Genomic DNA, 55,468 nt, shown 5'->3' on the forward strand with positions numbered 1-55,468 from the left:
ATATAGGCCTGCGTTGTATCGGACAGCTTGATGGTGAAGCGGCCATACAACCCGCCGCGCTCGGTCGTGGGCTGGATCGCGGTGTACAGGGCGCGATTCTGCGCGCAGTAGCTGCCCGGATTGGCCGGATCGTCGGTAACCAGGGTGCCGAGCGAACCGCACGATTGCAGCGGTTGTGCGAGGCCACCCGGATCGGCCACGCCTGAGGTGACGTCCCCCGGACGTGACAGGGTGCCCGGCGTCACCGTGCCGTAGATCGAGCCGGAATTCTGCGAGGGCTGCCCGCCGATGAGGTTGTTGCCGCCGCTGCGCCGCAGGTCGGCCGTGTTGTACGGGTAGCCCCGATCGCGGGTCATGATGCTGTTGTCTTTCTGGTACTCGGCACTGAAGTAGGCATTCCAGCCGTCCTTCCTCAGGTCGCCGCCGCCGAACAACACCGTCCCACGTTTCGTCGTCCCTCCGCCATGCTCCGAGGTACCGACATCGGCGGTGAACTCCGCCCCTTTGAAGCTGGGCTTGAGAATGATGTTGACCACACCGGCGATGGCATCGGCGCCGTACAGCGACGACGCACCATCCTTGAGTACTTCGATGCGGTCGATCGCATTCGAGGGAATGGTGTTGAGATCGACGAAGGAACGCTGCCCGTCATCGGTCACCGGGTAGTTCGCCGCACGCCGACCGTCGATGAGAACAAGCGTCGAATTCACGGTCAGGCCACGCAGTGCCACGCCCGTCGAACCCACCGCGAAGCCGGCGGTGAACGACGCCGGGATGGAACCGCTGTTGTCGGCCGAAATAGACCGTACGACGTCGGAAACCGTGGTCAGGCCGCTTTTCTGAATCTGCTCGGCCGTGATCGTGGTCACCGGCGACGGCGTTTCTACATCGATGCGAGGCAGGGCCGAACCGGTGACCGTGATGGCGGTCAACTCGGTGGTCTTCTTCGCCTGATCGTCGGGTGGCGGCGTTTGCGCGGGGGCTGCCGCCGGCACGGGGGGCGCGGCGGGCGCCGGCGGTGTCTGGCCTGACGCCTGGGCACACGCACAAGCGAGAGCGGTGGCGATGGCCAAAGCGAGGCCGTGGCGCCGAGGCGCCATGCTTTTTGTCGTTTTCATTGTGAGTCTCCGGGCCTTAGGGGAGTTTGGCTGGGACTTGGCGACCCGACGAATGAGAACGCAACGAGACATTCACAGGGACGCAAGGAAAACTTACGCCGTGTAAACGGCGTGCACCATCGGCCATTCGGAATAACTTGCAGGCCCTGAAAAAGGCATGTTCTGGCACGCGCTATGCACGTGCCATGCGAACGATCAAAGGGGTGTCTAGGGCTTGCGGAGCGGGTCCAGCAAGCGGCGCAGGCCGTTGTGATCCAGCTCGAGCATGATCGCAAGGAGGCGACCGAGCTCTCCCGGCGGGAAACCCTCCCGTGCAAACCACGCAAGGTAGTTTCCCGGAAGGTCGGCTATGGCCCTGCCCTTGAACTTGCCGAAGGGCATGATCGCCGTGGCGAGTTTCGCGAGGTCAGCGCGGAAGGCGTCGTTGGGATCGGTCATCCCGGCATTCTAACCGCCTACTCGTCGCCCGGATCGAAGCCCTCGCGATCCTTCATCAGCTTGCGCGCCGCCGCGATGCCAAGGGTCAGGCCTTCGGCACAGGCATCCTCTTCATTCTCGTGCAAGGTGGTGCACAGCTTCTCGGCGACCTCGTCGCCATCCTCGCTGATGACGTATTTGCCGCGCCAGCGCCCGGGCTTGGCGACGTAGCACGAACCTTCCACGTCGAAGAAACCGATTTTTCGATGGGTCATGAGTGGGGTGTTCCTCCTATCCTGCCCCCATCCTATGCATCGCGCATCAAGGTGACGTGCAGCGCTATTGCAGGCCGCTTACCGGACGCTTGGCGTTGGACTCGAATTCACGCCAGATACCGTCCGCGCCTTCGACCGAGACCAGCACTTGCAGGCCGCTGTGGACGCCCAGCAACTTGGACTGCTGCACGGCGTACGCGATAGCGCCCACGCGCGTCTCGAAATTTTCCATGGGCACGCCATTCATCTGCACGTGCCATAGCCCTGCCAAGTCGGGGCTGAACGGAATGTCGTAGATCACCAGTGCCATGAATCGGTGGGTAACCCTGTTTGTTACAGCGGACGCGGCGGATGGCAAAGATTATCCGTTCGCGAATGCACCCACAATGGAAGGATGACGCACTATTTCCTTCACGCCGGGCTCACCCCGAAAGGCGCTGCGCACGTGAACGCGAGGCCAGCGGGCATAACCGATGGCAGGCGATCGGTGGGCGCGTTCGTCTAGACTTCGCCGATGACGACGCCCCGCTTCCTCCTTGCCCTGCCCCTTTTCGTCGGTCTGGCCAGCACGGCCGGCGCGCAGACCCGGACGACTCCCCCGCCTGCGGCTGTTCCGGCCCCTGCGAGCAGCGTTCCGACGCTCGAAGCCGTGACGGTCAGCGGCGTGCAGCCCGGACCGGGCTTGTGGAAGGTCACCAAGGGTGAGCACACCTTGCTGATCCTCGGCAGCCTGGCGCCCATTCCGCAGAACATGACCTGGAAGGCGGACGAGGTCGACGATGCCCTCGCCCATGCCAGCGAGCTTATCCTTCCGCCGAAGGTGGACATCAAACCCAACGTCGGTTTCTTCGGCAAGCTCGCCCTGCTGCCGACGCTTATTGGCGTCCGTAATGCACCCGACGGGGCGACCCTCAAGGACACCCTGCCTGCGGACGTCTATGCGCGCTGGCTGACCGTGAAGGCCCGTTACATCGGTGACGACCGTTCCGTGGAGCGCTATCGCCCCATCTTCGCCGTCGTGGAGCTGTACAAGAACGCCGTCAAGAAGAGTGGCCTCGGCAAGGCCGGGGTGATCACCCGCACCGTGGTCGCCATCGCCACGAAGTACAACGTCAAGCAGACACCGGTGCAGTACACCCTGCTGGTCGACGATCCGCGCAAGGCGGTCAAGGAGTTCAAGCGTTCGACGCTGGACGATCTTTCGTGCTTCACCCTGAGCGTCGAGAACATCGATGCGCAACTGGCCGACATGACCCGTCGCGGCAATGCCTGGGCCACCGGCGATATCGGCGCCCTTCGCGACGACCGCACGGCCAAACAGCGCGCAGCCTGCCTCGATGCCGTTACCGACGGCGGCGTGGCACAGCGCATCGGCCTGACCGACATACCGAAGGCCGTCCGTGACACCTGGCTCGGTGTGGTCGACAACGCCATGGCCCACGATACGCAAGCCGTCGCCATCGTGCCGATCGAAGACCTGCTCGGCGACGACGGCTACCTGACCGCGCTCAAGGCCCGGGGCTACAAGGTCGAAGCGCCCGATGATGGCGACTGAGCCGGCGGCACGCCGTCGCGGATGATCGCCGAGAAGTCGTCGCCCGGCTTCGTCGCCCTCGCCCGCTCGGTGATTCGTCCGAGCCGGCGCCATTCGTCCACCGAAAACCGTCGATCCAGCGCGCCGTTATCCCTGAGATACCCCGGCAGGTAGCCAGTCAGAAGCAAGCGGATATCGAACGGAAGACCGTCGTCGATACGTCGCGCCATGCGGTAGACGATCGTCGTGCAGTTCGAGGTCACCGTGTTGTAGAAACGCGGCCGCTCGACCAGTTCGTTGGCCGCCTTGACGTAGGACAGGAAAAGCGAGCGCATCGCTTCTTTCGGCATGCGTAACGGAAAAATGTAGTCGTCCTCGCCACGCACATTGGTCCGCACGCGGACGATGTCATGCTCGTCGGCCGCGATGAGTACCAGTTCGAACTGCTTGAAGAACCCGCCGATTTCCGAGAAGGCTTCACCCTTTTCGCGACGGATCTCGATCGAGAAAACGACGTGGCGGCCGTCGTCGAAGCCGAACGACAGCATGGCGTGCGCGATGGCCTCGCTCGACCAGTAGGAGAGAATCGCGTCGGCCGAAACAAGGTGATCGAGGTCGTAGTCGCGGGTCTCCCAGCGCGCGTCGTAGTCATCGTCGCTACGCCAGTCGAAGTCGCGTACGTTGCGCAGGGTGACATGCGATCCGTGGACCTCGCCCGATAGCAGCTGAGCCACGTCGTCCGACCAGAGCCGGTCGTTACGTGGCCGGATGGTGGTCCACCAACCGATCAGCAGGGCCAGGGCGACGGCCAGGGCGATCGGGGCCCACCACGCGCGCCAACCGAACGAGGCGATCGCCAGACCCAGGTAGACGACGCTCCAGAGAACGGCACCGCCGGCGCGTAACGGAGTGGCACCGGGAAGCTGGTAGAACAGGGCGATCGCTCCCCAGGCACCGGAAAAAAACAGCAGGACCCCGGCGACGGCTCCGGCGACGGTGCGGGCGAGCATCCTGCGTTTTCTCATGGGTGAAGGGCTTCCGATGGGCTCATCGGACAAGCGTCGCCGCTGCGCTCAGCGAACGCAAACGGTTCCGCTGCCGAAACGACCTATTCGGACTATGGCGCACTGCCACAAAGCGCGTTATTTTCGGCATGACGCCGGGCATACGACCACGGCAACGCCGCTTTCGAGGGGGGCTCGCATGGTCCGTTTTCCGGCGATACCGCAGGCGATCGTCTTCGACCTCGATGGCGTGCTCTTCGACACCGAAGCGCTGTACCGCGATGCCCTGCTCGCCGCGGCCTCGGACCTCGGCATCCACATTCCCCTGTCGCTATGCCAGCGCATGGTCGGGCTGCATGGGCACGCGGCCCGCATGCTGCTTCGGGAACACGTCGGTGACGAGATCGATCTGGACGCCGTGTGGACCGGCGCTTCGGAGCGTTACCACGCCATGTTCGACACCGACCTCCGGCTCAAACCCGGGGTGACCGCCCTGCTCGACACCCTCGATGAATTCGGCCTGCCCCGTGCCATCGCTACCTCGTCGCCCCACGGCACGGCCATCCACCACCTCGAGGCATTCGGCCTGCGCGACCGCTTCGACGCCCTCGTGGCAGCGGGCGACTGCGAACGGTGCAAGCCCTACCCCGATCCTTACCTGCGCGCGGCGCGCATCCTCAACAAGCCGGCCAACTGCTGTCTCGCGCTGGAGGACTCCCAGGCGGGGGTCCGTTCGGCCGTGGCCGCCGGCCTGCCTACCATCATGGTGCCCGACCTGCAGCAACCCTCGGCCGAACTGCGCCGCCTGTGCGCCGGCATTGCGACGGACCTGGTCGTGGTCAACGAGTGGCTGCGCCAGGCCTGCGGCGCCGCCAGCCGCAACGAACCCGCTCACTGATCAACCCGGCGTGAGGCCGCTGATGGCGTCGTGGACCAGGACGGAAGCGACCTGGTCGCCTTCCGCGTCGACCACGGGATAGGCGGAACCCTGCATCGTCTGCCGGGAGCCGTCGGGACGTCGAATCACCCAACGCGCGTGTTTGCTGGTCTCCCCGTTACGGACGGCACGGGAAAGCGGCAGGTCCTCGGACGGGTACGGGCGCCCCTCTTCGGTGAAGATGCTGTACATCCGGCTGTAGTCCTCCGGCCCCACGGCCAGCCGGACCCAGCCATGCAGTTCCGCGGCACGCTCGTTGAGGTGGACGATGTCGCCCTTGGCGTCGGCAACGATCACGCCAAACGACGTGTCCTTGAGACTGCGCCATGGATGGCCGCCAAAGGTCCACGGCTCATCGAAACTGATACGCGACATCTCACCCCCGTTGCGATGTCTGGCGGATCGCCGCTCTCCGACGATGTGTGGGCCATAGTGGCCAAAAGCGCCGACTGCCACAAGGGAACCACGTCGCGTCCACGGGCCGTGCATGGGAAAAAGCGAAGACTGAGCGCTCTTACCGCGCGGGAGCCTCACCATGGGCCGTTTTGACGAACGCAATGTGCCGGGCGATGAGTTCGGCAGCATGTATGCCAACCGGGGACGCTTCCCCGACCAGCGAGACTTCGGGGCCAGTCCGTATGAAGCGGGCCACGAGGCCGAGGCCCGGCAACCGCACCCCGGTCACCGCGACTTCGGCGGCCACCACGCCTACGAGGGTCGCCATCCGGGCCACCGTCATTTCGGCCGCGATGAGGGCACTTCCTCGCAGGCAGGCGACGGTCGCCGCTGGACGCCCTCGGGCTATCCCGGTGGCCACCGCGGGACGGGGCCCCAGGGCTATGTCCGCTCCGATGAGCGCATCCGCGAGGACGTTTGCGACCGGCTCACCCTACACGACGCGATCGATGCCTCCCATATAGAGGTCGAGGTATCCGGGGGGGTGGTCACACTCGGCGGCGACGTGCCCGAGCGCTACATGAAACACTTGGCCGAAGACGCCGTGGCGGAAACCATCGGCGTGAAGGATGTGGCCAATACCCTGCGCGTGCGGGCGGGTGGCCTCGCGGAGACCTGAGTCAGGCCCGGCCAGCCACCGATACGGTGATGCTTGCCGGCGCTGTCGCATGCACGGACGCGCGGCCACATGCCTCGCGGATGGCATGCTCCAGCTGTTGTGCACTGTAGGGCTTGCATACCAGGGGTGCGAGGTAGCGGACGGGAATATCCAGCGGCATGGCCCCCGTGGCGAGGACGTAGGGCACGCCACGGCGGATCAGTTCATCCAATGCGGGATACGCCATGACACCCTGCAGGTCCAGGTCGACGACGGCGACATCGCAGCGCTCCACATGCGCGACGCGGATGGCTTCCTCGATACACCCTGCGCACGCCACCACGTCATAGCCCAGCCGCCCGACGAGCAGGTCTGTCAGCGCCGCAGCAAGGCCGGAATGGTCTTCAAAGATGATCGCGCGTGGCGCGGACCGCTCAGTACTCATGAAAGCCTCGATATCGGCTTTGGGGAACCTGTGAGCCAAACTACTACCGAATTTGCACGTTGAACATAGACCACTAGATAGATTTTTCCGCGCGATTCCTTGTCTCGATTGAATCGCCAATCCGTCATATCCCGCTACCGTTCGTCGGTGGGTTCCACGATAAATGGCGGTGCACCCCCGTTGCCTTTATTTCTTGCTCCGACGTCGTCACCCACCCTGGCAAGACGTTGCACGATCCGGCTGCTGTCTCCGCGCAGGCCATCACCGGGCTCGCTCGCGCGGGCGCTGGCGACCAGGGCAGCCTGCGCCTGCTTCAGCCGTACGACGCCCAGGTTGTAGAGAGCCTGCGCGTAGTCGGGCCTGAGCGTGATCGCACGTTCGTAGGCCTGCCCCGCCTCGTCGAGTTTCTGCAGGCGGAAGCGGGCATTGCCCAGGCGGAACCACGCGTCCGGGTCGTCGGGCGTGGCCGCGACCACGGATTCGTAAAGATCCGACGCATGGGGAATATTCCCGCTCGTATAGGCCTGGTTGGCGGCCTGCTCGTCGCGTGCGGCGTCAGCCCCACGGTCGGCCGCGGGCAGCGTGCGATGTCCCGCGCATCCGGCGAAGACGGCCATCGTGGCGATCAGGGGCAGTCGGGAGAATCCACGTAGGGTCACGTTTGCAGCTCCTCAGGGAAGGCGACAGCCACCTTGCCCCTCGAATGCGCAATCCGTCAAATACGCCTCACGCGGTATATCAGCGTGCGAGCCATTGTGCCGCGAGCGCCAGCGCGGCCGGCAACGCCTGCACATACAGGATGCGCCGGCTCGCCGTCAGCGCGCCCCAGAGACCGGCGACCACGACACAACCCAGTCCGTAGAACACGAACGCTGTGGCGAAGGGCTCGCGCAGGACCAGCCCGAGAACCAGCGCGACCACGAGAAAAGCGTTATAAAGCCCTTGGTTGGACGCCAGTGCCGCGCTATCTTGCGCGAATTCGGGCGTAATGCCGAAGACCCTGGGGCCACGGGTACGCCAGAGGACCATCTCGAGCAGCACGATGTACACGTGGATCAGAATCACCAGGGCGGTGAGTACGGTAGCGGCGGCGGCCATGGCGATCCTTCCTCGGGAGTGACCGCGATTCTACTTAGGCCGGATGGCGGATTGCAGGGCCCCTAGTCGGACGCTTTCATTACAAGATGCGTAACCTGATGGCAGCACAGGAGATCTCGCTGGAGGCCCTCGGGCTGCTCCAGGCCTTGCTGCATCACGACTACAGCGAAGCGCAGTTCCGGGCGAACCACGTCGCACGACACGCCCTCGAGCACGAGCATCTGCCTGTGGCCGACGCGGCCGAACGGATCGAAGGTCTGCTCGAGCAAGGCTGCCCGAACAGCATGGAGTTGCGTATCGCCCTGCGCTTCCTCGCCGCCTCGGTGGACAGCATGCAGCTGGTCGCCCTCCATCGTGCCGGTCGCATTCTGTGAGCGGCGTCGAGAGGGTGTACGGAAGCTCTAGACAGGCCGCCGCCGCTGTCGGTTAGGATCGGGCATCCCCTCCGGAGTTGCCCATGAACAAGCAAGACGACGGTATCAACCTGGACGCCGAGCCCAGCGGCGACGGCTGCGTCGAGTGTCTCGCGGCCGGCACCTGGTGGTTTCACCTTCGCCGATGCGCCGAATGCGGTCACATCGGCTGCTGCGACGATTCCTTGCACAAACACGCCAGCAAGCATGCGCATGCCACGGGTCACCCCGTGATCCAGAGTTTCGAGCCCGGCGAAGACTGGTTCTATGACTACCGCACCGATGACATGCTCGACGGTCCGACGTTGAAGCCGCCGCACAGCCATCCCCACGATCAACCGACACCGGGCCCGGAAGGCCTCGTGCCGCGCCATTGGCAGGCGGTACTCGCCCGAGGCGAGGAAAACCCGTGAAGGCCATTATCTTCGACGATTTCGGCGCTGCCGATGTGTTGCGACTCGATGACGTCGCCGAGCCCGAACTCCGGGATAGCGACCTGCTTGTCCGTAATCATGCCGCCGGCGTGAATCGCGCGGACATCATCCAGCGCACGGGTGGCTATGGCAGGGATAGCTTCGGCGACTCCGCCATCATGGGCCTGGAGATCGCCGGCGAGGTGATCGCCGTAGGCAAGGACGTACAAGGTTTTGCCGCGGGCGACCGCGTGATGGGCATCGTCGGCGGCGGTGGCTATGCCGAACAGGCCCGCATCGACTACCGCATGGCGATGCCGATCCCGCAGGGCATGGACTACGTGCGCGCGGCCGGCATTCCGGAAGTCTTCGTCACCGCCCACGAAGCCGCCCTCCACCTCGGCCGTCTGGACGCGGGCGAGAGCATCCTCATACATGCCGCTGCGGGCGGCGTAGGATCCGCCGCCGTGCAACTCGCCCATGCAGCGGGCGCGCAGGTTTTCGCTACCGCGGGTGCCGCAAAGCTCGATCGTCTTCGCGAGTTCGGCGCGGATGTCGCTATCGATTACAAAGCCGATGATTTCGCCAAGGTGATCGAGCGCGAGACTGGCGGCAAGGGAGTCGACGTCATCGTGGATTTCATCGGCGCACCCTACTTCGAGCGCAACCTCGCATCACTCGGCTATGGGGGGCGTCTCATCGAGGTCGGCCTTCTCGGTGGCGCTAAAGGTGCGACGCTGCCGCTGGATCGACTGCTCTATCGCCATCTGCAGATCATCGGCACGGTGATGAAGTCGCGTCCGCAGAGTGTCAAGCAGGCCATGACGCGACGCTTCCGCGACCGTTGGCTGCACGCCTTCGACGATGGCACGCTCGTGCCGGTGATCGACAGTCAGTTCGTCCTCGGCGATGCCGTGGAGGCACACCGACGCATGGAGTCTTCGTCCAGTGTCGGTAAGATCATCCTCACCATGTAACCGTAAGGACGAGCCTGACAATGAGTGAACCGATCACCTGGGCCGATTTCGAGAAAGTGATGCTGGTGGCGGGTACGGTCACGCGCGCCGAAGTGTTTCCCGAAGCGAAACGCCCCGCCTACCTGATCTGGGTGGACTTCGGCCCACATGGGGAGCGCAAGACCAGTGCGCAGGTCACCGGCGTCTATCAGCCCGGAGACCTCGTCGGCCGGCAGATCGTCGGCGTGATCAATTTTCCGGAGAAACAGATCGGCCCCGTTCGCTCGCAGTTTTTGCTAACCGGCTTCCACACCGACGAGGGCGTGGTGATCACGACCGTGGAGCGACCCGTGCCCAATGGGACTCGGATGGCCTGATCGAACCGACGTGCCGGCGCATCACTTCGCCGGCGTGTCGAACACCGGATCCTTGAGGCCGGCGATGGTATGCGATCCGCCCGCCTGCATCTCGAGCACGACGATATCGTTGCGCCCCTTCTTCAGCCACGAGGCCGGCACGTAGAGGCTCTGCTGCGGCCCGATGTGCCAGAAACGCCCCAGGTGATGGCCGTTGACCCAGACGTTGCCCTTGTTCCAGCCGCGCATGTCGAGGAAGGTACCGTCCGGCCTGGCCAGGGTGAAGCTGCCGTGCCAGAACGCCGGACCCTGGCCCGTGCTTGTGCCGGGGGCGAAGTGCAGGCTCGACAGGTCGTCCAGCGGCAAGGGGTAGACCGACCAGTTGAGCAGGTCCTCGCCGGCCACCTGCACCGAATAGGTGATGCCTTTGTAGTCGTCTTCCATGCCGGGGCCGATATTGATCCGGCCCATGTTCTCGACGACGAGGTCGAGGGTGCTGCCGGCCTTCAGGTCCACCGGCATGGCGTGCTGGTCCTGGCGACGATCCAGCGTACCCAGCGGCTTGCCGTCGGCGAGCACGGTGGCGTAGTCACGTACGTCGCTCACATCGAGGGAGCCCTTGGCATCGGCATCCAGTGACTTGCGATAGAGGATCAGCCCGTAGTTCTGGCCGAAGGTCTCCATGCCGTGCGGCGTGACGGACGTCTGCGGCTTCGACAGCCCTGGCAACGCGTCGAGCAGGCTCACCGACGTGTCCAGCGTGAAACGTGGGATCGCCACCGTCGGCGACGAGGCGGGGACCTTCGGCAGGGTCTCGCCCTTTGGTAAATGCGCAGCGATCACCTTGCGCAATGCCTCGAATTTCGGCGTCAGGCGGCCGGCCTCGTCGATCGGCGAGTCGTAGTCGTAGCTGGTCGTGACCGGGAGGTAATGCGCGTCGTCGTTATTCGCGCCGTTCATCCAGCCGAAGTTCGTCCCGCCATCGACCATGTACAGGTTGAACGAGATGTCGTGATCCATCATCCACGACACTGCACTGCTCACGTCGCCGACATCGCGCGTCTTGTGTGTCAGGCCCCAGCGGTCGTACCAGCCCGTCCAGTACTCGCCGGCCATGCGCGGCATGCCTTCCATCAGCGGCGCCGAGCGTCGAAACGCACGCTCGGTCTGCTTGCCATCGCCGGTGAAGTTGATCACCGACACCATGCCCGGCAACGAGCCGCGCGGCATCCACGTCGGGCCAGGGCCATTGGAGGTGAACATCGGGACGTCGAAGCCGGCGTCGACCATCTGCTGGTGGATCGCTTCCAGGTAATCCCGGTCGTTGCCGACGTAACCGTATTCGTTCTCGACCTGCACCATGAGAATGGGACCACCGCGACTGCTAAGCAGAGGCGCAAGTTCCTGGTTCAACCGCTTGAACCATGCCGCGCTGGCTTTCAGGAAGCGCGGGTCGAACGAGCGGATACGCAGGCCGGGCGTACGCAGCAGCCACGCTGGAATACCCCCGAACTCCCACTCGGCGCAGACGAAGGGACCGGGGCGCACGATGACGTTGAGGCCTTCTTCCTGCGCGGTGCGCACGAAGGCGGCGATGTCTCGGTCGCCGCTGAAATCGAACTTGCCCGGCTCCGGCTCGCTCTCGTTCCAGAACGCGTACGTGGTGATGGTATTGAGGCCCATCGCGCGTGCCTTGCGCAGGCGATCGCGCCAGTCCGCGCGGGGAATACGCGGATAGTGCATTTCACCCGAGCGGATCACATAAGGCTTGCCGTCGAGCAGGAACTGCCCCTGCCCCACCGCGAAGTGCGGCGTATCCACCGCGAAGGAAGGATAGGCGACGCCCGCCAGCAGGCAGGTCGACAAGAGCAGACTCAGACGCTTCATCGTGTCTTCCGCAGAGTTTAAGCGTCTGAACTTACCGATGCGCCCCGCGGAGAGCAAGGGCGTCCGTCACACGAAATTGGAAAACTCATACAATATCGAAGGGCTCGGTCGGCGCGCCCCTGATCTTACGCGGTGAAGAAGCTCGGCGAGATCTCCACGGCGAACGGATCGTGCAGCCGCACTTCGCGCGCATCTTCCGAGATGATTTCGTAAGGCACATAAATGAAGCGCGCGTAGCCCTTCGACTCGATATGCACGCGGACGCCATCCTTCGATGGTGCGTCGAATTCGTCGGGAATGGTCACGTTGGCGACCAGCGCCGCCGCCAGTGCTTCGGAGGGGCGTCCCGTCGCGAACCGGTCGAAGATCACGCGATAGACATCGTGGGCTTCCGGCTCATCGCCGCCGTCGTGCCCCGGATCGGCCGCCAGCCTGCCCTCTTCGGACACGGTCGCGCCGAACGGGTAGAAGTCGCCGTTCTCCTCCAGCATCTCCTTCGCAAAATCCATCGAAAAGGTGAAAAGCTGGTTGAGCCGCGTCTGCGTGACATCCATACGAAATCCTCGAACACGCCGATCGGCGATGGTGGAGGCATCGTAAGACAGCGCGGCCGCGGACGCTACGCCGCTGTCGGCAGGCTCTGGGCCAGCTGGTCGCCGGGCACGGGACTGCCCAGCAGGAAGCCCTGGAGCACGTCGCAGCCCAGTCGCGTCAACAATTCCTGCTGCTCGCTGGTCTCGACGCCTTCGGCGACGATGTTCAGGCCCAGCGTCTTGCCCAGCGCGATGATGGCCGAGACGATGGCTTCATCGTCGTTGCCGCGGGTCAGTTCGGTGACGAAACCACGGTCGATCTTCAGTTCATCGGCGGGGAGCTGCTTGAGGTAGAGCAGACTGGAATAACCCGTGCCGAAGTCGTCGATGGAAATACCCACGCCGAGGGCCGCCACCTCGTTGAGAATGGCCAGGCTGGCCTCCGCATCGCGCATCGCCGTGGACTCGGTGATCTCCAGGACCAGGCAGGCCGGGTCGAGTGAGTGACGTGCGAGTGTCGAGCGGAGCACATCGACCAGGCCGGTGTGCGTGAGCTGCACCGTCGACAGGTTCACCGCGACGGTCCAGGCCGCATGCCCTTCGTCCTGCCATACGCGCATCTGCCGGCACGCCTCGTCGATCACCCAGTTACCGATGGGAATGATCAGGCCCGTACGCTCGGCGACACCGAGGAACTCGTCCGGAGGCACCAGACCCACCCCGGGCTTCTGCCAGCGAAGCAGGGCCTCGACGCCCGTGACCGGGCCGTCCGGCGAAACGAGCTTCGGCTGGTAATAAAGCAGGAACTCGCCCTGATCGAGCGCCCGGCGCAAGTCGTGCTGCAACTGCAGCTGCTGGTGCACGTTGGCGTTCATCGCGCTCTCGAAGAAGCAATAGCCGTTGCGCCCCTGCTCTTTCGCGTGATACATCGCGGCATCCGCATTGATCATCAGGTCGTGCGTGGTCCGGCCGTTCTCCGGAAACACTGCGATGCCAATGCTTGCCGATACATGCACACTGTGCTCGTCGATCAGGTAAGCGGCACCAAGAACGTCGACCAGTCGCTGCGCCAGCAAGGCCGCATCCTCCGGTCGCGAAACGTCCACCGCCATGACGAATTCATCGCCGCCCAGGCGGGCCACCGTATCCTCGCCACGCTTGGTGGTCAGGACCCGACGGGAAACCTCCTTCAGCAGTAGATCGCCGACATGGTGGCCGTAGACATCGTTCACCGCCTTGAATCCGTCCAGGTCCATGAAGAGCACGGCAAACTGACGCCCTTCCCGCGTCGCCTTGTGGATCGCCTGGTCCAGACGATCGCCGAGAAGCACCCGGTTCGGCAGACGCGTGAGGTTGTCATGCAGGGCGAGCTGGACCAACTCGCTGTTGGCCCGATCCAGCGACGTGGTCAGCAGATTGGCGCGCACGTCGAGCATCGACACGATCAATGCGATCGCGAACACCGCAAGGCTGACGACGATCACGACGAGGGCCAGCCACTTGGCATCGATGCCGGTGTTGGCGGCACCGCAATAACTGCCGGCCGGAAAATCCGCCGCGGCCATGCCGGTGTAGTGCATGCCGACGATCGCGCAACCCATCACCAGCGACGCGCCCAGGCGGGCGAGCACGACGTGCTCGGCATCCTTGCGCAGGCGGAAGGAAATCCACAAGGCGGCGCCCGAGGCCAGCACGGCCACGACCACCGACAAGGCAAAGAGCAGCGGCTCGTAGACCACCCCAGGCATCATCCGCATCGCCGCCATGCCGGTGTAATGCATCGCGGCAATGCCGGCGCCCATGATCAGGGCACCCACGACGAGCCTTCGCCTCGGCAGCTGTTCGTGGCACACCACCCAAAGGGCGAAGGCCGAAGAGCCGATCGCAAAAACCAACGAAAGCAGGGTCAGGTCGAGGTCGTAGCCGATCGCAATGGGCAGGCTGAAAGCCAGCATCCCGATGAAATGCATCGACCAGATGCCGATACCCATGGCGAAGGATCCGCCCGCAAGCCAGAGCGCCGAGGCCGTGCCGCGGGTGCCCGACACCCGGCCAGCCATGTTCAGCGCCGTATAGGAGGCGAGGATGGCCACCACGAGGGAGAAGGCGACGAGGACGCCGCTGTAACTGCTGACGAGCATGGGATTACCTGAGGGGCCTGCGGTGCTGCCACGCATCGGGGCGATGGATGGCCTCGTACAGGATATCGGCAAAGGGGGGGTGACCTTGAGGGAAAACGATCAATTCCGTCAGATTGGGAGCAGCCCTACCCTAAGTAATTCAACGGTTCCGGGATATCACCCACCGGTACAAACTCGCTCACACCGTTCCAATCCGGCGACCGCAGGTGGGACCTAACGTCTGCTCGGGAGAGGGTGTCTGTCAGCAGGGGCTTTGAACCGATGAATCTCGATGGTCGCAGGATCGACTTGCGTAGAACCGGCCGTCGCATCGCCGGCGCCGTCGTTTGCCTGGGATTTTTCCTGCTTGCCGCTAGCCTGCACGCACAAACGCGTAGCAGCGTGACGGCGCCCGATTCGATCGCGACCCGGGTCATGGCCTGTACCACCTGTCACGGCGAGCGGGGGCAAGGCAGCGGCGACGACTACTATCCGAGGCTCGCTGGCAAGCCGGCTCGCTATCTCTACAATCAGCTGCTGGCGTTTCGGGACGGGCAGCGCAAGTACGCGCCGATGACCTATCTGCTCGAGTACCTGCCGGACGCCTATCTGCAGGAGATGGCGCAGTATTTTGCCGCGCAACAGACGCCCTTCCCTGTATTGCCCCGGCCCGATGTCGGACCCGATGTCATGGCGCTGGGCAAGAAGTTGACTCTCGAAGGCGATCCCGCCCGGCACATTCCCTCCTGCGTGGCCTGCCACGGCGCATCGCTCACCGGGGTTTCGCCCGAGATTCCGGGGCTCCTCGGCTTGCACGCCAAGTACATCAGCGCCCAGCTCGGCGCGTCGCGCTATGGCGCGCGCGTCACCGCGAAACCCAACTGCATGCAGAAGATCACCGTCCTGCTCAACGATGCGGACATCGCCGCCACGGCCGCCTACCTCTCGTCGCTGCCTTCGCCGCTCAATCCCGCGCCGGCTACCGAAGGATCGCTACCACTGGCACTCACCTGCCAAAGTAGTGACGCCCGATGAGAACGCATCGCTGGATCGCCGTCGGTCTTCTCTTCCAGGCGCATGCCGCGTCCGGCCAGGATGCCTCGGTCGTCGCACGCGGCGAATACCTCGCCCGCGCTTCCGACTGCATCGCTTGCCACAGCAATCCGGGAGACAAACCCTTCGGCGGTGGGCGCCCGATGGTCACGCCGTTCGGAACGCTGTATTCGCCGAACATTTCGCCCGATCGCGCCACTGGCATCGGCGCGTGGACGGCGGACGAGTTCTACACAATGATGCATACCGGTCGTGGACGATCGGGTGCGCTGCTTTACCCGGCCATGCCATTTGCCGCGTACACGAAGATGACGCGGGCGGATGTCGATGCCATCTTCGCGTACCTGAAGACCGTGCCGCCGGTGCACCGGCCGAACAACGCCCAGGACCTCCGCTTCCCGTACAACAACCGCAACCTGTTGCTCGGTTGGCGCACGCTCTACTTCAAGGAGGGCGAATACAAGCCCAATCCAACGAAATCCAGCGAGTGGAATCGCGGCGGCTACTTGGTGGAAGGCCCTGGCCATTGCTCGATGTGCCATACCGCCATCAATGCCCTGGGCGGCAGTTCCGCCTCGGCCGCCTACCAGGGCGGCCTCATTCCTATGCAGGACTGGTACGCGCCCTCACTCACCTCGAACAAGGAAGCGGGGCTCGGCGAATGGAGTATCGGCGATATTTCCGACCTTCTGCAGGCGGGCGTGTCCACCCGCGGCGCGGTCTATGGACCAATGGCCGAGGTCGTGCACAACAGCCTTCAGTACCTTTCCGATGCGGACATCCGCGCGATGTCGGTCTACCTCAAGGCCTTGCCTTCCACCGGCCAAACGGCCGAACCGACGAAGGCCCAGGTGCAGAACAAGCTCCGCCTGTTTCCGCTGGGCAAGAAGATCTACACGGCGCAGTGCGCTGTCTGTCATGGATCACAGGGCGAAGGCCGGGGTGTCGACTTCCCCCCGCTGGCAGGCAACCAGTCGATCCAGATGACGTCCTCGGTCAATCCGATCCGCATGGTGCTCAACGGCGGCTATCCACCCGGCACGATACGCAACCCGCGGCCCTACGGCATGCCGCCGTTCGCGCAAGGCCTGTCGGATGAAGAAGTCGCCGCCGTCGTGACGTATATCCGCACCGCCTGGAACAACCGCGGCACGGCGGTGACGGACGCCGACGTCAACGCGCTTCGATCCGCGCCGCTGGATTAACGAGGACATCGCTTTCATGACCGACATCGACCATGACCATCCCAGCGAAGAGGACAAGCGCGTCGACGAGATCGTGCGCTCCGGTCCGCGTGGCGCCCTGATGGTCGCCGGCATCGCCGTCGCCCTCGTCTTCCTGATGTGGTTCCTCTTTTACTTCTTCGCTTTCCTTCCACGCGGCAACATTAACTAGAGGCGTCATCATGGTTGCATCGGTTCCCGCAGACCCGCCCGGTGGCGAAGATGTCGCCAGGCGCGTCGAAACGCGCTGGGCCATCGTCATGGTCGGCATCGTCGCGTTGCTGGTGGCGATGGTCATCTTCACCGGCCTGCACTGGGCGACAATGCCGCCATCGCGCGTGGAAACCATCGATCCGACGACCCTGCATGTCGCGGGCGAATTCGTCGAGAGCAACCTGGGTAGCGCGGCCGAAGCCGATGGCTCGGTCACCGTGCGGATCGTCGGCCAGCAGTATTCGTTCACGCCGCAATGCATCGTCGTTCCGGCGAAAACACCCGTCACTTTCCGGGTCACGAGCGCCGATGTGATCCACGGCATGATCATCACCGGCACCAATATCAACTCGATGGTTTCGCCGGGTTTCATCTCAACGTTCAAAACGACCTTCGACAAGCCGGGCGATCACCTGATGCCCTGCCACGAGTTCTGCGGCACCGGGCACGAAGGCATGTGGGCCAACGTCAAGGTCGTCGAGCCGGACGCCTTCGCCAAACTGGTCGGCCCCGCAAGGAGAGCCAGCTGTGATCTCTAACAAGCGCCTCGTGCTTGCACACTTCTGGCTGGCGTTTGCGCTTTTCGGCGTCGCCGTACTGCTGGGCGAATGGCAGATGTTCATCCGTAGTCCGCTCAGCGGCTGGCTGCGCAACGCGGATATGTATTACCGCTCGGTCACGGCGCATGGCACGGTCATGGGCTATGTGTTTCCCACGCTGGTCGCCATGGGTTTCGGCTACTTCATTTCCGAAGCATCCCTCGGCCAGCCGCTGGTCGGCCGGCGCTGGGCCTGGGCCGGCTATTTCATGATCATCGCGGGCTCGATCGCCGCCGTCGTGCCCGTGGCGCTCGGGCTGGACTCGGTGCTGTACACGTTCTATCCGCCGATGATCGGCAACGTGTTTTATTACCTTGGCGTCGTGCTGGTGGTGGTCGGCTCCTGGGTGTGGGTCGCCCTCATGGGCGTGAACCTGTACGTGTGGAAGCGCGCCCATCCGGGCGCACCGGTTCCCCTGGCTATGTTCGCCAACGTGGCGGGCGCTTATCTCTGGGCGTGGACCGCGGTCGGCGCCGCGCTGGAACTGCTCTTCCAGATCATTCCCGTGGCGCTCGGTTACGCCACCACCATCAACGCCGGCCTGTCGCGCGTCCTGTTTTCATGGACCCTCCATGCCATCGTCTACTTCTGGCTGATGCCGGCGTACATCGCCTTCTACACCATCGTGCCGCGCGCGATCGGCGGTCGGCTTTACAGCGACTCGATGGCGCRCATCTCGTTCGCGCTGTTCCTGGTCTTCGCGATGCCGATCGGCATCCATCACCTGTTTGCGGATCCGGAAGTCGGCTCGGGCTTCAAAGTCGTCCATTCCATCTTCACCGCCATGGTGGCGGTGCCGACCCTGCTGACGGTGTTCACCATCTGTGCTTCGGTCGAGATCGCGGCCCGGTTGCGTGGCGGCACCGGACCCTTCGGCTGGGTCAAGGCCTTGCCGTGGAAGAATCCGCAGATGCTGGCGTTGGCACTGTCCTTTGTCATGCTCGGTTTCGGCGGTGCCGGTGGCCTGATCAACATGAGCTATCAGCTGGACTCGACCATCCACAATACGCAGTGGGTGACCGGGCATTTCCACCTGATCTTCGGTGGCGCGATCGTCATCATGTATTTCGCGATCGCCTACGACCTATGGCCGCACCTCACGGGACGCGTGATCCACGACGCCCGCCTCGTCCGCATGCAGCTGTGGCTGTGGTTCATCGGCATGATCGTGCTGACCTTCCCCTGGCATTACGCGGGCCTTCTCGGCATGCCCCGACGCATGGCGTTTTACGACTACACCGCTCCTGGCATGTTCGCCGAGGGCGTCTCCGTCGTCATGTCCGTCATCGGCGGTGCGCTGTTGGTCGTGTCGGCACTGATCTTCATCGCGGTGCTGGTGCGCAATCACTGGGCCACCCGCGTCGAACCGGAAACCTTCACCTTCAGCCGGGCCGTGCATGAGCCGGTCACGCTGCCGTGGGCCCTGAACGGTCTGGGGTTCTGGGTCGCGCTGATGATCGCCCTGACGATCACCAACTACGGCTACCCCATCGTCCAGCTCATGCGGATGCCTGAGGCGAATGTTCCGCCGGTCTTCGTGGGAGGCAAGCCATGAGTGGCCCCCTGTTACGCAACCGGTGGTTCGTCGGCAGTGTCGGCGGCACCTTCCTGCTCCTGGTGTTTTCGCTGTTCGTCGGCTTCGTCTGGCTGCCCTCGGCGCAGGAGGATGCCTTGTTCAAAGGGCTGTGGAACTCGATCTGCAGTGCCGCCGGCGCACCGAGGTCTTGGTTGAGCCCGACCAGTGCGCCTGTCACGTCCCCGACCAAGGTCTCCKAGGTCGTCCTCACACCCACCACGCTCGACGAACCCGCGTCAGGCGGCGGCGTCGGTCGGGGCGGCACGCTCGCACTACGCTGCACCATGTGCCACGGCTTGCGTGGCGTGAGCTCGTCGCAGACGCCGAACCTCGCCGGCCAGTACGCATCGTCGATCTACAAGGAACTGCGCGATTTCCAGAGCGGCGCCAGGCCGAGCGCCGTGATGACACCGCTCGTCATCCAGCTCAGCGACCAGGACCTGCGTGACCTCTCCGCGTATTACGCCTCCCTGCCCCGCCGGCAGACACCCGGTGCCCAGGACCTGCAAGCCGCGCCAGACATCGTCGCGACCGGTGCACCCATGCGCAACATCCCACCCTGTGGCTCCTGCCACGGCCGGCTCGACAGCAAGCTGGGCGTGCCATGGCTGGATCCCCAGCCGCGCGACTACCTGAAGACGCAGCTGGAAGCGTTTGCCCACGGCACGCGGCGCAATGACACCAGTGCCCAGATGCGCAATATCGCGCGCAACATGACGCCGCAAGAAATCGATGCGTCGGTGGACTATTACTCCGGCACGCGGTGATCGCATAATCAGCGAGCCGAATGCTGCGGCGGTGTCCCGGAGTTTCCATGGAGAAGGTTACTGGCGTCGCGCTCGGCTTGAGGCTGGCTGCGGCTTTTATGGTTGCCGCGACGTTTTCGACGCACAGCGAGGCAACGGAGCCTGCCGTGACGCGCATCGTCATCGACGATGACTGGGGTGGCCTCAATCCGACCTCGCCTCACCGTTCTCACTGGGTGATCGAGCCGCATGGTTCCGGCTACGTCATCTACGGAACGAAGAGTCAACGGCGGATGGCGACACAAGCGAATGGTTCCTGGACCGAGGAGCCCGACGTCACGAACATCGCGGCACAGCCTGTGGCCGGCGCCGCCGTCGACGCGCTGGTGCGGGCCTTGCGGGCGCCACCCCAAGATACGATCGACCCCGTCGTGTTCGGCACGGACATCGACCATGCCGGTAAAACGATCGACGAGATGGTCAAGAAGCTGACCGCTTTGAATCCACCGCCGGCCTTGCGACAGCGCATCCTCGCCTGGGGAAATAGTCTGCGGCAGGGGCACCCATTGGCCGAGGCGATCACCGTCGGCGTAACCACGAGCTTTCACACCGACGATAGCCCGCGCACTCGCGTCGAGACAGACTTCGCCGACGGATCGACCCTGGTCTTCTCTTCCGGCTCGCAGAATCTGCTCCTGCTTCCCTGGAGCGACGCTTTCGGCCACAAGTCGTATTCGGCAGCCATACCCAAAGCGCTGGCGGAGGTGCTTCCACCGACATCGACCAATCGAAAACGACTCGCCGCAGAGCCGTCCGAGGACGAACTCGACGATTACCTTGAGAAGGGAATGGGCAATGACTACGCCCGGTTCCAGGTGCAGATTGTGGCGCCAAAGGCCTACGCCGCGCTGGCATCTCGTTTCACCATCGTCGAGATCAATCCGGTGGACACGCCCTCAGACCCGTTGTTTGTCAACGTAAGTCTTCCCGGCGGGCCGTCGAACCTCATTCTCGGCACGCAGCTGGCCATCGAAGGCCAGGCCCTGGCGAAACCCTCAGACCTGGACGGGATGATGACTGCGTTGAATACGGCCGCCACGGCAACGGGTTTACACCAAGCCATGCTGGCATCTCCCAAGGATGACTTTCGCATCGAGCACGGCGTCGACATGCCGTCGTTTCAAGCAGGGACAAAGAAACAGTTCATCGAGCAAATGGCCGAAGCGCACAAGCTGCCGGAGCTTGCCAAGCATCCACAGTTGCTCGACGGCGCCGTCTTGGTGACGCAGGGTGATGACCCGACGTATTGGGTGGCCTTGCATGATCGCCGCGCGGTCGTGTGGAAGCGTTACGTCGGAAGCACTCCGTCTCCCGGGCGTCCGCTCTGCGCCAACGTGCCTGCTTCCGAAGAGTCTTTCGGCAGCCTGGGCAATTCCGACGAGTGCATCGGTAAGGTCTATGACGCTGCCGGTAAGGCTCTTTAAACTCATCAAGTCTTCGCACAAACATTCACGAAACAACGCCACGCAAGCGCAGCCCTTTCTCGGAAAGGAGCCCGTGCTGCCGTACGCTCGCCGGCCTCGTCGCCAAGACGGTATCGCGGCAAATGATTGGTTTAATTTGTAGACCACGCCCACAAAAAAACCCGCTTTCGCGGGTTTCTCTGCGAGCCGGTGAGGTCTCCGGATCTTTGTTGGTGCCCAAGGGGGGACTCGAACCCCCACAGCCTAAACCGCTACCACCTCAAGGTAGTGCGTCTACCAATTCCGCCACCTGGGCATAACTTTTACAGCGTGTTGCCGTGTCGCTGATTACTTCTTGGCCGGTTCCGCGGGAGCCTGGGTGGCCTCCTGCTTTGCAGCCGGTACATCGGTGTTCGCTGCCGGGGCGGTAACGGCGGGTGCCTGCGGCACATCCGACGCGACCGGCTTCACCGGAGCGTTGTTGGCGGGAGCGGCCGGCACGGTAGCACCGGACATCACGCCAAGATCCGCGGCCGGCTGGGGCGTGCCCGAGCGACCGAGGTAGATACCCATGCCCAGGCTAAGCACGAAGAACAGTGCTGCCAGGACTGCCGTGGCGCGCGTCATGAAGCTCGACGAACCACGTGCACCAAACACGGTAGCGGACGCGCCGCCACCGAAACCCGAACCTGCATCCGCACCGGCGCCGCGCTGCATGAGAATCAGCACGATCATCGCTGCCGCGACCAGGATGTAAAGAACGCTGAAGAGGATGAACATATCTTCTGTTTGCCGTGTCGCGTTATCGACGCGCCGCGGCGCAAATTTCCAGGAAGTCGGAGGCTACGAGAGCGGCTCCGCCGATCAATCCCCCGTCTACATCAGGCTGGGCGAAAAGGTCGGCCGCATTGGCCGGCTTGACGCTGCCACCGTAAAGCACCCGGGTCAGGAGCGAGATATTAACATCCTTTTTTGCCACTTGGCTACGGATGAACGCATGAATTTTTTGGACCTTGTCCGGGGTGGCCGTGAGGCCCGTCCCAATGGCCCAAACCGGCTCATAGGCGATCACGCCGGTACGGAATGCCTCTACGCCATAGACATCGATCACGGCGCCCAGCTGACGGCCGATGACCTCTTCGGCCTTGCCCGCCTCGTGCTCTTCCTGCGTCTCGCCCACACAATAGATAGGTGTCAGGCCGGCATCGCACGCCGTCCGGAACTTCTTCGATAGCAGCGCATCGGTCTCGTGGTAGTACTGGCGCCGTTCGGAGTGGCCCACCAGGGTCCACTTTGCGCCCACATCGCGGACCATCGAACCGGAGATCTCACCGGTGAAGGCGCCCTGCTCCGGGTGCTCGGAAATCGTCTGGGCACCGAAGCCGAGGCCACGGTCGCCGTATTTGTGGACGAGATCGGCCAGGTAGACCATCGGTGGAATGACCAGGACGTCGACGCCGTCTTCGAGGCCCTCGACGATCTCGCGGACCAGGCCATCGGCCATCTTGCGCGATCCGTGCATCTTCCAGTTACCGGCGACGAGCTTCTTGCGCATGGTTTGCTTCCGGGCAGGGCCAAGGGGCGGCAGGATAGCGGCGGCTCCCCCGGCGGCAAAAGCTGCAACGCCGCATAAAGCCACCGGAACACCACGTTCACCGAGGGTATCGCATAACCCTCGGAATTGACCTGCCCCGTCCTGCCTTCGATGATCCCTGCATGCGAACCCTGAGAATATTCTTTACCGCCCTCCTCTTGACCGTCTCGGTCGCCGCCTTCGCGCAAGCGCAGGACGACGACCCGGGCAAGCAGATCGGCGATCTCCGCTCCCAGCTCGACCAGATCGAAAAAGGGATGAAGGACGACAACATCACCGACAAGGTGATCGACGACCTGCGTGGCCAGGCCGGTGACGTCGTCGGCAAGTCCCAGAAAGTCTCCAGCGCGCTGTCGCCCAATCGTGACGCGGCCAAGGCCCGGCTGGACCAGCTCGGCCCCGCGCCGGCCACCGGCACCAAGGAAGCGCCGGAACTCGCGGCCACGCGCAAGGATGCCCAGAAGGCCTTCGACGCCGTCGACGCACAGATCAAACAAGCGGACGGCATCGCGCTCGAAGCGCAGCAGACCACCAGCCAACTTGCCGATCTGCGCCGCATCCGCTTTCAGCAATTCCTCTCCCGGCGCACGGCGTCACCGTTTTCGCGCCCGTTCTGGTCGGAACCGGCCAAGGCGTTCCCGCGTGATTCGGCTAACCTGAGCGACTTCACGACCGGCGTGAAGACCGACCTGGCCAGAAGCTGGACCGACGGCAACCGTATCGCCCTGATCGTCTGCGTCCTGTTCGGCGTGCTGCTCATGACGGGCGTGCGCTTCTATCTCGAGCAACGCGCACGTCATCTCACGGCGAACCGCATGCCGCCGGGTCGGCTGCGTCGCTCGGCGCTGATCCTCGGCATCACCCTGACCTCGGCGCTGACCACCGGCCTCGGCACCCAGTTGCTCTATCTGGGTTTGAACTGGAACGAGACCTTCAGCGACGACACGGACGCGATGGCCAAGGCCCTCGTCCGCATCATTTTCTTCGGCGCGTTCATCGCCGGTCTCGGCCGCGCCCTGATCTCGGCAAAGCGACCGTCGTGGCGACTGCCCGCCATCTCGGACGAGACGGCGCTCAGCCTGCGTCGGTTCCCGATGCTGTTCTCGCTGGCCGTGGTGCTGTTCTACTTCCTCAAGGAACTCAACCGCACGATCGGCACTAGCCTCGCCGCCACGGTGATGACCAGCAGCCTGCAGGCGCTGGTGCTCACCACGCTCACCGCGATCGGACTGGTACGCCTGAGCCGTTCGCACCATGTCGTCGACGAAGACGGTGACCCGCCGGCGCCCCGCCCGATCTGGGCCAGCCTGTTCATCGCGGCCGCGTGGATCGCCATCGTCGCCTCGTGGATCGGCCTGCTCACGGGCTTCGTGGCGTTCGCCTCCTTCATGGCCGGCCAGGTGGTGTGGACCGTCATCGTGCTCTCGGCCACCTACCTCGCGATGCGCCTGGTCGACGACTTGTTCGAGACGCTGCTCTCTGAAAAGGGGCCGATGAGTGCACGTGCGCAGGCCATCTTCGGCACGCACCCGCGACTGCTCGACCAGGCAGGCGTGCTGCTGTCGGGCATCGTGCGACTGGCACTCTTCATGTTCGGCCTGGTGGCGGTGATCTCCGGGTTCGGCGCCGGCGCGTCGGACATCCTGACGCTGGGCACGAAGCTGCAGACGCTGAAGATCTACAACTTCGAATTCAAGCCGGACCAGATCCTCACGGCGATCGGCTTGTTCTTCCTCGGCCTGCTCGCCGTGCGCGTCATCAAGAACTGGCTGTCCGAGCAGTATCTGCCGCGGACCAACCTCGACCCGGGCATGCGAAGCTCGCTGACGACCTTGCTGGGCTATGTCGGCGTGGTGATCGTCGTCGCGATCGCCTTGCTGGCGATGGGCCTCTCGGTACAGAACGTCGCCTGGGTCGCCTCGGCTCTCTCGGTCGGTATCGGTTTCGGTCTGCAGGCGATCGTGTCGAACTTCATCTCCGGCCTGATCCTGCTGGCGGAGCGTCCGGTAAAGGTGGGCGACTGGGTGGTGCTCGACGATGCCGAGGGCGATATCCGCCGGATCAACGTGCGTGCCACGGAGATTCAGGTGTCCGACCGCTCGACCATCATCGTGCCGAACTCGTCGTTCATCACCAAGCCGGTGCGCAACATGACGATGGCGAATCCGCAGGGTCGCGTCTTGATCAAGTTGCCGATGCCACTGGATACCGATCCGATGGAAGCGCGTGAGCACATGCTCGAGGCGATGCATGCGCATAAGCAGGTGCTGGAGACGCCGGCACCGTCGGTGACGCTGGACAACATCGACCGTGCGGCGATGACATTCGCCGTGACCTGCTACGTGGGTGGACCGCGCGACGTGGGTAACGTGAAGAGCGATCTGCTGTTCGACATCATTGCGCGGCTGCGCAAGTCGGACATTCCGTTGCTGCGGCCGCAGGACCTGGTGTTGCGTGGCGGCGGGAGCATGTCGGATGTGGTCGGACCGACGGCGGATGCGGCGCCGAAGGCGTCTACGGATGATCCGTCGAGCTGACGGGTGGCTGCGTAGCTGACGCCGCGGCTAGCACCCGTTCGCCGATGAATCGGCTCCTACCGAGCTGGCGCAACCTGCTTGGTAGGAGCCGATTCATCGGCGATGCTTTTCGTCCAGACGAGCGATGCCTTACTTGCCAGCCTCAACCGGCGCCAACCTCAAATCCTGAAAATCGAAGCTGAAGTCCGTCAGCGGCGACACCGGCTCCATGCGCACTTCGCGCACCTTGCCATCCGGATCGAGATCGAAGTTCACGAAGGCGTCGCCGTTGAGCGAGCGATCGGTCCAGTGGGCGATGAAGGTGTCGTGCTGCCAGGGATCGAGGGTGCCGGTGAGCTGGGCCGTTTTGGTGAAGCTCATCACCAGCTTGCCACCCTGCTTGCTTACCTTGACGTCGCCGTACCAGGGGTCGCGATACGTGCCCACGTAGCCATCCAGCGGCAGTGACGGCTTTGAACCCTTCGCGCGGGCAGCTTCGTGCTTCTTCATGCTGTCGTCGGCATTGCCTTCGGACTTGCGCACACCGGCAGCGTAAGCCGCGATCCAGTCCGTCTTTGGCGCATCCGTGTACGCATCGAGGGCGCGCATCGTCACGGCCTGGAAGGCGGCACCGGACTCCTGGTTGGTCAGCACCACGATGCCGAGTTTCAGGTCGGGCACGAGGGTCACGCGCGAGACCATGCCCGGCCAGCCGCCGGTATGCCAGACCAGCTTGTGACCGCGATAGTCGGAGACGAACCAACCTTCGCCGTAGCCGGAGAAATTCGGCTTGGCCGCCTTGAGCTCGGGCACGCTGGGATCGGCGATGCGGATCGGCGTCAGCAGGGACCACATCTCCTTCTGGCGCGCCTCGCTGAAGAGACGCTGCTCCTTGCCGGCGCTGTCCTTGTAGACGCCGCCGTCGAGCTGCATCGTCATCCACTTGGAGAGGTCGTGCACGCTGGAGTAGATGCCGCCAGCCGCCTGGTTGTTGTTCCACGACATCGGCTCGACCGGCTTGAGCTCCTTGAAGTTGAACTTGGCGTGGCCCACGGCGATGTCGTCACCCGCGCCGATGTGCTCGGGTGCGTGCGTCTGCGATTCGGTCATGCCCAGCGGGGTGAAAATACGCTGGGTGATGAAGTCGGCCCAGGGCTTGCCCGAGACCTGCTCGATCACCAGGCCGGCCACGGCGAACAGGATGTTGTCGTAGTTGTACTCGGCGCGGAAGCTGTTGGTCAGCGGCACATAGCGAAGACGCTGCACCACTTCCTGCGTCGTATAGGTGGTCGCGGGCCAGTACAGCAGGTCGCCCGCGCCGAGGCTGAGACCGCTGCGATGCGCGAGCAGATCGCGAACGCGCATCTCGCGCGTGACATAGGGATCGGACATCTGGAACCAGGGCAGCCGATCGATCACGCGATCGTTCATGTCGAGCTTTTTCTCGTCGGCGAGGATCGACAACGAGGCGGCGGTGAACGCCTTGGTGTTCGACGCGATGGCGAACTGCGTGTGCGCGTCCACCTTAGCCGGATCGCCGAGCTTGCGCACGCCGGAACCCATCTCGAGCACGATCTTGCCGTCCTTGACGATGGCCACGGCGATGCCGGGCACGTCGAACTGCTTGCGCGTGGCGTCGACATACGCGTCGAAGTCGGCCAGGTCCATCGGCCGTGCCACCGTGCCGGGGGGAACGGACACGGATGTCGCGTCCTGAGCTTGCGCAGCGAGTGCGAAGGCGAAGCTGGTGACGCCGAAGGCGAGGAGATAACGAAGACGCGGCATGGGGAGTCCCGGCAGGAAAGAACGTGCCGGGACTATTCCATGCCGCGACGATCCGCGAAAGACCCTTTCAGGCCTTGCTCTTCTGGCTGAAGAGCACGCTGCCCAGGATGATCGCGCCGGCCAGTGCCATCGTCGGGGTGAGCGCCTCGCCGAGGAACATCCAGGCCCAGGCCACACCGAACAGCGGCACGAGGTAGGTCGACGTCGCCGCACGCGGTGCGCCGATGCGCTGGATCAACCGGAAGTAGAAGGCGTACGCCAGGCCCGTCGAGAGGACGCCGAGGGCGACGACGGCGATCCACGATTTCGTTGGGATCGGCGCATCCGGCCACGTCAGCGCAGCCAGCGGCGCCATGAGGATCGTGGCGCCGAGCAGGCATCCGGCCGCCACCGCCGTCGGCGGCAGATCGGAGAGGTAGCGTTTGATCAGGTTGGCGGCGAGGCCATAGCAGAACGATGCGGCCGCACCGGCGAGTGCGGCCGGGGCGACGTTTTCACCAGCGGTACGCCCGCTGGCGAGGATCACCACGCCGACGAAACCGGCGACGAGGGCGATGGCCTTGCGCGTGCCGATCTTCTCGCCGAAACCGATGAAGGCCACGAGTGCCGCGAACAGCACCGTCATGCTGTTGGCGATGGCGCCGATGCCCGCCGGGGCGCGCTCGGCACCCCACGCGAACAGGGTGAACGGCAGCGCCGCACTCAAGGCACCCAGCACCAGCATCTTCCAAAGATGCGAAAGGCGAATCGCCTTGCGCGCCCGCCACAGCAACGGCAACAGGATCACCGAGCCGAACAGCAGGCGCGTGGCGACCATGGGAAACGGGCCGAAGTCCTTCGCGGCGACGCGCATGAAAAGGAACGAGCCGCCCCAGATGGCACCCAGGGACACCAGCTCGACCGGCGTGCGCCAATCGCGTTCGGCGACCGGGCCCAGGGAATCCGCGGGAGGGTTGATGGCGGTCGACATATGAACCTCGCTTGTGGCTGACCTTCATTTTCGCTGGAATGGCGCGCCGGACAAGCGCATTCTTTGCAAGCCAGCCTCTCATTTGATTCAGCACTCCCCATGCGATCTGCCCTCCTCCCTGCCCTCGCCGCCTTCGCTTCTGCCGCCCGACACCAGAATTTCGCTCATGCGGCCGAGGAGTTACACCTCACTGCCAGTGCGGTGAGCCATCACGTGCGCAAGCTGGAGACCGCCCTGGGTGTGAGCCTGTTCCAGCGGCATGCCCGTGGCGTGGCGTTGACCCCGGAAGGACGCCTGCTCGCCGACGCGGCCGGCTCGGCACTCGCGGAGGTCGAAGCCGTGCTCGACAGCCTGCGCCAGCACCGACGCGATAACGGCCTGCGCCTGAGCGTCTTGCCCTCGCTGGCGGCGAACTGGCTGACCCCGCGGTTGCGGCGCTTCGTCGAGGCGCACCCCACCGTACGCCTGTCCATCGATACCGACCGCTCGCTCGTGCGCTTCGACGAAGGCGGGCCCGATCTCGGCATCCGCTACGGCCTGGGCCAGTGGCCCGGCCTCACCGCGCGCTTCCTGATGGACGATTCGCTGCAACCGCTGGCTTCGCCGGAACTGGCAGCGCACATCGCTTCACCCGAGGATGTCGCCACCCTGCCCCTGCTCACCGACATCGCACCGGAGGGGTGGCGCGAGTGGTTCAAGGCGGCCGGCGTGCGCTACCCGCGTAGCGGCACCATGCATACGCTCAGCGATTCGGCCGATGGCCTCAACGCCGCGGCGTCAGGCCTGGGCGCCGTGCTGGCGCGCACGCGGCTGGCATCGGCCCACCTTGCCGATGGCCGGCTCGTGCGCTTGCCGGGACCGGAGCTGCCGACACGCTACGCCTATTACCTGGTGCATTCCGCCCATCGACCGCCGACGGCGGCAGCCCTGGCGTTCATCGCCTGGGCTGAGCGTGAGACGCTGGAGCCTCGCGTTTAGGCAACGCCTCAAGCGACGCCGACGAAGCCACCGGTCTGGTGTGCCCACAGACGCGCATACAGGCCGCCGCGGGCGATCAGCTCCGCGTGCGTGCCGGTCTCGACGATGGCACCGTGCTCCATGACCACGAGGCGATCCATCCGCGCGATGGTGGAAAGGCGATGCGCGATGGCGATCACCGTCTTGCCCTGCATAAGCGTTTCGAGGCTTTCCTGGATGGCCGCTTCGGCTTCCGAGTCCAGCGCCGAGGTCGCCTCGTCGAGCACCAGGATCGGAGCGTCCTTCAGCAAGACCCGCGCGATCGCGATGCGCTGGCGCTGGCCACCGGACAGCTTGACCCCGCGCTCGCCGGCGTGAGCGTCGTAACCGGTACGGCCCTCGCCGTCGGACAGCAAGGGCACGAATTCTTCGGCACGCGCCTTGCGCACGGCTTCGAACATCTCCGCATCGGTCGCATCGGGACGCCCGTACAGCAGGTTGTCGCGAATCGAACGGTGCAGCAGCGACGTGTCCTGGGTGACCACGCCGATGTTCGAACGCAGCGACTCCTGGGTGACCTTCGCGATGTCCTGACCGTCGATGAGGATATGCCCCTCTTCAAGGTCGTACAGGCGCAGCATCACGTTCATCAGCGTGGATTTACCCGCACCGGAAGGACCGACCAGGCCGATCTTTTCGCCGGCCCGGACGATGAGGTCGAGGCCGCCGATGACGCCACCGGCCTTCCCGTAATGGAAGTGGATATCGTCGAAACGCACTTCGCCCCGGGTCACCACGAGCGGCTTCGCGTCGTCGCGATCGACCACGGTACGCTCCTGCGCCAGCGTCGTGATGCCATCCTGCACGGTGCCCACGTTGTCGAAAATGCCGTTCACGACCCACATGATCCAGCCGGACATGTTGCTGACCCGGATGACCAGGCCCACGGCGAGTGCGACCTGCCCGGTCGATACGGTGCCACGCGACCACAACCACAAGGCCAGCCCGCTCGTACCTGCGATCAGCAGGCCGTTGAGCGAGGTGATCGAGACGTCCATCGAGGTGATCATGCGATTGGACGAGCGCACCTTGTCGGTCTGCTCGAGCATGGCCTCACGCGCATAGGCTTCCTCGCGGTTGGTGTGCGCGAAGAGCTTCAGGGTCATGACATTGCTGTAGCCGTCGACGATGCGGCCCATGAGCTTGGACCGCGCTTCCGAAGCTTTCCAGGAACGCTCCTTCACGCGTGGCACGAAGAAGAACAGCATGCCGATATAACCCGCGATCCACAGCACCAGCGGCAAGGCCAGCAGCAGATCCGCCTTGGCGAAAAGGTAGATCGAGGTGCCGGCGTAAACCGAGACATACCAGAGCGCGTCGACTACCTGCACGGCGGACTCACGCAGGGACGGCGCCGTCTGCATGATGCGATTGGCAATGCGGCCGGCGAAGTCGTTCTGGAAGAACGACAGGCTCTGCTTCAGGACGTAGCGATGGTGCTGCCAACGCACCATGTTGGTCATGCCGGGGTTGAGCGTCTGGTTCACCAGCAGGTCGTGCAGGCCGATCGACAGGGGGCGCAGCACCACGATGACGAAAGCCATCCAGAGCAGCGTCGTGCCGTGGGTCTGGAAGAACACGGCGGCCGGGGTCTTCTGAGCCATATCGACAGCACGACCGAGGAAGTCGAACAGGGCGACTTCGATCAGGGCCACCGCCAGGCCGACGACCAGCGCAGCGGCAAACACCTTCCATACCTGGCGCAGGTAGTAGATGTAGAAGCGAACGACACTCTTCGGCGGCGCCTTGTCCGGCGCTTCGCGAAAGATGTCGATAAGGGATTCGAACCAGCGAAATATCATGCCGTCATTCTAGCCCTGTTGGACGTCACCGGCATGGGCGGGACCCGACGGTGCTCACGCCAGGGTTTCGCGGATCCAGTGGCGGCCACCGGCGATCGCCTGCACGAAGGCTGCGGCCATGGCCTCGCTGGCCTTGCCCGTGGTCGTCACCACGCCATGCACCGTCCGCCATTTGCCCGCAACACCCTCCCCGCCCGGCAGGGTCGCGAGAAGCTCCACGCCGGCACCGCTGGCCGCGATGGCTTTGCAGTGACGCCAGCCGTCCCGAATGAAGTCGTCGACTTCCCCATGCCGCTTGAGGGCATCCACACTTTTTCGGCCACCAGGGATGTAAATCGCATCGAAGAGGACGGAATCGCCTGTCCGGAAGCTGAAATCGGCTTCCACCGTATCGTGGTGCGAGAGGATCGCGCCAAGTTGTGGCGCGACGATTTTCACCCACGCCCCACCGGCTACCAGGGCCTCACGCACGATGGCAAGATCGGTGCGGTCATAGCCGTCGGCGAGAAGCACCGCGACCTTACGTGTAGCGATGCCGCGCTTGCGGTCGCTGGCCATGCTCAGTGCCGGCGAGACGGGTACATCGCGAGCAGGCATCCGTCGATGGAGCGGCACGGTGCCTTTGCGCGGCACCGGCAACCCCAGCCCCTTGCCGACGCTGGCCGCCATATCCTCGTCCACCTGGGCGAGCATGTACAACATGCGCTCCCGCACCGCGGGCGCAGCCACCTTCCCCAGCTCGAACTCGAGCGCATGGCAGATATGGTTGTACTCGGGTTCGGACTGGCTATGCAGGAACATCCGCGCCTGGGTGAAGTGGTCGAGAAAGGTCTCGCTACGCGCATCGTGGCCGTTGCTGCGATGGCGTCGACGTTCGGATGGTGAGCTCTTGTCGCGGTTGATCGGCAGCCGATGTCCATCGTCTCTTCCCAGGCGCAGCGTCTGGGCCCGCGCGTACGCCTCGACGCGGCCTTGCAGGAGGGGGTCATCGGACAGGTCGATCCCCGGCACGACGCGTCCCGGGTGGAAAGCCACCTGTTCGGTCTCGGCAAAATAGTTCTGCGGGTTCCTGTCCAGCACCAGCCTGCCGATGCGGCGAACGGGAACCACTTCTTCGGGAATCAGCTTGGTGGGATCGAGCAGGTCGAAGTCGAAGGCGTGCCGGTCCGTCTCATCCACCACCTGCACGCCGAACTCCCACTCGGGGAAGTCCCCTGCTTCGATCGCATCGAAAAGATCACGACGATGGAAGTCCGGGTCATTGCCGGAGATCTTTATCGCCTCGTCCCAGGTCACGGCATGCAGGCCGAGTACGGGCTTCCAGTGAAACTTGACGAAACGACGTTCGCCCGCGGCGTTGATCAGCTGGAAGGTGTGGACGCCAAAGCCTTCCATCATGCGATAGCTGCGCGGAATCGCGCGATCCGACATCGCCCACATGATCATGTGCATCGACTCGGGCATGCGCGAGATGAATTCCCAATACGCATCCTGCGCCGTGGCGGCCTGGGGCATCTCGTTGTTCACGTCGGGCTTGGCGGCTTGGATCAGGTCGGGAAAAGTCATCGCGTCCTGGATGAAGAAGACGGGCATGTTGTTGCCGACGAGATCGTAGTTTCCCTCTTCCGTATAGAACCTCACGGCAAAGCCGCGCACGTCGCGCGCAAGGTCACTGGACCCGCGAAATCCGGAGACCGTGGAGAAACGGACGAAGACAGGCGTACGCCGGCCCTGTTCGCGAAGAAAGTCGGCTCGCGTCAGCGACGCCATCGATTCGTAGGCTTCAAAATAGCCGTGGGCGCCGGCACCGCGTGCGTTGACGACGCGCTCGGGTAGACGTGCGTGGTCGAGCCGGTCGAACTTTTCGTGCAACGCTAATGCGTCGAACGGCGCTTTGCTCATGACTGACCCCATGCATTGGCAGCAGGTCGGTTATGGCAGCGCCCTCGTGAATCGAGGGTCAATACAATGCAAGAAGAACGCTAGATGCGGCCGTAGCGGGCCATCGCCCGATCGATGGCGACAAGGCCCAGGCCGAGCACGACGAACACCGCGCCAACCATCAACGCATTGAGCGCGACGACGGCGTAGCCTAGCTGCCCTGCATCCACGAACGGATACGGGTACTCGTGCACGACAGCGCCACGCAACAGGGTCCAGAGCAGAAACACCAGCGGGAACAGCAACCAGCGAAGCGCGTCACGCCAGGCCAGTGCGCCGTGCGGCAGGAGCGCCACCCACCAGAACAGGTACAGGAACGGCACGAGGTAATGGACGACACGATCGGCAATCAGCTGCGGGCCTTGAGGATGCCAGTGGCCGGCGAGGATCGTCGTGTAGATCAGGCAGGTCACCGCGATGCATAGCGCCGCGAGACCGCGCACGCGCGGTTGCCGCCAGAAGCGCAGCGGCGCCCAGTTGCCACCGGTCACCACCGACGTCGCTACCACCGCGACGAGCAGATTGGACAAGATGGTGAAGAAACTGAAATAGCGAACCGTGGCGTAAGCGATCGGCCCGGACCACAGGATCAACCAGTACTGCAACATCAATCCCGACCACGCGACCGCCGCGACGACGATCGCGTAGACATTCGATATCGCAGCGGTGCGTGGCGAGAGAGGCATCAGCCGCACTTCTTCGCGACAGGTGCGGCCACCACGGGCCAGCTGTTGTTCGAGCGGTCCCGGTCCGGAATGACATGGTCCGGGTCGATGGTGGCGGCGACGATCTTGCGCCCACCGGGCACGGTCAGATCGAAGCTCTTGTGCTGCTGCCAGGTTTCCACCGGCACGCGGATATCGCTCGTGCTCTTGTCGTCGAAGGTCACGCGTAGCGTCGCCGGCATCACCAGCTGGTCGCGATTCTCGATGGTCACGACGGACCCGTCGACCTTCGTGACGGCCATGTCCAGCTGCCAGTTGTTGGCATACCAACCGCGCCAGAACCACGAGAGATCCTCACCCGCCTCGCTTTCCATCAGGCGGAAGAAGTCGGACGGCGAGGGATGATGGTAAGCCCAGGTGGCGATGTATTTGCGGAACGCGGGATCGAAGCGCTCGGGACCGATGATCTGCTCACGCAACAACACCAGGCCGAGGGCTGCCTTGAAATACGTCGCGGGATGGCGGTATTTCTCCTTGACCATGTCCGCGCCGATCAGCAGGTTCGGCGCATCGGGATCCGCGAGCAACGGCAGGATCTCGTCGACCGGGTTACCGCCCTTGGGCGAGTACTCGCTGTCGCGCTTGGGAGCGAATTCACCGTGGTGGAAGGCATCGGCCTCATACACGTCGATGAAGGTGTTGAAACCTTCGTCCATCCACGCGTTACGACGCTCGTCGGTGCCGACGATCATCGGGAACCAGGTGTGGCCGATCTCGTGCGCGGTGACCATGTGCAGGGGTTTCGCCGGTGCCTTCATCGGATCGAAGACGATGCCCGGGTACTCCATGCCACTGGCCGCGGAGCCGGCCTCATTGACCGCGACCGGATAGGGGTACGGATACCACTTGGTCGAGAAATGCTCGACCGACGCCTTCAGGTATTCCGTCGAGCGGCCCCAGGAGTCGTTGCCCACGCTCTCCACCGGGTAGACGGACATCGCCAGCGCCTTCTTGCCCTCGGGCAAATTGATCCGCGCGGCATCCCACACATAGGCCGTGGACGCCCCGAAGGCGACGTCGCGGCTGTTCTTCATGCGGAACTTCCAGGTCAGCGTCCCCGTCTTGCTGGGCCGGCTGGCGGGATCGGTCACTTCGGCGGGCGTGCGGATCATGACCGTGGCGTCGCTCTCGCGGGCCTTGGCCAGGCGCTCGCGCTGCGTCGCGGTGAGCACGTCGTCCGGGTTTACCAGTTCACCCGAGCCGGCGACGATCATGTTCGCCGGTACGGTGATCGCGTAATCGAAGTCGCCGTATTCGAGATAGAACTCGCTGTTGAGGAAGGGAGCGGTATCCCACCCGCGCAGGTCGTCGTAGACGCACATGCGTGGATACCACTGCGCCATCTCGTAGATGTTGCCGTTCTTCGAGGGCGCGAAGCCGGTGCGTCCGCCGAAGTCGCCGGGCAAGTCGTAAGAATATTCGATCGTCAGCGTAACCTTGCCGCCGCGCGCCGCGACGGGTTCGGGCAGGCGCACCTGCATACGCGTGTCGGCGACGACATAGCTGGCCTTGACCGTCTTGCCACCCTGCTCGAGGGTCACCGTGGCGACGCGGTAGCCGTCGGTATGCTGCTTCGGCGTGCGACCCGAGGTGAAGTTGCCCCGCGCATCGGGCGTGTAACGGTTCTGGTCCATCTGCAGCCAGAGCACGTCGAGCGCGTCCGGGCTGTTGTTGGTGTAGTGGATGGTCGCCTTGCCCACCATGGTGTTCTTCACTGGATCCAGCGTGGCCGCGAGCTCGTAGTCGGCGCGGTTCTGCCAGAACAGCGGGCCCGGCATGCCGCTGCCCGAGCGATACGCCGTGGCCTGCTGGGGGTAGGTGAAGGGCGCGAAGGTCTCGCGCGGGTCGAAAGTCGCGGCCGAGGCGCCCAGCGACCCCGCGAGGGCAAGGCTGGCGATCGACAGGCGGGCAACGTTTTTCATCGGTAGCACCTTGGGGACGACCCCTCAGCGTAACCGGCAAACGAAGGCCGCCTCTACCGTGCCGAAAGTCAGGCCAACACAAGACGCGGGGTGCACATGCGGTTTACCATGGGCGTTGAATCCTCCTTCGGGCGCCTGTTCGCGCGCCTCATCCCTAGGTATACCTTGCATCGCGCCCTGGTATCCGCATATTCCCCACGTTGAACTCATCGAGGACCCCACGCATGAAAATCGGTTTGATCGGACTGGGCCGCATGGGCGGCAACATCGCCCGCCGCCTTATGAGGGACGGTCACCAGACCGTGGTTTACGACAACAACGCCGACGCGCGTGCCGCGCTGGCCAAGGACGGTGGTGAAGCCGTCGAGTCCCTCGAGGCCATGGTCAAGGCCCTGCCCTCGCCGAAGATCATCTGGGTGATGCTCCCCTCCGGTGAAATCACCGAGAACACCATCACCACGCTCAGCGGCCTGCTCGGCAAGGACGACATCGTCATCGACGGTGGCAACACCTTCTACAAGGACGACGCCCGCCGCGCCGAAGAGCTCGCCGCCAAGGGCCAGCATTACGTGGACGTCGGCACCTCCGGCGGCGTGTGGGGCCTGGATCGCGGCTACTGCATGATGATCGGTGGCGACAAGGCCACGGTCGATTACCTCGACCCCATCTTCAAGACCCTCGCGCCCGGCGCCGGTGACATCCCGCGCACGGAAAGCCGCGACGGCCGCGATCCGCGCGTCGAGAACGGCTACATGCATGCCGGTCCGGCAGGCGCTGGCCACTTCGTCAAGATGATCCACAACGGTATCGAGTACGGCATGATGCAGGCCTTCGCGGAAGGCTTCGACATCCTGAAGAACCGTGACGGCAAGCAGATCCCGGAGCGCGAGCGTTACAGCCTGGACATGGCCGACATCGCCGAAGTCTGGCGTCGCGGCAGCGTGGTGTCCTCCTGGCTGCTCGACCTGACCGCCAGCGCGCTGGCCAAGGGCCCGGAGCTCGACAACTACTCCGGCTACGTCGACGACTCCGGTGAAGGCCGCTGGACGGTCAACGCCGCGATCGAAGAAGCGGTCCCGGCCGAGGTGCTCACCTCCGCGCTGTTCGCCCGTTTCCGTTCGCGCCAGGACCACACCTACGCCGAGCGCCTCCTCTCGGCCATGCGCATGGGCTTCGGTGGTCACATCGAAGGCCGCGGCAAGCCGCCGAAGGAAAGCGAGCACTCGTAAACGCTCAAAGCCCCGCACACGCGGGGCTTTTCTATTCAGGCCTTACCGTCGAGCTGCCGCAATCTCTCCCGCCACCCCTCCGGCGTCTGCGGCTTGATAAACAAGGCCACGATGGGCAGGTTCGCCGCCTTCGTCCGCGCCTCGATCTCGCGCACGCACTCTTCGATTTCCACGGTGGTCAGGGCGTCGTCGAACGCCGCGGACAGCGCGACCAGGACGTGATCGGGCCCGACCTGCACCGTCAGCACTCCGTTGACCGCCTCGATCCCCGGCACCTCGCCAGCGATATTGCATACCTGCGCCAGCAATCTGGGCTGTGCTGGCTCGCCAATGAGCAAGGCCTTGCTTTCGCGCGCCAGCAGGCTCGCGGCGGCAGCAAGCACCACGGCGATGCCGACGGATGCCCAGCCATCGAGACGCGGATCGTTCAGCGCGTGGGACAGGTACACGCCGATCGCCGCGATGCCGAGGCCGAGCAAGGCGGCCGTGTCCTCGAACAACACGGAAAACGTCGTCGGGTCCTTGGTCCGGCGGAACGCTTCGAAATACCCGTACTTGCCCTTCTTCCGCTGCACGCTCTTCAGCGACAGCCACCAGGAGCTGCCCTCGAACAACGCGCTCACCGCGAGCACGATGTAGTTTGCCGTCGGATCCTTCAGCGGCTCCGGGGTCAGGATGTGGTTGACGCCTTCGTACAACGAAAAACCCGCACCTAACGACAGGACCAACAGCGCGACGATGAAGCTCCAGAAGTACAGCTCGCGGCCGAAGCCCAGCGGATGCTCACGGTTGGGCGGCCGTTGCGAGCGCTTCAGCCCGTAAAGCAGAAGCACTTCGTTGACGCTGTCCACCAGCGAGTGCACGCCCTCGGAGAGCATAGCCGAGCTGCCGGTGAGAGCCGCGGCAACGAATTTCGCCACGGCAATAGCGACGTTCGAGGCAAGGGCGACGAAGACGACGAGTCGGGAGCTATGGGCCATAGCCCCTAGTAAACCATGTGGGAGCAAATAAAAAGGCCGCGCTTTGCAGCGCGGCCTTTTTATTTGCAGGAACCTGTCGCGAACTTACTTCGCGAACAGATGCTCCACGCCGGCACGCTCTTCGCGCAGTTCCTTCTCGGTCGCATCGATGCGAGCCTGCGAGAACGCGTTGATCTCCAGACCCTGGACGATGGCGTACTTGCCGTTCTTCACGGTCACCGGGTAGCCGAAGATCACGCCCTTCTCGACGCCGTACGAGCCGTCCGACGGGATACCCATGGAGACCCAGTCACCCTCGGCCGTGCCGAGCGTCCAGTCACGCATGTGGTCGATGGCGGCCGAGGCAGCCGACGCCGCCGACGAGGCGCCACGGGCCTTGATGATGGCCGCGCCGCGCTGCTGCACGGTCGGGATGAAGTCGCTCTCGTACCAGGCCTGGTCGACCTGCTCGAGCGCCGCCTTGCCCTTCACCGTGGTCTGGTGGAGGTCCGGGTACTGCGTGGAGCTGTGGTTGCCCCAGATCGTGAGCTTCTTGATGTCGGTCGAGTGCGTACCGGTCTTCTCGGCCAGCTGCGACAGCGCGCGGTTGTGGTCCAGGCGGACCATGGCCGTGAAGCACTTCGGATCGAGGTCCGGTGCGTTCTGCTGGGCGATCAGGGCGTTGGTGTTCGCCGGGTTACCGACGACGAGCACGCGCACGTCGCGCTTGGCGTGGTCGTTCAGGGCCTTGCCCTGCGGACCGAAGATGGCACCGTTGGCTTCGAGCAGATCCTTGCGCTCCATGCCCGGGCCGCGCGGACGCGCACCGACGAGCAGCGCGTAGTCGACGTCCTTGAAGGCGACGTTGACGTCATCGGTGGCGACGATGCCAGCGAGCGTCGGGAACGCGCAGTCGTTGAGCTCCATTACCACACCCTGCAGGGTCGGCAGCGCCGGGGTGATTTCGAGCAGGTGCAGGATGACCGGCTGGTCGGGGCCCAGCATGTCGCCGGCGGCGATACGGAACAGGAGGGCATAACCGATCTGGCCGGCTGCGCCGGTCACGGCAACGCGAACGGGTGCTTTCATCTTTCGACTCCTCAGGAATATCGCTTGGGACTGATGATCAGGTGAGCTCGGCGAAGAACTCGACGATGCGGGCCATGCCCTTGTCGAGTGCCTCGTCCGGGCAGGAATAGGAAATGCGCAAGGCGCGCGGCTCGCCGAAGGCCGAGCCCGGCACGCAGGCAACGCCCTTGGTCTCGAGCAGCGCGGCGCAGAAGTCCACGTCCGACGTGATCGCCACGCCGTTGTGCTTCTTGCCGAAGGCCACCGAGATATCCGGGAACGCGTAGAACGCGCCCTGCGGACGCGGGCAGACCACGCCCGGGATCGACACCAGCGCGTTGTAGACGCGATCGCGCTTCACGGCGAACTCGGCGCACTTCGCGACCGGCACGTCCTGCGGCCCCGACAGCGCAGCCACCGCGGCGGCGGTGATCACTTCCGGCAGGCTGGTGATGTGGTTGGAGTTGAGCGTGGTCACGGCCTTGGCCACGGATTCCGGCGCGGCGATGAAGCCGACGCGCCAGCCGGGCATGCCGTAGGTCTTCGACAGGGAATCGACGAAGATCACGCGGTCCTTCAATTCCGGACGGACGTGCACGAAGTTGTGGTAACCCACACCATCGAACACCATGGTGTTGTAGATGTCGTCGGTGATGATCCAGGTGTCCGGATACTTCGCGATGACGTCGGCCAGCGCGACGATTTCATCGCGTGTATAGACCATGCCGGTCGGATTGGACGGGTTGTTGAACAGGAAGACTCGCGGCTTGCGGGCGAGCGCTTCGTCCAGCTGGGCCGGCGTGAGCTTGTAGTGCTGCTCCGGCGGGCACGGCAGGATGTTGATCTTCGCGCCGACGATCTCGGCGATATCGAGGTAGCTGGTCCAGTACGGCGCCGGGAACGCGATTTCGTCACCCTCGTCCAGCAGGGCCTCGGCCAGGTTGTAGAGGATCTGCTTGGCGCCGACGCCGGTGGAGACGTTCTCGCGCTTGTAGCCGGTCAGCCCGAGGGCTTCGATATGACCGAGGAAGGCGTCGACCAGGGCGTCGGAGCCGCGGTTGCTGCCGTACTGGCCGGAGTCCTTCGCCAGGGCCTCGCGGGCCGCGGCGTAGACATGCTCGCCGGGGAGGAAGTTGGGGACACCGATCGAGAAGCTGACGATGTCGCGCCCCTCGGCCTTGAGTCGCTTGGCCTTTTCGGCAATGACCATGATCGCACTGGGTTTCGCGCGACCCATTCGCGTGGCGAGCTGCGGCATCGTTTCCTCGGAGGGGGACGGGGCAAAGGCCGCTATTTTAACACGGGTCAGAAACAGAAACGCCGCCCGGAGGCGGCGTTTCAAACGCAGGAAAACCGGCCGCTCAGCGCGCGTCCAGCACCGCATTCCACTTGGCGACGTTATCCGCCTGCTTTTCGAGCAGCGCGTCCACGTCACCCTCGACGGTCACTTTCTCGATGGTGTCCTCGCCTTCGATCTTGTTGACCACGGCCATGTCTTCCTGGCCCACGACTTCGCCGAAGACGCTGTGCTTTCCGTCCAGCCACGGGGTGGCGCCGTGGGTGATGAAGAACTGCGAGCCATTGGTGCCCGGGCCGGCGTTGGCCATGGACAGGACACCCGGCTTCTCGTGCTTGAGGCTGGCGTCGAACTCGTCGCCGAACTTGTAGCCCGGACCGCCGCGGCCCGAACCCTCGGGGCAGCCGCCCTGGATCATGAAGTCGGCGATCACACGGTGGAACGACAGGCCGTCGTAGTAGCCGCGCTTGGCCAGGTTCACGAAGTTGGCCACCGTCATCGGGGTCTTCTCGTCGTGCAGGCGCAGGTGGATATCGCCCTTGTTGGTCTTCATGGTGACGTTGATGGTCATCGCAATTCCTGTAACTCGTTGAAAATCGGTCCAGTCGCCTCGTGCGACCGGCTCCGGGGGGCTGCAAGGCCACCAAAGATGGCGCCCTATTCCCCAGAGTTCAAGCGAGAAAGCGTGATGGCGTCTCAGTTTTTCGGCAAAGCCAGCGCTTGAGCGGTCAGCGGACCGGCCCCGCGGGGACGCGTGTCACGGACGGCGGCATCCTCAGGCAGCGCCCTTCCCTCGCTGACGTGGGCCCAGGCGCGGTCCAGGGCCGCATAGCCGAACGGCAGCAACGGTGCGTACCGGTCGCCGAAATCCGGGAACATCAGGAACGCGTCGAAGTGCTGGGCATAGGGGACCTTCCAGAACACCGGCATGCGGCCAGCGTCTCGCAGCCACTTCACGTAGGGCTCGGAACTGAAATTGGCCGGGATCAGGCCATCCTGGGCGCCGTGAACGACCAGGATCGGCAGGCCCTCGCGCGGTAGTTCTGCCCCCGTCGCGTCAATGGCGGCCCGCAGTTGCCCAGCCTCCACACTCGTGCCGGTCTGCAGCTCGCGCAAACTCAGTACGCCGGGCAGCGTCGGATCGAGGGAAAGGTCCGCGCCCCCGGCGAGCAGAACCCCGGCACCCGGCGGTACGCCCGAGCCGTCGGCCCACCAGGCGGCCCGGAGCGTGGCATCGGCGGTACCGCCCACGCCACCCACACCGCCAGTGAGATACGCCCGATATGAAAAGCCTCCAGGCATGTGCGCGGCATCGCGCTTCAGGTACGCCGAGGCGTAGGCCGCGCTCACCACCCGCCACAGGTCGAGTGAGGTAGATGAAGCGGCTGTGGCGAGAACCTCGTCCGCCCAGCCCCCTGCCCTGAGCGTGGCCAGGGCCTCATCCGCCTGAGCCGTCGGCAAGAAGGTGGAAAGACGGCCATGGGCGCGCAGCGAGTCGCAGCGCAGGACCCAGGCCGTCGGCGAGGCAGCGCCGACACGAGCGAAGGGCACGCCATCGAAATCACGAGCCGCCAACGCCGCTGGCAACCACAGGGCGGCCTCCGTGGCGTAGTCATAGAACGAGCGGCCGCGACCGCGCACGTGGATGTTGGGTTCCAGCGCGACCACCGCAGCGAGGATGCCTTCCTCGTCATCACCCGCGGCACGCAGTACGGCTCCGCCGCCATTGGACAGGCCGGTGGCAATGATCGTCGTGTTCTGCGCGGTGAACGGCGCTTCGTCGGGGAAGGCTCGGTCGAGCATGGCCAGGCCGAAACGTGCGGCCTGCAGGACATGGCGGCCCCAGTCGGCCTCCGGATGGTCGCCGGAATGCGCGTGCTTCACCGCGATGCCGGCGTCGGCAGCAAGGCCTTGCGGTTCGAACTCGAGCGGAGCCGAGCCCGTTACGGCTCGCGTCCCGTCCAGTTGCACACCGGTGTTGTCGGACGGGTCGAAGTAGCCCGATCCACCGCCCTTGTCCGTATAGGCCACGGCGCATCCGCGTGGCAGGCCCCAGCCGCCGGCTAACGCGATGGAGCCATAGATGCCGCGCGAGCCCGACGAGGCGGTGACGACGAGGCAGCGTTTGCCGCGATCGAAATGGTCGGGGATCTGCACGAGCACGCGGTGCGATGTACGCGCTCCGGGGAGATTTGCAAAGGTGGTGAATTCACGCCCGGGAACGCTCGGAACGCTGCCGTACAAGCTACCGAAACCACCAAGCGGCCCGAGGTCCGCGATGCCTTTCCAGCTCGACTGAATCGCCCGTCGACGAAGCTCGGACGGGGTCGGCGCGGCCGGGTGCGCAAAGCGTGTCGACGTCCCGGCCAGCCCGGCCTGTCCGAGTCCTGCGCTCAACAGGTCGTCGCCATCGCGATGCGTGGTGACGCGGACGTCGCCGAAGGTGTCGTTGCGTGACATGCGGACGACGATGCGTGAATGGCTGGTCGATGGCAAGCGGGTTATCCTCGCGTCACGGCGGGGGCCGTCCACGAGGGAGCACGGGATGGAGCGCGAGCTGAGGCTGGGCGAAAAGATCGTGGTGCTGGATGACCGCACGGGCGCGCTGGAACGGAGCATCGACGTGCGTACCGGCAGGCCGCTTCCCGATACCTCGCAGGACAGGACGATCGAGGTGACCCGCCTGCCGCCTGAAGGCCTTCCCAACACATGCGACCCACTGGGCATGGCCCATGCCGAGGGGCAGCTCTACGGCGCTGTTTACGATGGACGAATCACGCCCGCCGCGTTCGCCGTCGGCTGGATGTTGATCAGCTTGAATGTCGTCACGTTCTCGCTCGCCGTGCTCTGGAACGCATGGACATCGCCCGTCGCCGACGCCGTCGTCGCCGCGATCGTGGCCCTCTGGGCATGGGTATTTCGTCGTGCGCTGCGGCGGATGCGTGAGCGTAAGCGGAGGCTGGACGCGAGCATCCCGCCCCACTGACAGCGCTGCTATCCTCCGGCTTCCCGGCAGGAGCCGGAGGAAGCCAAGGGATACTGAGCAATGATTGCCCGTCGTACCGTCCTGCTGTCTGCCGCGATCACCGCCGCACTCGGCCTCGCCGCCTGTCACAAGAAAGACGAAGCACCCGCCGCCGATCCCAAGGCCGTCGCCGCCGCGCAGACCGCGATCGCTGCGCCGGCGTGGTTACGCCAGCACCTGCCCGCACAGGCTGTCGCTTACCTGCGCCTGCCGTCGCCCTGGGCTGTCATCGGTGGCGTGCCGAACGGACGTCCGCTCGATGCCGCCCTTTCCGTCAAGGCGAATCTCGATGCCGTGGCGAAGCTGCGCGAGACCATCGCGAAAGACAAGGTCCTGGCCGATGCCAAGATCGGTCCGGCACTCAACCTCCTGCTGGGCGATCTTCGTTCGCCGCTGGAGGTCGCCCTGCTCGATCCGCTGGGCATTCCCTCGCCGACCTCGCGCGTCGTCGCGACGGGCAGCTTCTCGTTCGATTCCATCGCCGCGTTCAATGCGCGTCTTGCCTCGCTCAATGCGCCGCTGCTGGTCGCGCCTCTGGATGCCCAGGGCAACGGCAAGCTGACCTCGGGCGGCAGTGTCCGGTATGTCGTCGCCGACCATCGCCTGTGGGTCACCCAGTCGATGCAGCAACCCAGCGACGAGCACACCATCGACGAGCTGGTCGCCACGTTCGCCAAGTCCTCGGCGGCCACCGCGCCGGCGACGCTCGGCGCGCTCGAAGCCCACATCGACACCTCGGGTGAAGGCCTGTTCGGCTGGGCGACCATTCGCGGCATCGGCGCTGTCGCCGCCAACCAGGCCGGCGAATCGCCGCTGGGCAAGCTGCCGACGGATTTTGCGTCCAAGGCCGATGCGTTCGCCTTCGGCAGCGGCACCGTGGACGGTCGGGGCCAGTTCCGCATGGTGGTGCATGCCCCACAGGCTCGCGTCCTGCAGTACGCGGCGCCGCGCTCGTTCGCACCGACGGTGAAGAGCGTGGGCGAGCCGCGCTGGGCGATGACCTTTGCGCTACCCAGCGCCGAGGGTTACAAGGCCTTCGAGGACAACCTCAATCTGGACTTCGGCGCCGAACGCGCGAAGACCATCCGCGACGGCCTGACCAAGATGCGGGCCAAATATGGCTTCGACATCGCCGACTACACGAAGTGGATGGGCCCGGAGTCCATCGTCTTTGCCGACGACGCCGGCCAGTTCGTCGCCATCCGCGCTCGCGACCTGAAAGCCTGGCACGCGCGTATCGACGAGATGACCAAGGCGGGACGCTGGCGCAGCGGTGAGACGACCGTCGACGACGCGAAGGTGCACTGGCTGTTCATGCCGGGCGCCCCGTACGAGCCGGCGGCCGATCATCCCGAGCAGCAGGCCCTCGTGCCCTTCATGAACATCATGCAGCGCTTCGGCAGCCGGCTGTATTGGGTGGAAGAAGGCGACTGGATCATCCTCGGCAAGGTGCCCCAGGCCCTGGCCGATCGCGCCGCGGCCAAGCCGGATACCTCGCTGGAAGACTGGTTCCGTGGACGGGCGTACCCTGGCTCGCACGTGTTGATGGGTTACACGGCGAACAGCCGCGACGCCCAGCGCGACGCTTACTACACCTATATCGGGATCCTGCAGATGATGGGCGGCATGGCCGGGGCGGACCTGGACATCACCAGCCTTCCTGCCGCCCATACGCTCGGCCTGCCCGAGAAGGGCGTGGTCGGCGCGGCGATCGAAGCCGACGCAGATACGTTCGCCATCTCGTTCACTTACGAGCAGAGTCCCGCGGAACTGGTCGGCCAGATGGGCTCGGCCGGCGCCGTCGCGACGGCGGCCATTCTTGYGGCGATCGCCGTGCCGCAGTACCAGCAATACATGTTGCGTAGCCAAGTGTCGGGGGCCCTCGCCGCCGCCGACCCGGTCAAGCTCGCGGTCGCCGGGCGTCGCCTGGCTACGGGCAAGTTCCCTGCGAACAACGCGGCGGCCGGCCTGGGCAAGCCGGAAACCCTCGGCAACGATTACGCCGGCTCGGTCGAGGTTGGCCAGGGCGGCGAGATCCTCGTCACGATGGACGCCACCCCGCCGCACAAGACGGATGCGAAGCTCGATTCCGGTCAGATCATCCTGACGCCGAAGGTGGACGGCAAATCGATCACCTGGACCTGCTCGGGGGACGGGATCGACCCGAAGAACATGCCGGCCACCTGCCGGGATGAACCCGCCCAGCTCTGATGACGACCGCGACGCCCCTCAGCCGGGGGGCGTCGCCAAACGGCGTGCGCGCTCGTCCCGGATACGCTGCTCGATGGCGAGCACGATGTCGATCTCTGCCGGCGAGAGCTGCTCGTTCCACATGTCGTAGACGCCCTGTCCTGGCGCGCAGGTGTAACCGTCGCTCGCCAGGCAGATCATGGCCGAACGCATGCCGCCAGGCTCGCAGCCACCCGTCGTCGCACACTGCATGTCGTCGAGAGCCACGTGCTGGTACTTGTGCAGGTCGGCCTCGTACGCCGAGCCTTGAACGAGATCCCGACCCAGGTCCCAGTGACCCGTCGCGTCTCGCGGAAGGAGAACACTGGCCATGTCCGTGACCTCGACGTCGTCGGAAGACGTCACGGCCTCGAAGATCTCGTCCACCGACCGAGGGCCGGTCGCCGCCCATCCGGGATAACGCCGGTCGAAGGCAACCCTGCCCCGCTGGTTGATGCTGTCCAGCTCGGCCTGCGATACGGTCCGCGTGCAGAACGATGCCTTCCAGGCGGCGTAGGCCATGGCTCGTGGGTTGTTTGTACGGCTCTGCCAACCCGGCTCCACAGCGTGTCGGCAGACCGCAGCGGCCTGGCGCATGAGGAGGGTCGCGGCGACGTCCCCCTCTCCGGACAGGGGACCCAATCGCGCGAAAAGCGCCTCGACGGTGCGATCGTCGCCTGCTCCGAGGAGGGGCTGCATCGCGGCGGGGGGCTTTCGACCGAGGCCTCGCTCAGTGGCATGTCGGGTGCCCGGCGGCGCCGTATCCACGCGAATCGATGCGGGCGCCACCGGCGACGTCGAGGGCCTGGCGTGGCCAGAATGACCACCGGTCACCGCGAAAACGAGAGCGAGCGAAAGCAGTAACCCCACCGTCCACCCGATCGCCCTTGGCGTCAGACGCCCTGTCAACCGCTTTTCCATGCCCGGCCCCTTTTCCATGGGCGGCAGCTTAGCGCCTCGCCGGCCGCCGTAAAACGGCCCTTTTTCCTGCTTTCGGATGGATTTCGATGCATCGGGCGAGCTTCCTGACGGACTCTCCGCCCCCGTCATGCGAAAGTCGCTCTTTTCCTTTATAATCGGCGGCTTCCCAAACCAAAGAGGCGATCCGGCTTTACGCCGGCGCATACCGCATGTCGATCGAATTCCTGCGCAATATCGCCATCGTCGCTCACGTCGACCATGGTAAGACCACCCTCGTCGACCAGCTTCTGAAGCAGTCCGGCACGCTCAATGAGCGCACCGTGCTCGCCGAGCGCGTCATGGATTCGAACGACCAGGAAAAGGAGCGTGGCATCACGATCCTGGCCAAGAACACGGCCATCACCTGGGAAGACAAGAAGACGGGTGCGAAGAACCGCATCAACATCGTCGACACCCCGGGACATGCCGACTTCGGTGGCGAAGTCGAGCGCGTGCTGTCGATGGTCGACACCGTGCTGATCCTGGTCGACGCGATGGACGGCCCGATGCCGCAGACGCGCTTCGTCACCCAGAAGGCGTTCGCGATGGGCTTCAAGCCGATCGTCGTCGTCAACAAGGTCGACCGCCCCGCCGCCCGTACGGAGTGGGTCGTCGAGCAGGTCTGGGATCTGTTCGCCAAGCTCGGTGCCACCGATGAGCAGATGGACTTCCCGATCGTCTACGCCTCGGCGCTCAACGGCTACGCCTCGCTCGACGAGAATGCCCGCGAAGGCGACATGACCCCGCTGTACGAAGCGATCATGCAGCACGCGCCGAAGCCGGACGTCGATCCGGACGGCCCCTTCCAGATGCGCATCAGCCAGCTGGACTACAACAACTTCGTCGGCGTCATCGGCATCGGCCGCGTGCAGCGCGGCACCCTGAAGAAGGGCATGCAGGTCGCCGTGATCGACCGTGAAGGCAAGAAGCGCCAGGGCAAGGTCGCCCAGGTACTCGGCTTCCTCGGCCTCGAGCGTATCGAGCAGGAAAGCGCCGAAGCCGGCGATATCGTCGCCATCTCGGGCATCGCGGACCTGACCATTTCGGACACGCTGACCTCGCCGGATACGCCGGAAGCGCTGCCCGCGCTGAGCGTCGACGAGCCGATGATCAGCATGACCTTCCAGGTCAACAACTCGCCGTTCGTCGGCAGCAAGGATCTTTCGGGCGGCAAGTTCCTCACCAGCCGTCAGCTGCGTGAGCGCCTCGACCGCGAGAAGGTGCACAACGTCGCCCTCCGCGTCGAAGACGGCTCCGATGCCGACAAGTTCCTGGTCTCGGGCCGCGGCGAACTGCATCTCTCGGTGCTGATCGAGAACATGCGTCGCGAAGGCTACGAGCTGGCCGTATCGCGTCCGGAAGTCATCCTCAAGGACATCGACGGCCAGAAGATGGAGCCGATCGAGGAACTGGTGATCGACATCGAGGAAATTCATCAGGGCGGCGTCATGGAGCGCCTCGGMATCCGCAAGGGCGACCTGAAGAACATGGTGTCGGACGGTAACGGTCGCGTGCGTCTCGAGTATGAGATCCCGGCCCGCGGCCTGATCGGCTTCCAGAACCAGTTCAAGACCCTGACCCAGGGTTCGGGCCTGCTGTTCCACGTGTTCAAGCACTACGGCCCGTACACCCCGGCCCCGATCGCCAAGCGCCAGAACGGCGTCATGATCGCGAATGCCGGCGGCAACACCCCGGCCTACTCGCTCGGACCCCTGCAGGAACGCGGCAAGCTGTTCGCCGCCGAAGGCGACGCCGTGTATGAAGGCCAGCTCATCGGCATTCACGCGAAGGACAACGACCTCACCGTCAACGCCATCAAGCCGAAGCCGCTGACCAACATGCGCGCCTCCGGTAAGGACGATGCGATCCAGCTGACCCCGGCGCTCAAGTTCACGCTGGAGCAGGCCCTGGACTTCATCGACGATGACGAGTTGGTCGAAGTCACGCCGAAGGAAATCCGCATGCGCAAGAAGCACCTGACCGAAGGCGATCGCAAGAAGTCTTCGCGCGGCGCTTAATCGTTCCGATAGCGTTCGACGCTAGCAAGAGGCCCGGCTCACGCCGGGCCTTTTTTTGGGCTTCTTTTGTGGAGCTCTTGTTGTGGGAGCCGCTTCAGCGGCGATGGGTGCTGGCGTCACCCTGCCCGCTGCCGCGGGATCGCCGATGAATCGGCTCCCACAGGGCTCTCGAACTCACCGCGGACGCGCGGCAGGAAGCTGTCGAACTCGCGCTGCACGAAGGCGATCAGGCCTTCACGCACCTTGCAGCGAAGATCCCAGGACTTACTCGAATTGGACGAGCTGACCAGCGCACGCAGCTGCATCGCCTTGTCGTTGGTGTCGACCACCTGCAACACGCACACACGGCCATCCCATTCGGGGGCCTGCTTGCAGAGACGTTCGAGCTCGGTGCGCAAGGGGTCCAGCGGCAGGCCGTAGTCGAACCACAACATGGCCGAACCGAGCACCTGCGAATTGGTGCGCGTCCAGTTCTGGAACGGGTTTTCGATAAAGTACTGCAAGGGCACCACGAGGCGGCGCTCGTCCCAGATGCGCACGACGACGTAGGTGCTGGTGATCTCTTCGATCTTGCCCCACTCGCCTTCGATCACCACGACGTCATCGAGCCGGATCGGTTGGGTCAGTGCGATCTGCAGGCCCGCGATGAGGTTGCCGAGCACAGGCTTCGCCGCGAGACCCACCGCCAGACCGGCGAGCCCGGCCGACGCCAGCAGGCTGGCACCAAACTGGCGCACGGTCGGAAACGTCATCAGCGCCACGCCGATACCCAGCACCACGGCCACCACGCTGCCGGTGCGACTGAGCACACGCGCCTGCGTCTGCACGCGGCGCGCACGGAGGTTGTCTTCGCGGTCGATCGGATTGAACCGAGACACGGTCGCGTCGAGCGCACCGATGCAGCGGACGATGAACCACGTGCAGGCGACGATCAGCCCGAGGCTGACGACGTGTTCCAGGCCATCGATGAGGCTGGCCGGCTCGTCGGGCGACGCCCTGAAGGCGATCAACAGCATGACAAGGGGAACGATGGCTTCCATCGGGGCATTCGCCCGGGCGATCATGCTCGCCCCCGCAGGATGCGTGATCGCGAAGCGGCGCAGGAAAAATTTCGTCACGCGACGGAGGACACCCGCGACGGCCAGCGCGATCACGACGATCAACGCAAAACGCGTCCACGGATGCGCAAGATCTGGCATCCAGTTGGAAGGATTCATGGTTTCCAGCCTAGCGGCCGGTATGTCCACATAATGTTGTGGTGCAGCAAGAGCGAGGTAAAGTGCCGGCATGTCCACCCCGATCATCGTTTCCTGGAGCGGCGGCAAAGACTGCCTGATGACACTCGGGCGCCTGCGTGCCGATCCTTCCTGGCGCGTCGTCGGCCTGCTGACCACGGTGACTGCCAACCACGACCGCATCGCCATGCATGGCGTGCGCCGAACCGTCCTCGCGTCGCAGGCGGCCTCGCTGGGGCTACCGGTCGTCGAGGCCGTGCTCACCTGGCCCAGCCACAACGACGCCTATGAGGAGGCCTTTGCGACGGCCCTCGACATGGCACGGCAGCGGTGGCCCGCCCTCGCCCACATCGCCTTCGGCGACCTGTTCCTCGCCGACGTGCGCGCCTATCGCGAAGCGCAGCTCGCCCGCATCGGCGGCTGGACCGGCGTCTATCCCCTATGGGGCGAGGACACCGCCGTGCTGGGGCGGCGCTTCGTCGCCGATGGACACCGCGCCGCGCTCTGCTGCGTGGACACGACGCAACTCGACGCCGGCTTCTGTGGACGCGACTATGACGATGCGCTGCTCGATGCGCTGCCTGCATCCGTCGATCCCTGCGGCGAAAACGGCGAGTTCCATACGCTCAGCTACGGCGGGCCGCTGTTTGCGCACGACATGCGCATCGCTCGCGGCGAATCGGTGCTTCGCGACGAACGTTTCCAGTACACCGATTTCCTCCTCGATGACTGACGCCTTCGTCCTGCCCGACGTGCTCGAGCCAGGACTGTCGCTGGTCTTCTGCGGCACGGCGGCAGGTACGCGATCCGCACAGGATCGTGCGTACTACGCGCATCCGGGAAACATGTTCTGGCGCACGGTATTCGCGGTCGGCCTGACGCCACGCCTGCTCGCACCAGCCGAGTTTGCACAGATGCCGGGCTTCGGTCTCGGACTCACCGACTTGTCCAAGTTTCACTACGGCAACGACAACGAACTGCCGGTCGATGCCTTCGATGTCGCCGCGTTACGTACCAAGATAGAAACGTTCGCACCCCGCGTGCTCGCCTTTACCAGCAAGCACGCCGGCACGTCGGCACTGGGAAAGCCCCTCGCGTATGGCGTGCAGCCGACGAGATGGGGCCTCACGCAGCTGTTCGTTCTCCCCTCGCCCTCCGGCCAGGCACGCCGCTCATGGAACGTCGGCATCTGGCAGGAGCTGGCCGATCTCGTGTGGGCTCAGCCGCCTGGAATCGAGCGATAGGCACGCACATCGTTCGGTGACACCGACGGCGCCTTGTTCGACCAGGCCTGGCGGATATAGGTCACGACCGCAGCGGCATCGTCATCGGACAAGCTCTGCGAGAACGGCGGCATCGAGTACGGACGCGGATTGGCGGCAGTTCCTGGCGCGAAGCCACCCGACAGGACGATGCGAATGGCGTTGATACCGGTCGGCTCGACGACGGACGAATTACCGTCCAAGGGCGGATACGCCGTGCCCTTGCCGCGCCCATCGGCGGCATGGCAGCTGGCGCATTGGTCGACGTAGACCTTCTGCCCCGCCTTGGCCAGATCGACGGCATCCGCCGCCGACTCGCGCTGGCGGGGTGCCGGGCGCTCTGGCAGCGACTTCAGGTACGTGGCCATCGCGGCGAGATCGGCATCGTCGAGGTGCTGCGTGCTCCGGATCACGACATCGGCCATCGGGCCGAAGGCCGTGCCCTTGCGCGAGCGGCCGGTCTTCAACAGAGAAACGACATCCGCCTCGGTCCAGCCACTCAGGCCACCGTGAGGGCCCATGGAAAGATCAGGTGCGTACCAGTTCTGCACGGGTACCAGGCCGCCAGCGAGGAAGGGCTCGGTGACCATCGCACCGAAGGTGTTGCGCGGCGCGTGGCACTCATTGCAATGACCCAGGCCTTGCACGAGATACGCACCGCGGTTCCAGGCAGCCGACTGTTTCGAATCCGGCGCGTACTCGCCTTCGTCGAAGTAGAGCAGACGCCAGGAAGCCATGAGCGAGCGCATGCTGTACGGCCAGCGCAAGGCGGGCTCCGTGTGGGCAAGCTTTACCGGCGGAAGGGCCTTCAGATAGGCGAAGATCGCATCAGTGTCCGCACGCGTGACCTTGGTGTACGAGGTGAACGGAAATGCCGGGTAAAGCGATGTGCCGTCGTGCCCTTTACCCGAGTGCATCGCACGATAGAAATCCTCGGCCGTCCATCCGCCCAGTCCTGTTTCACGATCGGGCGTGAGGTTGGGCGCGGTGATCGCGCCGAACGGCGTCGGCACGACGTGGCCGCCAGCGAACGACGCGCCGTTGCGCGCGGTATGGCAGGAATCGCAATCGCCGGCGACCGTGAGGTAATGGCCGCGCGCGACGAGATCATCGGCACTGACCGAGCAGGCGGCACCGACCAGCGCCAACGCGACAAGGAGACGGGTGAAGATACTCATGTCCCGGCTCCCAGCACGCCGCAATGCAGCGGCGGCGAAACGCTTCCCGCCGGCTCCGCATGCGCGTCCGCTGGCACCGGGCGCTGGGCCAGCCATGCCGAGACGGCGCTGATATCCGCATCGCTCAGGCGACCGACGATGGTCTTCATGCAGTCCGGCGCCACGGTATTGCGCGTGTTCGTCCGCCAGGAACCGAGCTGGGCACTGATGTAATCGTAGGGAAGACCGACGAGCCCGGGGATGTCCGGTTGCACACCCGTGAGGTTCGGGCCGTGACAGGCCATGCAGGGGGGAATGCCGCGCGCCGTGTCGCCCTTGGTGACCAGCTGCTCGCCGCGCGTCATGGCAGCCGGCGACGTCGCCGGGACGTCGTGCAGCGTGTAGGGGACATCCTGGGCGGAGAAATATTCCGCGATCTCGCGCATGTAGTCGTCGGTGAGCGGACCGACGGTGTATTCCATGATCGGGTAGTGCCGCAGGCCCCGCTGGAAGTCCTGCATCTGCCGATGCAGGTAACCCGCTGGCTTGCCGGCCAGACGGGGATTGAAGCCGTTGCTGCCGCCTTCGCCGTGCTCGCCGTGGCAACTCGTGCAGGCCGCGATGCGCTGGACCAGGGTATCGGGTACCGGAGGCGTGTCGGCCGCCATGGCCTGCATGGCGAAGAACGCGGCGACCGTGACGGCCAGCCGGCGGAAGAGACGACGCATGTGGCACTCCCTGGCGTAAGCAATGGCTAGGCCCATGCAGTATAGCCACGCACGGGTATGCGGTAGATTGCAGGCAGTCGCCACACCGTAGCCAGGGGAAAAAGACATATGCAGCATGTATGGATCAGGCCGGCCGCACTGACGCTGGCCCTCGCCGTCTCGTTGTCCGCAGGCGCCGCGCACGCGCGGGATGCGAACGAAGACGATGCGTTCGCGTCGATCGCCACCGTCCGCCAGGCCTATGCCTCGGGCGCGCTGACGCCAGAAGGCCTCACGGCCCTCTTCCTCTCGCGCATCGCGACGATCGACAAGGCGGGCCCGACGGTCAACGCCGTGCTCGAAACCAATCCCGACGCCCTGGCCATCGCGCGCAAGTCGGGCAAGACCGGTCCGCTCGCCGGTATCCCCATCCTGCTCAAGGACAACATCGACACCGGCGACAGCATGCAGACCACGGCGGGGTCCCTCGCACTGGCGGGCAAGCCGGCACCGCACGATTCGGCCGTCGCGGCGAAGCTGCGCAAGGCGGGCGCCATCATTCTGGGTAAAACCAATCTCAGCGAATGGGCCAACATGCGCAGCAACCATGCCACGAGTGGCTGGACGGGACGCGGCGGGCTCACGGTCAATCCGTACGTGCTCGACCGCAACGCCTGTGGCTCGAGCGCCGGTTCGGGTTCGGCGGTCGCCGCCGGCCTCGCCACCGTGGCGATCGGCAGCGAGACCGATGGGTCGATCATCTGTCCGGCATCGATGACCGGCCTGGTCGGGATCAAGCCGACCGTTGGACTGGTCAGCCGCACGGGCATCATCCCCATCTCGCACAGCCAGGACACGGCCGGCCCGATGGCCCGCAGCGTCGCCGATGCGGCCACGGTCCTCAGCGCGATCGCCGGCAGCGATCCACGCGATCCCGCCACGAAGGACGCCGACAAACACGCCACTGACTATACGAAGTTCCTCGACCCGAACGCACTGCGCGGCAAACGCATCGGCGTGGTGCGTGAACTGGGTGGCATCGAGCCGAATGCGGATCGCGCCCTGGAGAAAACCATCGCCATTCTCAAGGCGCAGGGTGCGACCGTCGTCGATCCGGTCGAGATTCCGCATCTGAAGGAACTGAGCGAGCACGAACTCGACGTGTTGCTGTACGAGTTCAAGCACGACATCAACGCCTACCTCGCCGGCCGACCGGACCAGCCGATGAAGACGCTGGCCGACCTCATCGCTTTCAACGATCGCGAGGCAGCAAGAGAGATGCCGTGGTTCGGCCAGGAGCTGTTCCTGCAGGCACAGGCAAAGGGCGACCTGACCGACCCGACCTACCTGCAGATCCGCGATCGCAACCAGCGTCTCGCCGGCCCCGAAGGTATCGACGCGGCGCTCGCGAAGGATCATCTCGACGCCCTGCTCGCTCCCAGTTGGGGACCCGCCTTCGTCAACGATCTCGTGCTCGGCGATCACGTCGTCAGCGGTGACCCGACTGTCGGCGGCGTATCGGCGCCGGCGGCGATCTCAGGCTACCCGTCGATCACCCTGCCCGTCGACTTCGCCCATGAGTTGCCGGTGGGCGTGGTGTTCTTTAGTGCGAAGTGGAGCGAACCTACGTTGATCGCAATCGCGTATGGTGTCGAGCAAAAAGCCAACGCCTACCGGCGGCCGCGGTTCCTGACGACCTTGCCGATTCGCTGAAAAAAGAAAGGCCCGCATCGATGCGGGCCTTCTTTTTTGTGGGAGCCGCTTCAGCGGCGATGGAATGCTTGCCGCAAACTGTCCCGCTGCCGCGGGATCGCCGATGAATCGGCTCCCACACGTGAATCGGCTCCTACGGTGGGCCAACTAGGCCTTGTTCGCAAACTCGCGGACGATCGGGGCGAGCTTCGGATCTTCCAGGGCCATGGCCATGGTGGCGCGAACCAGGCCGGCCTTGTTGCCGCAGTCGAAGCGTGTGCCTTCGAAGCGATAGGCAAGCACCTTGCCGTTGGCCTTCAGCAGGTCTTCGATGGCGTCGGTCAGCTGGATCTCGCCACCGGCGCCTTCGCGCGTGTTGCGCAGGTAGTCGAAAATGCTGCCCGGCAGGACATACCGGCCGACCACGGCGAGCGTGGACGGCGCGTCGGCCGGCTTCGGCTTCTCGACCATGTGCTTGATCACGGTGGAGCGATCGTCCACCTGCTCGGTGGCGTCGACGATGCCGTACTTGTCCGTGTCTTTCTCAGGCACTTCTTCCACCGCGATGACGCCGGCGTCATTCTTGTCGGCGACTTCGGCCATCTGGCGCAGCGCACCCTTGCCCTTGTTCCAGATCAGGTCGTCCGGCAGCATGATGCCGAAACGCTCCTTGCCGATCACCGGCTCGGCACGCAGGACGGCATCGCCGAGGCCCAAGGCCTCCGGCTGGGTGACGAAGACGCAGCGCACGTGACGCGGAAGGATGCCGCGCAGGATCGACAGCAGCTCTTCCTTGTTCTTCTCGGCGAGCTTTTCTTCCAGCTCGTACGCCTTGTCGAAGTAGTCGGCAATGGCGTGCTTGTAGCGATTGGTGACGAACACCAGCGTGTCGGCACCCGCGTCGACGGCCTCGTCCACGGCATAC

At 64.7% G+C, this 55,468-nt stretch carries 53 protein-coding genes and 1 tRNA gene (1 of these 54 cut by a window edge); 23 read left to right on the top strand and 31 right to left on the bottom strand.

All coding sequences use genetic code 11. The annotated features are described in order from the left end of the window. The 4 genes from AC1DYM_RS15450 to AC1DYM_RS15465 form a co-directional block, all read right to left on the bottom strand. Positions 1 to 1,118 (bottom strand): TonB-dependent receptor plug domain-containing protein (locus AC1DYM_RS15450; protein ID WP_477339777.1); only part of this gene is annotated, 1,118 nt, incomplete at its 3' end. A 207-nt stretch (positions 1,119 to 1,325) separates the two neighbouring features. Beyond that, positions 1,326 to 1,556: a DUF3820 family protein gene (locus tag AC1DYM_RS15455; RefSeq protein ID WP_477339779.1), complete on the bottom strand. Its 231-nt coding sequence runs from the start codon at positions 1,554 to 1,556 to the stop codon at positions 1,326 to 1,328. 17 nt (positions 1,557 to 1,573) lie between these two features. Beyond that, on the bottom strand, positions 1,574 to 1,810 hold the full coding sequence (locus AC1DYM_RS15460) for a hypothetical protein (RefSeq protein WP_477339781.1): 237 nt from the start codon (positions 1,808 to 1,810) through the stop codon (positions 1,574 to 1,576). A 64-nt stretch (positions 1,811 to 1,874) separates the two neighbouring features. Then, complete coding sequence (locus AC1DYM_RS15465) at positions 1,875 to 2,120, bottom strand: hypothetical protein (protein WP_046966757.1); 246 nt, start codon at positions 2,118 to 2,120, stop codon at positions 1,875 to 1,877. 204 nt (positions 2,121 to 2,324) lie between these two features. Here AC1DYM_RS15465 and AC1DYM_RS15470 point away from each other — a divergent pair, with 204 nt between their 5' ends. Further along, entirely contained in the window at positions 2,325 to 3,365 is a 1,041-nt protein-coding gene (locus tag AC1DYM_RS15470) for a TraB/GumN family protein (protein ID WP_477339782.1), read from the top strand. On the opposite strand, the gene AC1DYM_RS15475 is transcribed toward AC1DYM_RS15470, so the two are convergent. Continuing rightward, positions 3,332 to 4,369, bottom strand: coding sequence for an Lnb N-terminal periplasmic domain-containing protein (locus AC1DYM_RS15475; RefSeq protein ID WP_477339783.1), 1,038 nt, complete (start codon positions 4,367 to 4,369; stop codon positions 3,332 to 3,334). The genes AC1DYM_RS15470 and AC1DYM_RS15475 overlap by 34 nt on opposite strands. Positions 4,370 to 4,547: 178 nt before the next feature. Here AC1DYM_RS15475 and AC1DYM_RS15480 point away from each other — a divergent pair, with 178 nt between their 5' ends. Next, complete coding sequence (locus AC1DYM_RS15480) at positions 4,548 to 5,246, top strand: HAD family hydrolase (protein WP_477339784.1); 699 nt, start codon at positions 4,548 to 4,550, stop codon at positions 5,244 to 5,246. Here AC1DYM_RS15480 and AC1DYM_RS15485 read toward each other — a convergent pair whose 3' ends face one another. After that, positions 5,247 to 5,660, bottom strand: coding sequence for a PAS domain S-box protein (locus AC1DYM_RS15485; RefSeq protein ID WP_477339786.1), 414 nt, complete (start codon positions 5,658 to 5,660; stop codon positions 5,247 to 5,249). Between the two features lie 160 nt (positions 5,661 to 5,820). On the opposite strand from AC1DYM_RS15485, the gene AC1DYM_RS15490 reads away from it, so the two are divergent. Further along, complete coding sequence (locus AC1DYM_RS15490; protein ID WP_477339788.1) at positions 5,821 to 6,360, top strand: BON domain-containing protein; 540 nt, start codon at positions 5,821 to 5,823, stop codon at positions 6,358 to 6,360. 1 nt (position 6,361) lies between these two features. Here the strand turns inward: AC1DYM_RS15490 and AC1DYM_RS15495 are convergent, their stop codons facing one another. The 3 genes from AC1DYM_RS15495 to AC1DYM_RS15505 form a co-directional block, all read right to left on the bottom strand. Continuing rightward, positions 6,362 to 6,784 (bottom strand): response regulator, encoded by a 423-nt coding sequence (locus AC1DYM_RS15495; RefSeq protein ID WP_477339790.1) that lies wholly within the window; start codon positions 6,782 to 6,784, stop codon positions 6,362 to 6,364. 134 nt (positions 6,785 to 6,918) lie between these two features. After that, complete coding sequence (locus AC1DYM_RS15500) at positions 6,919 to 7,443, bottom strand: tetratricopeptide repeat protein (protein ID WP_477339792.1); 525 nt, start codon at positions 7,441 to 7,443, stop codon at positions 6,919 to 6,921. Positions 7,444 to 7,522: 79 nt separating this feature from the next. Continuing rightward, the gene (locus AC1DYM_RS15505) at positions 7,523 to 7,882 is read right to left on the bottom strand and encodes a DUF1304 domain-containing protein (RefSeq protein WP_477339794.1); all 360 of its coding nucleotides are present in this window, start codon (positions 7,880 to 7,882) and stop codon (positions 7,523 to 7,525) included. A 98-nt stretch (positions 7,883 to 7,980) separates the two neighbouring features. Between AC1DYM_RS15505 and AC1DYM_RS15510 the strand changes: the two genes are divergently transcribed. The 4 genes from AC1DYM_RS15510 to AC1DYM_RS15525 all read left to right on the top strand — a co-directional run bounded on the left by AC1DYM_RS15510 (position 7,981) and on the right by AC1DYM_RS15525 (position 10,041). Beyond that, the gene (locus tag AC1DYM_RS15510) at positions 7,981 to 8,256 is read left to right on the top strand and encodes a hypothetical protein (RefSeq protein ID WP_477339796.1); all 276 of its coding nucleotides are present in this window, start codon (positions 7,981 to 7,983) and stop codon (positions 8,254 to 8,256) included. A gap of 83 nt (positions 8,257 to 8,339) precedes the next feature. Beyond that, positions 8,340 to 8,708 carry a UBP-type zinc finger domain-containing protein gene (locus AC1DYM_RS15515; protein ID WP_477339798.1) on the top strand — a complete coding sequence of 123 codons (369 nt, stop codon included), beginning with the start codon at positions 8,340 to 8,342 and terminating at the stop codon, positions 8,706 to 8,708. Further along, complete coding sequence (locus AC1DYM_RS15520) at positions 8,705 to 9,685, top strand: NAD(P)H-quinone oxidoreductase (RefSeq protein WP_477339800.1); 981 nt, start codon at positions 8,705 to 8,707, stop codon at positions 9,683 to 9,685. Before AC1DYM_RS15515 ends, AC1DYM_RS15520 begins: the two co-directional genes overlap by 4 nt. A 20-nt stretch (positions 9,686 to 9,705) precedes the next feature. Then, on the top strand, positions 9,706 to 10,041 hold the full coding sequence (locus tag AC1DYM_RS15525) for a tRNA-binding protein (RefSeq protein ID WP_046966748.1): 336 nt from the start codon (positions 9,706 to 9,708) through the stop codon (positions 10,039 to 10,041). Positions 10,042 to 10,062: 21 nt separating this feature from the next. On the opposite strand, the gene AC1DYM_RS15530 is transcribed toward AC1DYM_RS15525, so the two are convergent. From AC1DYM_RS15530 to AC1DYM_RS15540, 3 genes are all read right to left on the bottom strand, one after another. Next, positions 10,063 to 11,907 (bottom strand): beta-galactosidase, encoded by a 1,845-nt coding sequence (locus AC1DYM_RS15530; protein WP_477339803.1) that lies wholly within the window; start codon positions 11,905 to 11,907, stop codon positions 10,063 to 10,065. A gap of 125 nt (positions 11,908 to 12,032) precedes the next feature. Further along, positions 12,033 to 12,461 carry a hypothetical protein gene (locus AC1DYM_RS15535; protein ID WP_477339805.1) on the bottom strand — a complete coding sequence of 143 codons (429 nt, stop codon included), beginning with the start codon at positions 12,459 to 12,461 and terminating at the stop codon, positions 12,033 to 12,035. A gap of 65 nt (positions 12,462 to 12,526) precedes the next feature. Beyond that, positions 12,527 to 14,581, bottom strand: coding sequence for a putative bifunctional diguanylate cyclase/phosphodiesterase (locus AC1DYM_RS15540; protein WP_477339807.1), 2,055 nt, complete (start codon positions 14,579 to 14,581; stop codon positions 12,527 to 12,529). A gap of 288 nt (positions 14,582 to 14,869) precedes the next feature. Here AC1DYM_RS15540 and AC1DYM_RS15545 point away from each other — a divergent pair, with 288 nt between their 5' ends. The 7 genes from AC1DYM_RS15545 to AC1DYM_RS15575 all read left to right on the top strand — a co-directional run bounded on the left by AC1DYM_RS15545 (position 14,870) and on the right by AC1DYM_RS15575 (position 21,454). Beyond that, a complete protein-coding gene (locus AC1DYM_RS15545; protein ID WP_477339810.1) occupies positions 14,870 to 15,595 on the top strand; it encodes a c-type cytochrome in 726 nt (241 codons plus the stop codon). Then, on the top strand, positions 15,592 to 16,818 hold the full coding sequence (locus AC1DYM_RS15550) for a c-type cytochrome (protein ID WP_477339812.1): 1,227 nt from the start codon (positions 15,592 to 15,594) through the stop codon (positions 16,816 to 16,818). The genes AC1DYM_RS15545 and AC1DYM_RS15550 overlap by 4 nt, the downstream gene beginning before the upstream one ends. Positions 16,819 to 16,834: 16 nt before the next feature. Continuing rightward, positions 16,835 to 17,008, top strand: a complete 174-nt coding sequence (locus AC1DYM_RS15555; RefSeq protein ID WP_477339814.1) for a hypothetical protein — start codon at positions 16,835 to 16,837, stop codon at positions 17,006 to 17,008. Between the two features lie 88 nt (positions 17,009 to 17,096). Then, positions 17,097 to 17,588: a cupredoxin domain-containing protein gene (locus AC1DYM_RS15560; RefSeq protein ID WP_477339816.1), complete on the top strand. Its 492-nt coding sequence runs from the start codon at positions 17,097 to 17,099 to the stop codon at positions 17,586 to 17,588. Further along, on the top strand, positions 17,578 to 19,203 hold the full coding sequence (locus tag AC1DYM_RS15565) for a cbb3-type cytochrome c oxidase subunit I (protein WP_477339818.1): 1,626 nt from the start codon (positions 17,578 to 17,580) through the stop codon (positions 19,201 to 19,203). Before AC1DYM_RS15560 ends, AC1DYM_RS15565 begins: the two co-directional genes overlap by 11 nt. Then, entirely contained in the window at positions 19,200 to 19,991 is a 792-nt protein-coding gene (locus tag AC1DYM_RS15570) for a c-type cytochrome (protein ID WP_477339820.1), read from the top strand. The genes AC1DYM_RS15565 and AC1DYM_RS15570 overlap by 4 nt, the downstream gene beginning before the upstream one ends. Positions 19,992 to 20,038: 47 nt before the next feature. Further along, positions 20,039 to 21,454 (top strand): hypothetical protein, encoded by a 1,416-nt coding sequence (locus tag AC1DYM_RS15575; RefSeq protein WP_477339822.1) that lies wholly within the window; start codon positions 20,039 to 20,041, stop codon positions 21,452 to 21,454. 210 nt (positions 21,455 to 21,664) lie between these two features. On the opposite strand, the gene AC1DYM_RS15580 is transcribed toward AC1DYM_RS15575, so the two are convergent. The 3 genes from AC1DYM_RS15580 to tpiA form a co-directional block, all read right to left on the bottom strand. Further along, positions 21,665 to 21,749 (bottom strand) — tRNA-Leu (locus AC1DYM_RS15580). A 32-nt stretch (positions 21,750 to 21,781) separates the two neighbouring features. Then, the gene (gene secG, locus AC1DYM_RS15585) at positions 21,782 to 22,213 is read right to left on the bottom strand and encodes a preprotein translocase subunit SecG (RefSeq protein WP_477339824.1); all 432 of its coding nucleotides are present in this window, start codon (positions 22,211 to 22,213) and stop codon (positions 21,782 to 21,784) included. 22 nt (positions 22,214 to 22,235) lie between these two features. Continuing rightward, the gene (tpiA, locus tag AC1DYM_RS15590) at positions 22,236 to 22,988 is read right to left on the bottom strand and encodes a triose-phosphate isomerase (RefSeq protein WP_477339826.1); all 753 of its coding nucleotides are present in this window, start codon (positions 22,986 to 22,988) and stop codon (positions 22,236 to 22,238) included. Positions 22,989 to 23,149: 161 nt separating this feature from the next. Between tpiA and AC1DYM_RS15595 the strand changes: the two genes are divergently transcribed. Next, positions 23,150 to 25,564 (top strand): DUF3772 domain-containing protein, encoded by a 2,415-nt coding sequence (locus tag AC1DYM_RS15595; protein WP_477339828.1) that lies wholly within the window; start codon positions 23,150 to 23,152, stop codon positions 25,562 to 25,564. Between the two features lie 129 nt (positions 25,565 to 25,693). Here AC1DYM_RS15595 and AC1DYM_RS15600 read toward each other — a convergent pair whose 3' ends face one another. Next, the gene (locus tag AC1DYM_RS15600; RefSeq protein WP_477339830.1) at positions 25,694 to 27,328 is read right to left on the bottom strand and encodes a serine hydrolase; all 1,635 of its coding nucleotides are present in this window, start codon (positions 27,326 to 27,328) and stop codon (positions 25,694 to 25,696) included. A 67-nt stretch (positions 27,329 to 27,395) separates the two neighbouring features. Then, positions 27,396 to 28,298: a DMT family transporter gene (locus tag AC1DYM_RS15605; RefSeq protein ID WP_125903082.1), complete on the bottom strand. Its 903-nt coding sequence runs from the start codon at positions 28,296 to 28,298 to the stop codon at positions 27,396 to 27,398. 99 nt (positions 28,299 to 28,397) lie between these two features. On the opposite strand from AC1DYM_RS15605, the gene AC1DYM_RS15610 reads away from it, so the two are divergent. Then, complete coding sequence (locus AC1DYM_RS15610) at positions 28,398 to 29,276, top strand: LysR substrate-binding domain-containing protein (RefSeq protein ID WP_477339832.1); 879 nt, start codon at positions 28,398 to 28,400, stop codon at positions 29,274 to 29,276. 8 nt (positions 29,277 to 29,284) lie between these two features. Here AC1DYM_RS15610 and AC1DYM_RS15615 read toward each other — a convergent pair whose 3' ends face one another. The 4 genes from AC1DYM_RS15615 to AC1DYM_RS15630 form a co-directional block, all read right to left on the bottom strand. After that, the gene (locus AC1DYM_RS15615) at positions 29,285 to 31,117 is read right to left on the bottom strand and encodes an ABC transporter ATP-binding protein (RefSeq protein WP_477339834.1); all 1,833 of its coding nucleotides are present in this window, start codon (positions 31,115 to 31,117) and stop codon (positions 29,285 to 29,287) included. A gap of 54 nt (positions 31,118 to 31,171) precedes the next feature. Beyond that, positions 31,172 to 33,019 (bottom strand): catalase, encoded by a 1,848-nt coding sequence (locus AC1DYM_RS15620; RefSeq protein ID WP_477339836.1) that lies wholly within the window; start codon positions 33,017 to 33,019, stop codon positions 31,172 to 31,174. Positions 33,020 to 33,099: 80 nt separating this feature from the next. Next, entirely contained in the window at positions 33,100 to 33,744 is a 645-nt protein-coding gene (locus AC1DYM_RS15625; protein ID WP_477339838.1) for a Pr6Pr family membrane protein, read from the bottom strand. Next, a complete protein-coding gene (locus AC1DYM_RS15630; RefSeq protein ID WP_477339840.1) occupies positions 33,744 to 35,705 on the bottom strand; it encodes a M1 family metallopeptidase in 1,962 nt (653 codons plus the stop codon). Before AC1DYM_RS15630 ends, AC1DYM_RS15625 begins: the two co-directional genes overlap by 1 nt. 224 nt (positions 35,706 to 35,929) lie before the next feature. Here AC1DYM_RS15630 and gnd point away from each other — a divergent pair, with 224 nt between their 5' ends. After that, positions 35,930 to 36,934, top strand: coding sequence for a phosphogluconate dehydrogenase (NAD(+)-dependent, decarboxylating) (gene gnd / locus AC1DYM_RS15635; RefSeq protein ID WP_477339842.1), 1,005 nt, complete (start codon positions 35,930 to 35,932; stop codon positions 36,932 to 36,934). Positions 36,935 to 36,969: 35 nt separating this feature from the next. Here gnd and AC1DYM_RS15640 read toward each other — a convergent pair whose 3' ends face one another. From AC1DYM_RS15640 to AC1DYM_RS15660, 5 genes are all read right to left on the bottom strand, one after another. Next, a complete protein-coding gene (locus tag AC1DYM_RS15640) occupies positions 36,970 to 37,914 on the bottom strand; it encodes a cation diffusion facilitator family transporter (protein WP_477339844.1) in 945 nt (314 codons plus the stop codon). An 84-nt stretch (positions 37,915 to 37,998) separates the two neighbouring features. After that, positions 37,999 to 38,982, bottom strand: a complete 984-nt coding sequence (locus AC1DYM_RS15645; protein WP_046966726.1) for a malate dehydrogenase — start codon at positions 38,980 to 38,982, stop codon at positions 37,999 to 38,001. 37 nt (positions 38,983 to 39,019) lie between these two features. Next, the gene (locus AC1DYM_RS15650; protein WP_477339847.1) at positions 39,020 to 40,219 is read right to left on the bottom strand and encodes a pyridoxal phosphate-dependent aminotransferase; all 1,200 of its coding nucleotides are present in this window, start codon (positions 40,217 to 40,219) and stop codon (positions 39,020 to 39,022) included. A 103-nt stretch (positions 40,220 to 40,322) separates the two neighbouring features. Continuing rightward, complete coding sequence (locus AC1DYM_RS15655; protein ID WP_477339849.1) at positions 40,323 to 40,829, bottom strand: peptidylprolyl isomerase; 507 nt, start codon at positions 40,827 to 40,829, stop codon at positions 40,323 to 40,325. Between the two features lie 125 nt (positions 40,830 to 40,954). Then, a complete protein-coding gene (locus tag AC1DYM_RS15660; protein ID WP_477339851.1) occupies positions 40,955 to 42,754 on the bottom strand; it encodes a 3-hydroxybutyrate oligomer hydrolase family protein in 1,800 nt (599 codons plus the stop codon). A gap of 49 nt (positions 42,755 to 42,803) precedes the next feature. Between AC1DYM_RS15660 and AC1DYM_RS15665 the strand changes: the two genes are divergently transcribed. Together AC1DYM_RS15665 and AC1DYM_RS15670 are read left to right on the top strand one after the other, a co-directional pair. After that, a complete protein-coding gene (locus tag AC1DYM_RS15665; protein ID WP_477339853.1) occupies positions 42,804 to 43,244 on the top strand; it encodes a hypothetical protein in 441 nt (146 codons plus the stop codon). Between the two features lie 60 nt (positions 43,245 to 43,304). Continuing rightward, on the top strand, positions 43,305 to 45,494 hold the full coding sequence (locus AC1DYM_RS15670) for a pilin (protein ID WP_477339855.1): 2,190 nt from the start codon (positions 43,305 to 43,307) through the stop codon (positions 45,492 to 45,494). A gap of 18 nt (positions 45,495 to 45,512) precedes the next feature. On the opposite strand, the gene AC1DYM_RS15675 is transcribed toward AC1DYM_RS15670, so the two are convergent. Then, on the bottom strand, positions 45,513 to 46,034 hold the full coding sequence (locus AC1DYM_RS15675; RefSeq protein ID WP_477339857.1) for a hypothetical protein: 522 nt from the start codon (positions 46,032 to 46,034) through the stop codon (positions 45,513 to 45,515). 608 nt (positions 46,035 to 46,642) lie between these two features. On the opposite strand from AC1DYM_RS15675, the gene typA reads away from it, so the two are divergent. Continuing rightward, the gene (typA, locus tag AC1DYM_RS15680) at positions 46,643 to 48,490 is read left to right on the top strand and encodes a translational GTPase TypA (protein WP_477339859.1); all 1,848 of its coding nucleotides are present in this window, start codon (positions 46,643 to 46,645) and stop codon (positions 48,488 to 48,490) included. A 116-nt stretch (positions 48,491 to 48,606) separates the two neighbouring features. Here the strand turns inward: typA and AC1DYM_RS15685 are convergent, their stop codons facing one another. Next, positions 48,607 to 49,707, bottom strand: a complete 1,101-nt coding sequence (locus AC1DYM_RS15685; protein ID WP_477339861.1) for a mechanosensitive ion channel family protein — start codon at positions 49,705 to 49,707, stop codon at positions 48,607 to 48,609. Positions 49,708 to 49,777: 70 nt separating this feature from the next. Here AC1DYM_RS15685 and AC1DYM_RS15690 point away from each other — a divergent pair, with 70 nt between their 5' ends. Further along, entirely contained in the window at positions 49,778 to 50,458 is a 681-nt protein-coding gene (locus AC1DYM_RS15690; RefSeq protein WP_477339863.1) for a Dph6-related ATP pyrophosphatase, read from the top strand. Then, positions 50,451 to 50,969, top strand: a complete 519-nt coding sequence (locus AC1DYM_RS15695; RefSeq protein ID WP_477339865.1) for a mismatch-specific DNA-glycosylase — start codon at positions 50,451 to 50,453, stop codon at positions 50,967 to 50,969. Before AC1DYM_RS15690 ends, AC1DYM_RS15695 begins: the two co-directional genes overlap by 8 nt. On the opposite strand, the gene AC1DYM_RS15700 is transcribed toward AC1DYM_RS15695, so the two are convergent. Then, complete coding sequence (locus AC1DYM_RS15700) at positions 50,945 to 52,165, bottom strand: c-type cytochrome (RefSeq protein ID WP_477339867.1); 1,221 nt, start codon at positions 52,163 to 52,165, stop codon at positions 50,945 to 50,947. The genes AC1DYM_RS15695 and AC1DYM_RS15700 overlap by 25 nt on opposite strands. Further along, on the bottom strand, positions 52,162 to 52,872 hold the full coding sequence (locus tag AC1DYM_RS15705) for a c-type cytochrome (protein WP_477339869.1): 711 nt from the start codon (positions 52,870 to 52,872) through the stop codon (positions 52,162 to 52,164). Before AC1DYM_RS15705 ends, AC1DYM_RS15700 begins: the two co-directional genes overlap by 4 nt. A gap of 108 nt (positions 52,873 to 52,980) precedes the next feature. On the opposite strand from AC1DYM_RS15705, the gene AC1DYM_RS15710 reads away from it, so the two are divergent. Further along, positions 52,981 to 54,564, top strand: coding sequence for an amidase (locus tag AC1DYM_RS15710; RefSeq protein ID WP_477339871.1), 1,584 nt, complete (start codon positions 52,981 to 52,983; stop codon positions 54,562 to 54,564). A 147-nt stretch (positions 54,565 to 54,711) separates the two neighbouring features. Here AC1DYM_RS15710 and galU read toward each other — a convergent pair whose 3' ends face one another. After that, positions 54,712 to 55,468, bottom strand: partial view of a UTP--glucose-1-phosphate uridylyltransferase GalU gene (galU, locus tag AC1DYM_RS15715; protein ID WP_477339873.1) — the 3' portion only. The gene runs 119 nt beyond the window's last position; only the last 757 of its 876 coding nucleotides appear in the window; the start codon falls outside the window, past its right edge; it ends in the stop codon at positions 54,712 to 54,714.

The sequence above is a fragment of the Luteibacter sp. P1_D3 genome (assembly GCF_056406135.1).

Excerpts from the sequence above, each read along its gene's own strand:
- AC1DYM_RS15550 (WP_477339812.1), top strand. The coding sequence starts at position 15,592 with ATGAGAACGCATCGCTGGATCGCCGTCGGTCTTCTCTTCCAGGCGCAT.
- AC1DYM_RS15650 (WP_477339847.1), bottom strand. The coding sequence starts at position 40,219 with ATGCCGCAGCTCGCCACGCGAATGGGTCGCGCGAAACCCAGTGCGATC.
- gnd (WP_477339842.1), top strand. The coding sequence starts at position 35,930 with ATGAAAATCGGTTTGATCGGACTGGGCCGCATGGGCGGCAACATCGCC.
- AC1DYM_RS15555 (WP_477339814.1), top strand. The coding sequence starts at position 16,835 with ATGACCGACATCGACCATGACCATCCCAGCGAAGAGGACAAGCGCGTC.
- AC1DYM_RS15625 (WP_477339838.1), bottom strand. The coding sequence starts at position 33,744 with ATGCCTCTCTCGCCACGCACCGCTGCGATATCGAATGTCTACGCGATC.
- AC1DYM_RS15535 (WP_477339805.1), bottom strand. The coding sequence starts at position 12,461 with ATGGATGTCACGCAGACGCGGCTCAACCAGCTTTTCACCTTTTCGATG.
- tpiA (WP_477339826.1), bottom strand. The coding sequence starts at position 22,988 with ATGCGCAAGAAGCTCGTCGCCGGTAACTGGAAGATGCACGGATCGCGC.
- AC1DYM_RS15610 (WP_477339832.1), top strand. The coding sequence starts at position 28,398 with ATGCGATCTGCCCTCCTCCCTGCCCTCGCCGCCTTCGCTTCTGCCGCC.
- AC1DYM_RS15605 (WP_125903082.1), bottom strand. The coding sequence starts at position 28,298 with ATGTCGACCGCCATCAACCCTCCCGCGGATTCCCTGGGCCCGGTCGCC.
- AC1DYM_RS15490 (WP_477339788.1), top strand. The coding sequence starts at position 5,821 with ATGGGCCGTTTTGACGAACGCAATGTGCCGGGCGATGAGTTCGGCAGC.
- AC1DYM_RS15560 (WP_477339816.1), top strand. The coding sequence starts at position 17,097 with ATGGTCGGCATCGTCGCGTTGCTGGTGGCGATGGTCATCTTCACCGGC.
- AC1DYM_RS15455 (WP_477339779.1), bottom strand. The coding sequence starts at position 1,556 with ATGACCGATCCCAACGACGCCTTCCGCGCTGACCTCGCGAAACTCGCC.
- AC1DYM_RS15705 (WP_477339869.1), bottom strand. The coding sequence starts at position 52,872 with ATGCGTCGTCTCTTCCGCCGGCTGGCCGTCACGGTCGCCGCGTTCTTC.
- AC1DYM_RS15695 (WP_477339865.1), top strand. The coding sequence starts at position 50,451 with ATGACTGACGCCTTCGTCCTGCCCGACGTGCTCGAGCCAGGACTGTCG.
- AC1DYM_RS15595 (WP_477339828.1), top strand. The coding sequence starts at position 23,150 with ATGCGAACCCTGAGAATATTCTTTACCGCCCTCCTCTTGACCGTCTCG.
- AC1DYM_RS15640 (WP_477339844.1), bottom strand. The coding sequence starts at position 37,914 with ATGGCCCATAGCTCCCGACTCGTCGTCTTCGTCGCCCTTGCCTCGAAC.
- AC1DYM_RS15540 (WP_477339807.1), bottom strand. The coding sequence starts at position 14,581 with ATGCTCGTCAGCAGTTACAGCGGCGTCCTCGTCGCCTTCTCCCTCGTG.
- AC1DYM_RS15645 (WP_046966726.1), bottom strand. The coding sequence starts at position 38,982 with ATGAAAGCACCCGTTCGCGTTGCCGTGACCGGCGCAGCCGGCCAGATC.
- AC1DYM_RS15690 (WP_477339863.1), top strand. The coding sequence starts at position 49,778 with ATGTCCACCCCGATCATCGTTTCCTGGAGCGGCGGCAAAGACTGCCTG.
- AC1DYM_RS15700 (WP_477339867.1), bottom strand. The coding sequence starts at position 52,165 with ATGAGTATCTTCACCCGTCTCCTTGTCGCGTTGGCGCTGGTCGGTGCC.
- AC1DYM_RS15665 (WP_477339853.1), top strand. The coding sequence starts at position 42,804 with ATGGAGCGCGAGCTGAGGCTGGGCGAAAAGATCGTGGTGCTGGATGAC.
- AC1DYM_RS15575 (WP_477339822.1), top strand. The coding sequence starts at position 20,039 with ATGGAGAAGGTTACTGGCGTCGCGCTCGGCTTGAGGCTGGCTGCGGCT.
- AC1DYM_RS15495 (WP_477339790.1), bottom strand. The coding sequence starts at position 6,784 with ATGAGTACTGAGCGGTCCGCGCCACGCGCGATCATCTTTGAAGACCAT.
- AC1DYM_RS15475 (WP_477339783.1), bottom strand. The coding sequence starts at position 4,369 with ATGAGAAAACGCAGGATGCTCGCCCGCACCGTCGCCGGAGCCGTCGCC.
- AC1DYM_RS15485 (WP_477339786.1), bottom strand. The coding sequence starts at position 5,660 with ATGTCGCGTATCAGTTTCGATGAGCCGTGGACCTTTGGCGGCCATCCA.
- AC1DYM_RS15620 (WP_477339836.1), bottom strand. The coding sequence starts at position 33,019 with ATGAGCAAAGCGCCGTTCGACGCATTAGCGTTGCACGAAAAGTTCGAC.
- AC1DYM_RS15480 (WP_477339784.1), top strand. The coding sequence starts at position 4,548 with ATGGTCCGTTTTCCGGCGATACCGCAGGCGATCGTCTTCGACCTCGAT.
- AC1DYM_RS15470 (WP_477339782.1), top strand. The coding sequence starts at position 2,325 with ATGACGACGCCCCGCTTCCTCCTTGCCCTGCCCCTTTTCGTCGGTCTG.
- AC1DYM_RS15685 (WP_477339861.1), bottom strand. The coding sequence starts at position 49,707 with ATGAATCCTTCCAACTGGATGCCAGATCTTGCGCATCCGTGGACGCGT.
- AC1DYM_RS15615 (WP_477339834.1), bottom strand. The coding sequence starts at position 31,117 with ATGATATTTCGCTGGTTCGAATCCCTTATCGACATCTTTCGCGAAGCG.
- AC1DYM_RS15675 (WP_477339857.1), bottom strand. The coding sequence starts at position 46,034 with ATGGCCTACGCCGCCTGGAAGGCATCGTTCTGCACGCGGACCGTATCG.
- AC1DYM_RS15710 (WP_477339871.1), top strand. The coding sequence starts at position 52,981 with ATGCAGCATGTATGGATCAGGCCGGCCGCACTGACGCTGGCCCTCGCC.
- AC1DYM_RS15600 (WP_477339830.1), bottom strand. The coding sequence starts at position 27,328 with ATGCCGCGTCTTCGTTATCTCCTCGCCTTCGGCGTCACCAGCTTCGCC.
- AC1DYM_RS15525 (WP_046966748.1), top strand. The coding sequence starts at position 9,706 with ATGAGTGAACCGATCACCTGGGCCGATTTCGAGAAAGTGATGCTGGTG.
- AC1DYM_RS15505 (WP_477339794.1), bottom strand. The coding sequence starts at position 7,882 with ATGGCCGCCGCCGCTACCGTACTCACCGCCCTGGTGATTCTGATCCAC.
- AC1DYM_RS15465 (WP_046966757.1), bottom strand. The coding sequence starts at position 2,120 with ATGGCACTGGTGATCTACGACATTCCGTTCAGCCCCGACTTGGCAGGG.
- AC1DYM_RS15460 (WP_477339781.1), bottom strand. The coding sequence starts at position 1,810 with ATGACCCATCGAAAAATCGGTTTCTTCGACGTGGAAGGTTCGTGCTAC.
- secG (WP_477339824.1), bottom strand. The coding sequence starts at position 22,213 with ATGTTCATCCTCTTCAGCGTTCTTTACATCCTGGTCGCGGCAGCGATG.
- AC1DYM_RS15630 (WP_477339840.1), bottom strand. The coding sequence starts at position 35,705 with ATGAAAAACGTTGCCCGCCTGTCGATCGCCAGCCTTGCCCTCGCGGGG.
- AC1DYM_RS15510 (WP_477339796.1), top strand. The coding sequence starts at position 7,981 with ATGGCAGCACAGGAGATCTCGCTGGAGGCCCTCGGGCTGCTCCAGGCC.
- AC1DYM_RS15530 (WP_477339803.1), bottom strand. The coding sequence starts at position 11,907 with ATGAAGCGTCTGAGTCTGCTCTTGTCGACCTGCCTGCTGGCGGGCGTC.
- AC1DYM_RS15655 (WP_477339849.1), bottom strand. The coding sequence starts at position 40,829 with ATGACCATCAACGTCACCATGAAGACCAACAAGGGCGATATCCACCTG.
- AC1DYM_RS15515 (WP_477339798.1), top strand. The coding sequence starts at position 8,340 with ATGAACAAGCAAGACGACGGTATCAACCTGGACGCCGAGCCCAGCGGC.